The sequence below is a fragment of the Streptococcus panodentis genome (assembly GCF_017884005.1).
Taxonomy (GTDB): Bacteria; Bacillota; Bacilli; order Lactobacillales; family Streptococcaceae; genus Streptococcus; species Streptococcus panodentis.
On record NZ_QFAY01000016.1, the window covers coordinates 14,436 to 67,761 of the forward strand.

At 48.6% G+C, this 53,326-nt stretch carries 44 protein-coding genes and 1 riboswitch; of the genes, 4 read left to right on the forward strand and 40 right to left on the reverse strand.

All coding sequences use genetic code 11. From position 1 onward, the window contains the following. Window positions 1–133: 133 nt before the first annotated feature. The 24 genes from DHL47_RS08090 to DHL47_RS08205 form a co-directional block, all read right to left on the reverse strand. Window positions 134–415, reverse strand: a complete 282-nt coding sequence (locus DHL47_RS08090) for a BMC domain-containing protein (protein ID WP_128836367.1) — start codon at window positions 413–415, stop codon at window positions 134–136. 32 nt (window positions 416–447) lie between these two features. Next, a complete protein-coding gene (locus DHL47_RS08095) occupies window positions 448–1,932 on the reverse strand; it encodes an acetaldehyde dehydrogenase (acetylating) (protein ID WP_209551518.1) in 1,485 nt (494 codons plus the stop codon). Between the two features lie 6 nt (window positions 1,933–1,938). Next, window positions 1,939–2,502, reverse strand: a complete 564-nt coding sequence (locus tag DHL47_RS08100) for a BMC domain-containing protein (protein WP_209551519.1) — start codon at window positions 2,500–2,502, stop codon at window positions 1,939–1,941. Window positions 2,503–2,517: 15 nt separating this feature from the next. Beyond that, a complete protein-coding gene (gene eutL / locus DHL47_RS08105; protein ID WP_209551520.1) occupies window positions 2,518–3,171 on the reverse strand; it encodes an ethanolamine utilization microcompartment protein EutL in 654 nt (217 codons plus the stop codon). 15 nt (window positions 3,172–3,186) lie between these two features. Further along, window positions 3,187–4,101, reverse strand: a complete 915-nt coding sequence (eutC, locus tag DHL47_RS08110) for an ethanolamine ammonia-lyase subunit EutC (RefSeq protein ID WP_128836375.1) — start codon at window positions 4,099–4,101, stop codon at window positions 3,187–3,189. A 16-nt stretch (window positions 4,102–4,117) separates the two neighbouring features. After that, window positions 4,118–5,488, reverse strand: coding sequence for an ethanolamine ammonia-lyase subunit EutB (locus DHL47_RS08115; protein ID WP_128836377.1), 1,371 nt, complete (start codon window positions 5,486–5,488; stop codon window positions 4,118–4,120). Window positions 5,489–5,508: 20 nt separating this feature from the next. Continuing rightward, a complete protein-coding gene (gene eutA, locus DHL47_RS08120; RefSeq protein ID WP_209551521.1) occupies window positions 5,509–6,942 on the reverse strand; it encodes an ethanolamine ammonia-lyase reactivating factor EutA in 1,434 nt (477 codons plus the stop codon). Between the two features lie 119 nt (window positions 6,943–7,061). Further along, window positions 7,062–8,501 carry a sensor histidine kinase gene (locus DHL47_RS08125; protein ID WP_209551522.1) on the reverse strand — a complete coding sequence of 480 codons (1,440 nt, stop codon included), beginning with the start codon at window positions 8,499–8,501 and terminating at the stop codon, window positions 7,062–7,064. Further along, the gene (locus tag DHL47_RS08130; RefSeq protein ID WP_128836382.1) at window positions 8,498–9,076 is read right to left on the reverse strand and encodes an ANTAR domain-containing response regulator; all 579 of its coding nucleotides are present in this window, start codon (window positions 9,074–9,076) and stop codon (window positions 8,498–8,500) included. The genes DHL47_RS08125 and DHL47_RS08130 overlap by 4 nt, the downstream gene beginning before the upstream one ends. Window positions 9,077–9,796: 720 nt before the next feature. Beyond that, complete coding sequence (locus DHL47_RS08135) at window positions 9,797–10,141, reverse strand: BMC domain-containing protein (RefSeq protein WP_164828405.1); 345 nt, start codon at window positions 10,139–10,141, stop codon at window positions 9,797–9,799. Between the two features lie 96 nt (window positions 10,142–10,237). Continuing rightward, window positions 10,238–11,380, reverse strand: a complete 1,143-nt coding sequence (locus tag DHL47_RS08140) for a 1-propanol dehydrogenase PduQ (RefSeq protein ID WP_209551523.1) — start codon at window positions 11,378–11,380, stop codon at window positions 10,238–10,240. A gap of 384 nt (window positions 11,381–11,764) precedes the next feature. After that, a riboswitch (adenosylcobalamin (AdoCbl) riboswitch) is annotated at window positions 11,765–11,917 on the forward strand. Between the two features lie 668 nt (window positions 11,918–12,585). Beyond that, entirely contained in the window at window positions 12,586–13,185 is a 600-nt protein-coding gene (locus tag DHL47_RS08145; RefSeq protein WP_209551524.1) for a cob(I)yrinic acid a,c-diamide adenosyltransferase, read from the reverse strand. A gap of 17 nt (window positions 13,186–13,202) precedes the next feature. Then, the gene (gene cobT, locus DHL47_RS08150; RefSeq protein ID WP_209551525.1) at window positions 13,203–14,264 is read right to left on the reverse strand and encodes a nicotinate-nucleotide--dimethylbenzimidazole phosphoribosyltransferase; all 1,062 of its coding nucleotides are present in this window, start codon (window positions 14,262–14,264) and stop codon (window positions 13,203–13,205) included. Continuing rightward, the gene (locus tag DHL47_RS08155) at window positions 14,257–15,135 is read right to left on the reverse strand and encodes a GHMP family kinase ATP-binding protein (RefSeq protein ID WP_209551526.1); all 879 of its coding nucleotides are present in this window, start codon (window positions 15,133–15,135) and stop codon (window positions 14,257–14,259) included. The genes cobT and DHL47_RS08155 overlap by 8 nt, the downstream gene beginning before the upstream one ends. Continuing rightward, on the reverse strand, window positions 15,122–16,225 hold the full coding sequence (gene cobD, locus DHL47_RS08160) for a threonine-phosphate decarboxylase CobD (RefSeq protein ID WP_209551527.1): 1,104 nt from the start codon (window positions 16,223–16,225) through the stop codon (window positions 15,122–15,124). The genes DHL47_RS08155 and cobD overlap by 14 nt, the downstream gene beginning before the upstream one ends. 276 nt (window positions 16,226–16,501) lie before the next feature. Next, a complete protein-coding gene (locus tag DHL47_RS08165) occupies window positions 16,502–16,939 on the reverse strand; it encodes a EutP/PduV family microcompartment system protein (RefSeq protein WP_209551528.1) in 438 nt (145 codons plus the stop codon). Window positions 16,940–17,009: 70 nt separating this feature from the next. Beyond that, the gene (locus tag DHL47_RS08170) at window positions 17,010–18,326 is read right to left on the reverse strand and encodes an HAD family hydrolase (protein ID WP_209551529.1); all 1,317 of its coding nucleotides are present in this window, start codon (window positions 18,324–18,326) and stop codon (window positions 17,010–17,012) included. A gap of 1,008 nt (window positions 18,327–19,334) precedes the next feature. Next, window positions 19,335–20,261 (reverse strand): ATP-binding cassette domain-containing protein, encoded by a 927-nt coding sequence (locus DHL47_RS08175; protein ID WP_128836401.1) that lies wholly within the window; start codon window positions 20,259–20,261, stop codon window positions 19,335–19,337. Between the two features lie 10 nt (window positions 20,262–20,271). Beyond that, on the reverse strand, window positions 20,272–21,339 hold the full coding sequence (locus DHL47_RS08180; RefSeq protein ID WP_128836403.1) for an ABC transporter ATP-binding protein: 1,068 nt from the start codon (window positions 21,337–21,339) through the stop codon (window positions 20,272–20,274). Between the two features lie 8 nt (window positions 21,340–21,347). Next, the gene (gene oppC, locus DHL47_RS08185; RefSeq protein ID WP_128836405.1) at window positions 21,348–22,274 is read right to left on the reverse strand and encodes an oligopeptide ABC transporter permease OppC; all 927 of its coding nucleotides are present in this window, start codon (window positions 22,272–22,274) and stop codon (window positions 21,348–21,350) included. Beyond that, window positions 22,274–23,770: an ABC transporter permease gene (locus DHL47_RS08190; RefSeq protein ID WP_128836408.1), complete on the reverse strand. Its 1,497-nt coding sequence runs from the start codon at window positions 23,768–23,770 to the stop codon at window positions 22,274–22,276. Before DHL47_RS08190 ends, oppC begins: the two co-directional genes overlap by 1 nt. Window positions 23,771–23,834: 64 nt before the next feature. Next, window positions 23,835–25,811 carry a peptide ABC transporter substrate-binding protein gene (locus DHL47_RS08195; RefSeq protein ID WP_209551530.1) on the reverse strand — a complete coding sequence of 659 codons (1,977 nt, stop codon included), beginning with the start codon at window positions 25,809–25,811 and terminating at the stop codon, window positions 23,835–23,837. 219 nt (window positions 25,812–26,030) lie between these two features. After that, a complete protein-coding gene (locus DHL47_RS08200; RefSeq protein WP_209551531.1) occupies window positions 26,031–28,001 on the reverse strand; it encodes a peptide ABC transporter substrate-binding protein in 1,971 nt (656 codons plus the stop codon). 130 nt (window positions 28,002–28,131) lie between these two features. Beyond that, on the reverse strand, window positions 28,132–30,090 hold the full coding sequence (locus DHL47_RS08205) for a peptide ABC transporter substrate-binding protein (protein ID WP_209551532.1): 1,959 nt from the start codon (window positions 30,088–30,090) through the stop codon (window positions 28,132–28,134). 260 nt (window positions 30,091–30,350) lie between these two features. Here DHL47_RS08205 and pbp3 point away from each other — a divergent pair, with 260 nt between their 5' ends. Then, entirely contained in the window at window positions 30,351–31,622 is a 1,272-nt protein-coding gene (pbp3, locus tag DHL47_RS08210; protein WP_209551533.1) for a D-alanyl-D-alanine carboxypeptidase PBP3, read from the forward strand. A gap of 303 nt (window positions 31,623–31,925) precedes the next feature. On the opposite strand, the gene sufB is transcribed toward pbp3, so the two are convergent. The 9 genes from sufB to DHL47_RS08255 form a co-directional block, all read right to left on the reverse strand. After that, window positions 31,926–33,338, reverse strand: coding sequence for a Fe-S cluster assembly protein SufB (sufB, locus tag DHL47_RS08215; protein ID WP_128836415.1), 1,413 nt, complete (start codon window positions 33,336–33,338; stop codon window positions 31,926–31,928). A 323-nt stretch (window positions 33,339–33,661) separates the two neighbouring features. Further along, on the reverse strand, window positions 33,662–34,105 hold the full coding sequence (sufU, locus tag DHL47_RS08220; RefSeq protein ID WP_209551534.1) for a Fe-S cluster assembly sulfur transfer protein SufU: 444 nt from the start codon (window positions 34,103–34,105) through the stop codon (window positions 33,662–33,664). Next, a complete protein-coding gene (locus DHL47_RS08225) occupies window positions 34,092–35,324 on the reverse strand; it encodes a cysteine desulfurase (RefSeq protein WP_209551535.1) in 1,233 nt (410 codons plus the stop codon). The genes sufU and DHL47_RS08225 overlap by 14 nt, the downstream gene beginning before the upstream one ends. Before the next feature lie 74 nt (window positions 35,325–35,398). Continuing rightward, a complete protein-coding gene (gene sufD / locus DHL47_RS08230) occupies window positions 35,399–36,661 on the reverse strand; it encodes a Fe-S cluster assembly protein SufD (RefSeq protein WP_128836423.1) in 1,263 nt (420 codons plus the stop codon). Between the two features lie 39 nt (window positions 36,662–36,700). Then, window positions 36,701–37,471 carry a Fe-S cluster assembly ATPase SufC gene (gene sufC, locus DHL47_RS08235; protein WP_128836425.1) on the reverse strand — a complete coding sequence of 257 codons (771 nt, stop codon included), beginning with the start codon at window positions 37,469–37,471 and terminating at the stop codon, window positions 36,701–36,703. 321 nt (window positions 37,472–37,792) lie between these two features. Beyond that, window positions 37,793–38,959: a glycosyltransferase family 4 protein gene (locus DHL47_RS08240; RefSeq protein WP_209551536.1), complete on the reverse strand. Its 1,167-nt coding sequence runs from the start codon at window positions 38,957–38,959 to the stop codon at window positions 37,793–37,795. Further along, window positions 38,950–39,699 carry an adaptor protein MecA gene (mecA, locus tag DHL47_RS08245; protein ID WP_209551537.1) on the reverse strand — a complete coding sequence of 250 codons (750 nt, stop codon included), beginning with the start codon at window positions 39,697–39,699 and terminating at the stop codon, window positions 38,950–38,952. Before mecA ends, DHL47_RS08240 begins: the two co-directional genes overlap by 10 nt. A 174-nt stretch (window positions 39,700–39,873) precedes the next feature. Then, a complete protein-coding gene (locus tag DHL47_RS08250) occupies window positions 39,874–40,716 on the reverse strand; it encodes an undecaprenyl-diphosphate phosphatase (RefSeq protein ID WP_128836432.1) in 843 nt (280 codons plus the stop codon). Between the two features lie 252 nt (window positions 40,717–40,968). Further along, on the reverse strand, window positions 40,969–42,864 hold the full coding sequence (locus tag DHL47_RS08255; RefSeq protein ID WP_209551538.1) for a DUF2207 domain-containing protein: 1,896 nt from the start codon (window positions 42,862–42,864) through the stop codon (window positions 40,969–40,971). Window positions 42,865–42,995: 131 nt separating this feature from the next. Here DHL47_RS08255 and DHL47_RS08260 point away from each other — a divergent pair, with 131 nt between their 5' ends. Beyond that, entirely contained in the window at window positions 42,996–44,561 is a 1,566-nt protein-coding gene (locus DHL47_RS08260; protein ID WP_209551539.1) for an ABC transporter substrate-binding protein/permease, read from the forward strand. Beyond that, entirely contained in the window at window positions 44,558–45,298 is a 741-nt protein-coding gene (locus DHL47_RS08265; protein ID WP_209551540.1) for an amino acid ABC transporter ATP-binding protein, read from the forward strand. Before DHL47_RS08260 ends, DHL47_RS08265 begins: the two co-directional genes overlap by 4 nt. Before the next feature lie 299 nt (window positions 45,299–45,597). Here the strand turns inward: DHL47_RS08265 and DHL47_RS08270 are convergent, their stop codons facing one another. The 6 genes from DHL47_RS08270 to DHL47_RS08295 form a co-directional block, all read right to left on the reverse strand. Continuing rightward, entirely contained in the window at window positions 45,598–45,813 is a 216-nt protein-coding gene (locus DHL47_RS08270) for a capsule biosynthesis transcriptional regulator (protein WP_128836441.1), read from the reverse strand. Between the two features lie 108 nt (window positions 45,814–45,921). Beyond that, a complete protein-coding gene (locus tag DHL47_RS08275; RefSeq protein ID WP_164828406.1) occupies window positions 45,922–46,815 on the reverse strand; it encodes an SPFH domain-containing protein in 894 nt (297 codons plus the stop codon). Between the two features lie 103 nt (window positions 46,816–46,918). Continuing rightward, window positions 46,919–48,169: a threonine ammonia-lyase IlvA gene (gene ilvA / locus DHL47_RS08280; protein ID WP_209551541.1), complete on the reverse strand. Its 1,251-nt coding sequence runs from the start codon at window positions 48,167–48,169 to the stop codon at window positions 46,919–46,921. 152 nt (window positions 48,170–48,321) lie between these two features. Further along, window positions 48,322–49,344 (reverse strand): ketol-acid reductoisomerase, encoded by a 1,023-nt coding sequence (gene ilvC / locus DHL47_RS08285; protein WP_128836447.1) that lies wholly within the window; start codon window positions 49,342–49,344, stop codon window positions 48,322–48,324. 65 nt (window positions 49,345–49,409) lie between these two features. After that, complete coding sequence (ilvN, locus tag DHL47_RS08290) at window positions 49,410–49,886, reverse strand: acetolactate synthase small subunit (protein ID WP_128836449.1); 477 nt, start codon at window positions 49,884–49,886, stop codon at window positions 49,410–49,412. Next, window positions 49,879–51,579, reverse strand: coding sequence for an acetolactate synthase large subunit (locus DHL47_RS08295; protein ID WP_128836452.1), 1,701 nt, complete (start codon window positions 51,577–51,579; stop codon window positions 49,879–49,881). Before DHL47_RS08295 ends, ilvN begins: the two co-directional genes overlap by 8 nt. Window positions 51,580–52,143: 564 nt before the next feature. On the opposite strand from DHL47_RS08295, the gene DHL47_RS08300 reads away from it, so the two are divergent. Then, window positions 52,144–52,497 carry a hypothetical protein gene (locus DHL47_RS08300; protein ID WP_209551542.1) on the forward strand — a complete coding sequence of 118 codons (354 nt, stop codon included), beginning with the start codon at window positions 52,144–52,146 and terminating at the stop codon, window positions 52,495–52,497. Window positions 52,498–52,575: 78 nt separating this feature from the next. On the opposite strand, the gene DHL47_RS08305 is transcribed toward DHL47_RS08300, so the two are convergent. Further along, window positions 52,576–53,190: a LuxR C-terminal-related transcriptional regulator gene (locus DHL47_RS08305; RefSeq protein ID WP_420853838.1), complete on the reverse strand. Its 615-nt coding sequence runs from the start codon at window positions 53,188–53,190 to the stop codon at window positions 52,576–52,578. Between the last annotated feature and the right edge of the window lie 136 nt (window positions 53,191–53,326).

A 53,326-nucleotide genomic window follows, 5' to 3' on the forward strand; every position in this document is an offset into this window, starting at 1 on the left:
GACCATTGCATCGGCTGCTTCAATCGCGCCGACCAGTCCTTTTGTTTCTACCATTCCTAATGCATTTGCGTTTGCCATAATTCTTTCCTCCAAAATGAATCGTTTATTCTTTAAATAACTTGCTTAAAATTTCCTAGTCCTGCTGCGGCAGAATCACTTCAACTTCTGCGTGCGGACGCGGAATGACATGAACAGAAATCAGCTCGCCGACATTTTCAGCAGCGGCTGCTCCGGCATCGGTCGCTGCCTTCACAGCGCCCACATCTCCGCGGACCATAACGGTTACCAAGCCGGCTCCGACTTGTTCCTTGCCGATTAATGTGACATTGGCCGCCTTGACCATTGCATCGGCTGCTTCAATCGCGCCGACCAGTCCTTTTGTTTCTACCATTCCTAATGCATTTGCGTTTGCCATGATTGTATCCTCCAATTATAAGTTTTTAATTTTTACGCTTTTATTTTTTCCAGTACCCGTTGGACCAGAAGATTGACCAGCTGATCTTCATCAGCCCTGTCTGCTGCCTGCTGCAGCTTAGGTTCTTCTTCCGCCATGTTTTCTGCCTTGCGCAGATCAGCCAGCTCGACTGTTCCATAGGCCACGCGGCGGATATTGAAGAGATTGAGCGGACTGACATTGTCAGAAGTCGCACTGCCGCCGACTGCACCGCACCCCAGAGTAAAGGCTGGGAAAAGACCCGTAGTGGCTCCTACACCGCCCAGAGCTGCCGGCGTATTGATCAGCAGCCGGGAAACCGGTTTTTTCAGAGCAAATTCACGAATGATATTTTCATTCTGACTGTGAATTGCCAGAGTGTGGCCAGCTCCTTCATGGTGCAGAATTTTGATGCTGAGCTCGCAGGCTTCCAGCCAGTCCTTGACAGTATAGAAGCCCAGAACCGGCGCCAGTTTTTCCATGGAGTAAGGATATTGCTTGCCGACACCGCTTTCTTCGGCAATCAGCACTCTGGCATCCTCCGGTACATAGATACCGGCCAGCTGACCGATGACCTGCGGTGTTTTTCCGACCATTTTCGGATTCATGGCCCCGCTCGGAAGGATGATGAAAGCGCCCAGTTTTTTAGCATCTTCTTCCGGAACAAAGTAAGCACCCTGTTTCTTAAATTCTGCTACGACGGTTTCTTTCATCTCTTCTTCAACGATAATGGACTGCTCAGAAGCACAAATCACACCGTTGTCAAAGGTCTTTGAATCAAGGATCTGCCGGACAGCCTTTGGAATATCGGCTGTTCTCTCGATGAAAGCCGGACCGTTTCCGGGACCGACACCGATAGCCGGCGTACCGGATGAATAGGCTGCCTTAACCATGGCATTGCCGCCGGTGGCTAGGATCAGGTTGGTATCCTTATGCCGCATCAGTTCGTTAGTGGCCTGGATTGATACCCGGTGAATCACTCCGACAGCCCCTTCCGGACAGCCGGCTGACTTGGCAGCCCGATTGATAACATCCACCGTTTCCTCAATGCTCTTAAGAGCATTTGGGTGAGGGGAGAAGACGATACTGTTTCCGGCCTTGAGAGCAATCAGGGCCTTATACATAACCGTTGAGGTTGGATTGGTAGAAGGAATGAGGCCAGCGATAACGCCGACAGGCACACCGACTTCCATGACCTTCTTTTCCTTGTCTTCCCGCAGGATACCCACGGTCCGCATATCCTTGATTTCTTCCAGAATCCCCTTGGAAGCCAGAGCATTTTTCAGTACCTTGTCTTCCCAGCGGCCGAAGCCCGTTTCCTTGGCGGCCATCTTCGCCAGCCGCTCGCGTTCGTCATAACAGGCCTTGGCCACCACTTTTACAATCGTATCAATCTGTTCCTGACTCATCTGCGCCAATTCCTGCTGCGCTTTCTTAGCAGCGCGGATCAAATGGCGCACTTCCTGAATCGATACCAAATCTTTATCTTCTAAATACATCCGCAATTACTCCTTTCCTAACACTTCCATCAAGGCCTGAATCAAGACTTTCTTGTTGGCAAACTTAATCTCTTTCTTGCTGAGACCAATCTCTTTCTGACGGTAGGCAAGGCTGCGTAATTCGACAACTTTTAAGGTTTCAAGTTCTTCTCTGGCGTATTTCCTTGTCTCTCCTTCAAATTCTTCTGCTGATTCAGCCGGACCTTCCTCTGGAAATTTGGGCTGATTTTCATTTTGTTCTGACGGGGCCGTATCGGCTGCGGCTTTTACAGCTGCAGCTGCTGCCTTGCTGTTTCTCTTTGGCACAAAGAGAAGATCGGTCTGCTGATCCAGCCGGGAAATGACATGGCTGGCCAGATAATAAGGCTCATCCTGTACTAAGTCGACCGCTGCATCCACAGCCGAACGGACAGCACTGACATCGCCAATCAACTGTACGGTATTCAAACCGGATTTGACAGTTTCAATATTCAGCAATGACACATTGGCTGCCTTTAAAGCTGCATCCGCCGCAACCACAGCACCGAGATAACCTTTTACTTCAATTAAACCTAGTGCTCTATTTGTCATTTAATCAACCCCTACTCAATAATTTTTGGGATCATTCGCTACGGCAATGACCGCATTCGCAAAGGCATCACAGGCAGCACGGCAGGCTGACTGAGAGCCGACCAAGAGACCGCCGGCAAAGTTGGTTTCACTAGGCGGTCCGTAAAAGGCTCCCACCGCCACATCAGCTGCTTTCAGCGCCGCATCAAGCGCCACCATAGCTTCTGCCGGAGGGGCAATCAAGTAAGCGATCGCCGTTCCCTCTTCAGCATTGGCTCCCTCAGACAGGTAGGAGCCCGCCCGGGAAATGCAGTGGGCAAAGTAAGGAATGCTGTCATCATCATTGGCACTGTAGAAGCTGGCTCCATTTTCGATTTCATAAACAGCCACATCCAGCCCGCTGCGGACTTCTTCCGGATTGGGGCCGGCTAAAATACCGATGACCTCTCCCGCTAGTTTTGTTGAGGCATTGCCGGCACCGGCATACATACTGCGGGCGTAGACCACTTCCACATCAGCCGCCTTGGTCGCCTCATCCAGAGCCACATAGGTCACATCATCGCAGTCAGATGTGACGATGCCCAGGCTCCTGTGATAAGGCTTGAGTTCCAAAGAAGCTGCCAAACCGGCATCTACATTGGGAATCAGCAGGGCACTGAGTACATTTGCGCCTAATCGTTCATTTTTCAAAGCCACTACCTCCTATTATTTCAAATCAATTCCTGACTTCTTATTATCAAGAATCTTCTTAATGATTTCTGCTACATAGGCTCCTGCCTCAACGGCCGGTGTACCGCCCTTGTGAATATTGGAAACGACCGTCCGCTTGGCTTCCGGCATGCCGACTGTCGGCTTATAGGCCAGATAGGCACTCATGGACTCAGCCGTCACCAGACCGGGACGTTCGCCGACCAGCATACAGATGACTTCCGCTCCGGTCAGCTCAGCGATTTGGTCCATAGCAGCCACCCGGGCATGCTTGATAAAGAGCACTTCATCAAAGTCCAGACCAAACATCTTGAGACCCTGTTTCAGAGCCGGCAGAAAATCCTTGACATTGGCCTCGATTGCTGAAGAACTGAGACCGTCTCCGACCACAATCTGCACTTTAGGATTGTGCTTGCAGTTTTCCTTGATAAAGGCCTGCTGCTCTGGGGAGAAGATTCGGCCCAAATCCGGCCGGGTCAGGTATTCATCCTTGCTTTCAGCCATGGTCTGAACCGGAATGAAGCCCATTTCCTTGACAAAATCATCAGAAACATAGGAGAAAACCGCATCCTGAGCAGCCGCATGGTCCGCTCGGAAACGCAGGACAGACTGAGTTTTATAGCGATTGCCTGCCCGCCACAGGCCCAGCCGGGCCGGAGTGAATTTCTTAATCTTCCGATAAGCTTCCTCGTTGATAGCATGGGGAAGCAGGAACTGCTCCTGAATGTCTACTTCGGTAATATCCGGAATAACCCCATCCTCAATGACTGAGGAGTCCTGTTTGACCTCTGCCTGCAGAGAACCTGCCGGTTCTGTCCCCTGCGCTGGGGCCGCTGCCGGCTCAGCAGCCTGGTCGCCGCTCATTTCATTGAGCAATGAGCGAATCATTTCTTTTAATTGCAATTCATCCACAATGACATCCTCCTTACTAATTTGATTTCATAAATACAGAACCGTCGCCGCCGATTTCTGTCAAATGGCCGTCTTTCATCAGGCCCATCTTTTCCATCCACTCTTCAAATTCCTTAATCGGACGTTTATTGAGCAAATCACGCATGGTAGCCGTTTCGTGATAACCGGTCGTCTGATAGTTGAGCATGATGTCATCGCCGTGAGGAATAGCCATGATGTAGTTGACATTGGCAGCTCCAAGGAGAACCAAGAGATTTTCTGCATCATTTTGATCAGCCTTCATGTGGTTGGTGTAGCAGATATCACAGCCCATGGAAATACCGGTCAGTTTGCCCATGAAGTGGTCCTCCAGACCAGCCCGGATGACCTGCTTGGAGTCATAGAGATATTCCGGTCCGATAAAGCCGACGACCGTATTGACCAAGAATGGGTCAAAGCGTTTGGCAAAACCATAGCAGCGGGCTTCCATCGTCACTTGGTCTGCTCCATGGTGAGCATCAGATGAAAGTTCAGAACCTTGACCGGTTTCAAAGTACATGACATTCGGTCCGGCCGCTGTACCGACCTTGAGGGCTGTGTCCCACGCTTCCTGAATTGTTGCCGCATTAAAGCCAAAAGCTTCATTCCCTTTTTCCGATCCGGCGATAGACTGGAAGACCAAGCCGGTCGGCGCTCCCTGATTCATGGCTTCAATCTGAGTGGTAACATGGGCCAGTACACAGTGCTGGGTCGGAATCTTATATTCTTCAATAAAGTCATTGAATTTATGGAGAATCCGCTTGACACTTTCTACCGAATCATCTACCGGATTGAGCCCCAGAAGAGCGTCCCCGCAGCCATAGGCGAAGCCTTCCATGGTCGAAGCCATGATACCGTCAGGATCGTCTGTGGTATGGTTGGGCTGGAGACGGGATGAGAAGGTTCCGGGCATACCGATGGTGGTATTGGCATGTTTGGTAATGACAATCTTATTGGCCGCCACAATCAAGTCCAGATTGGTCATGAGCTTGGCTACAGCAGCGACCATTTCAGAAGTCAGTCCGCGGGAAATCCACTGAATATCCACATTTTGGGTCTTATTGTCCAAAATCCATTCCCGCAGTTCTTCTACGGTCCAGTTTTTAATCTTTTCATAGGTCCGCAGATTGACATCGTCAATGATAATCCGGGTCACCTCATCTTTTTCATAGGGGACCACCGGATTATTGAACAAATCGGACAGCTTGAGCTGGGCCAGCACGACCTTGGCTGCCACCCGCTCTTCTGCGGATTCAGCAGCAACGCCGGCCAGCTGGTCACCGGATTTGTATTCATTGGCCTTGGCCAGAACTTCTTTTACGGATTTAAATTCATAAAGCCGGCCAAATAATTTTGTTTTCAAAATCATTGATTCCTTCCTCCTTTGTATCAATTAAACACCAATGTTTTGACGACAATCGGCAGGACAGAGCCCTCAATCACCGGATTGCCGATGTCAATATAGTCTCCATTTTGAACATCCACCGAGTCAATGCAGACGAAAGGATAGCCCTCTGGCAGCTGGGAGAACAGACACTGGCCCAAAACCTTGGCCATATCTTCTCTGACGACAACCAGAAGCGGGATTTTCTTGTCGATGCTTTCCTTCATGCCGCCGACAATGGCTTCAGCATATTCCAGAACACGGGCGAAGCTAGGGCTCTTTTCTCCATTGATAGCCAAAGCCACCTGCTGGACTTCATTTTCCAAAGTAAACCAGCCCACCTTATCCCTGATGATCTGCTGCAGCCCTTCCCTGCCTTCCAGCTCATCCGAAGCAGCCAGCTTGAGCACCGGGATGTTCTTGATTGGCAGAATGTCTGAAATGTAGGTAATGGTGCTGCCGCTGACATCGGTCGTGTGACTGCCGGCACCGACAACGGTGGCCCGAATGGTCTCGGCCGGCTGAATAACCTTCTTTTGCTGGAAAATCTTTGACTGCCTAATCGCCCGGCCCAGCAGGATACCGATGTCGCCGTAGCGAAAATCATCATCCGCAGCAGTGTCAGCATAGATCCCATCAGCCACTCCGCCTGAGAAAGAGACGCAGCGCAGCTCATAGCCGAGCTTGAGACCGTGATTGGTCTGCAGCAGTTCGTAGTAGGGATTGGGATGGTCAATGCCTAGAGACTGCTCTAATACGGAGACCATTTCCTGAATCAGCCTGTCCAGATCAGCCCGATTGACTGTCTGGCCGACCGCCAGCTGCAGGTTCTTGTCTGCAATAATGGTCTGGAGTTTGGGGGCAATATAGCTAATCCGCTGGCTTTGCGGATCCAGCCTAATCAGCCGGCCTCCGATATCAAAGCAGCCCGTATCCACCACATCTCCCTCCCGGAAGACTGCCAAGTTGGAAGTCCCGCCGCCAATATCAATATTGACCACCGAAGTATGGTGTTCCTGAGAATACTGATGGCTGCAGGCCCCCTTGCCGGCAATGATGCTCTCAAGATCCGGACCGGCCGTCGCAACGACGAAGTCCCCGGCATAGCCGCTCAGAGCCTCAATCACCTGGCTGGCATTCTCCTTTCGAGCTGTTTCACCAGTAATGATGACCGCTCCCATTTGAATATCTTTCTTCTGGATGCCAGCCTTGGCGTATTCATTCAGCACGAACTGTTTGATCTTCTCCACTTCAATCAAAAGCTGATCTGAAATTGGTGTAAAAATAATATCGCTTTTATACAGAACTTTCTTGTCTGTAATATAGACACGAGGAATAGTAAACACAGATGCGATATTCTCAATGGTCAGCTCGGACAGGATCAGCTGTGTAGTCGCTGTCCCGATATCCAGCCCCACACTCAAAATTCTATCTGACATACTAAATACCTCCAAAAAAAAGACGCTCAAAGCCATGCAAACAAAAGTGAATTCATTTGCATTCTTCAAGCGTCATTGCTTTTTCGACTGACATCATTGTTAGTCTGTAACTATCTTATTTATTGTTTAAATCGAATGGTTGTTACCGTCCCAGTATCATCCGACTGGATGGATAACCTGCCTAATAGCTTGCTCTGAACAAAGCGATCAACCAAGAGCAGGCCCAAATGGTCGTCAAAGGATTGATCTGCCTTGTAACCGCTGCCATTATCACTTACTTTTAAATTGATTATATCATTTTTAAGTCCGACCTGCAAATGAATCTGCGGTTTTTTAACAGCCATCTTGTCCTTAAAGGCATGTTCATAGCTATTCTGCAGCAGTTCATTGACAATCAGGGCCAGTGATGTGGCCCGGCTGCTGTCTAAGCAGATGTCAGGCTCCAAACTATAGGTCAGTGCACTGTCCAAATGGCCGGAAAAACAGCGCTGAACATTTTCAATAACCTTTTCCAGCAGCTGCTCTATCTGGATGCTGTCGTCCTGCTGAGAGGACAGCAGCTCGTGTGTCGCTGCGATGGAGAGCACACGGTTCATACTATCGCTTAAGGCTTTTTTGGTCGCAGCTCCCGGGCTCTGCTGAGCCTGCAGCCGCAGCAAGGACACAACAGTCTGTAAGTTGTTTTTAACCCGATGGTTCATTTCACGAATGGTCGCCGTATGGCTGAGAAGCTGCACTTCCTTTTCCTTGACATCCGTTATATCCTTGCAGATCATGACCAGATTGCCGTTCTCAGGCAGCAGATAGCGCTTAACTGAAAAACAGTAGGCACCGTAATGAACCTCGACTTGATGAGGGTTTTCTTTGGGCGCTTCCCCGCCCTTTTGCCAAATCTCCTCAAAAGGCAGGCTGTCTAAAACCAGATTGCTGTAGTGCATACCCTCGATGGAGTCCATATAGCCCAGCTTATTGCGGTAGGCTTCAGCTGCCGCCTGATTGAAATACATCAGATAGCCGGCCCGGTCAAAGATCAGAAAAACTTCATCAATATAATCAAAAAGGGCCAGTTCTTTCTGTTCAACGCTTGCAGCAGCGTTCCTTCGCTCAGAGACTGCTGCACGCTCCTGCTCCAAAGAAAAGTGAGCAGGCAGGCTCTGCGGAGCATTCCTTTCGATAATCAGAGTTCCGATGACCCGGTCTTGCCTTAAAATAGGAAAAACCGTTTGGTGGATGGCCAATCCCTCCTGTGACAAGGCGGTTAAGCCGATTGAAGGTGCACCCGTTTCCAGAGTGCGAATCACGCCCGGCTCATTTTCCAGATAGGCCATGGCACCCACTACCGAATTTTCATAGAGGCTTTGATTGCTCTCAGGCTTCTTATGAAAAATGACAATTGCGTGCTCTGAATAGATGTTCTTTACGTCAATAAAGACATCTTCATTGGCATAAGAAGAACTCTTCAGCAGCTCATCAGCCTGCCGCACAAGATACTCAATATCAGCTTCATCTAAATTGGTCTGTTCCTGACAAAGCTGCTTTATCTTATCTTTATACTTCATGTCACATCATCTTGGAGCACCAATAATTTTGCAATTTCAATCATGGGCACCCTTTTCTGCATACTAATTGTCCGAATCCGCTTAAAAGCTTCCGGCTCAGATAAATGATCCCGGGCCATGAGCAGCCCCTTAGCCTTTTCAATGACAATGCGGTCGTCAATTTTTTTGGACAGCTTGACCATTTCATTGGACATCTGCTGCAGCTGACGGCCTTTTTCGATGCAGACTTCCACCATCGGAATCAATGATTTGGAGTCCAGCGGCTTGACCAGATAAGCACTGATGCCGTTTGCCTTAGCCTTTTGAACATAGTGCTCATCGCTGTAGGCTGACAGCAGAATGACACTGTAAGCCAAAGCGTCTTCCAGAATCTTTTTCCCAGCCGTCAGACCATCCAGCAGCGGCAGCTTAATATCCATCATGACCAAATCACAGCGATATTTCTGGCACAGATCAATGGCCTCAAAACCATCGGAAGCCTCGGCTACCACTTCATAGTCTGCTGCTTCTAAAATTCGTCGAATATCCAATCTCACAATCGGATCATCATCAACAATGAGTATTCTGCCCTTCATACTTCCCCTCAACAGTCTGATTGATTTTTTATACTCTTTGAAAATCTCTTCAAACCACATCCGCTCCAACAGTTCATGTATGGAAAGGAGAGAGCGAGGCAGAGAGTGCAGACAGAGAGCAGTCTGCGTCAAACTGGTCCTGCTCTTTGATTTAGTCAGTTCCTTTTACTTTTATCGTCTTTCAGTTTGCTTTTAGTCGCCAAATGGTCTGGGGGAGTAAAAAGGTTCGGGGAACCTTTTTAGCCCCTGCCCAAAAATTCAAAAGCAGGGAAGGTTCGGGGAACCTTTTTAGCCCCTGCCCAAAAATTCAAAAGCAGGGAAGGTTGAGACAAAAGTCCTTCAGTTTCGCTTTGTTTTGGTAAAAAACTCTTGACGCGGTAGCTGATTGGACTTTTTGTTCGTCTTTTAGACTCCAAAAAGCTCCTAATCATCCTCGCGGGGCTGGGACAACGAACTAAATTTTTAAAAATTTAGTTCTGTCCCACCGCCTTTTAGCCCCTGCCCAAAAATTCAAAAGCAGGGAAACTTTCAGCCTATCATCTTGAAATAAGAAAATGACGGGCAAACGAATGGACTATACTGACTTGGTCATCCTTATGACAGCCTCGAAGCAGTGCCCGCCGCTTTCTCTCGAAAGCTCCGTCTGCCGCCTCAAAAACCTCTGCGGGGCTTTTTTGAGCGACTGGCTCCTGCCTGATTGCTGATGATTTTCGCTGAGCATTAGGTCCGTGTTACAACGGTGCTGGAAAAGCCAAGAATCTCCTCCAGACCCTGCAAAACGGCAAGGAGAGCTGCTTCAACAGAAGAAACATCGCCGGTCATAACAACCGACCCGCTGAAACGATCCACAAAACCAACTTGAACATCCGCAGCCTTGGTTGCAATATCCACTGCAATAATGGCTGCCTCACTCGGAGTGATCGTCAAGATTCCAATCGCATCCTTTACTTCAGCCTGCAAGCCCAATTTCTCGAAAATAACTTCTTCAGGGTTGGCGATAAGATGCGCTAAGGTCACTTGTTTCCCAGGAACGTATTCCTGTATCATTCTTTGTTTTTCTTCCAATTTAGTAAACCTTCTTCATTTTATTTAAAGTTTAGAAGTGTACCGCATGCTCTTAATTATTATACTATAAAATTGCCAATCCAGCAATTTGGAAGATTAAAAGGCATTCTCCAAAACACCGAGAAGTTCTTCTGCAGTAGGGACTCTTGGATTGGTCACGGTACAGCCGTCGCGCAGAGCAGCTTGGGAAATTTCTGTCTTATGCTGAGCAAAAGCATCCGGTGCTACACCATAGTCTCTCAGAGAAAGCGGCATGTCCAGCTTGCGCTGCAGCTTCCGGATCGCATCTGTCAGCTGCCTTACTCCCAAAATCGGACTGGAAGCACTGCATCCCAAGAGCTTGGCAATGGCCTGATAGCGTCCGGCCACAGCCTTATCAGGAGCCTGTCTGCCCCGGTTTGAAAGACTGACATTCGCATTATACTGAATGACATGGGTCATCAGAATGCTGTTGAGACGGCCATGAGGGACATGGAATTTTGCTCCTGCAGCATGGGCAAGACTGTGATTGACCCCCAGCGAAGCCGTATTGAAAGCCATGCCGGCTAAGGTGGATGCTGCGTGCATTTTCTCACGCGCTTCCACATCCTGACCATCCTTGTAGGCCCGCGGCAGGTATTCAAAGACCAGCTTAATCGCCTTTTCTGCCAATGCATCCGAAAAATCAGTAGCCTTGGTAGAAACATAGGCTTCAATAGCATGAGTCAGAACATCCATACCCGTATCAGCCGTGATATTGCTCGGCAGAGACAGGACTAAGTCAGCATCCAGAATGGCCACATCCGGCAGAATTTCACTGGTCACCAGCGGGTACTTGGTCCCCTTTTCTGCATCGGTAATAACTGAAAAATCCGTCACTTCCGAGCCGGTGCCGCTGGTCGTCGGGATAGCAACGAGGAGAGCATCCTGAAAGGCTCCCTGCTTCTTGGCAAAATAATACATAGCCTTGGAAGCATCAATGGCTGATCCTCCCCCGACCGACAGAACCATGCTGATGGGACTGTCGCCGGCACTCTGGATACCGGCCACAACGGTTTCAATCGGCGGATCCGGCACAATATCGGTAAAGACCACAATCTCATTGCTGGCATCCAAATTGGCCAGAATAGCATCCAGCTGACCCGATTTCTTCAAAAAGGGATCCGCCACCACTAGGATGTGCTCATTTTTATAATGGCTTAATTGCTGCAAAGCGCCTTTGCCTACACACAATTCAGTCTTATAGCAAATTTTATACATGTTTTCTCCTTTCTATCACATCATTTGTAAACAAAATAAGCCATATGAAACAACACTACTCCCCTACACAAGGCCTAGTATTTTCATATAGCTGCATTGCTTATATGCACTCTTGGAAAGTCAAAACATCCTCCGCCGGCTGCTCCTTAGCTCACTGGCACAGTTTTTCCTGACTTTCGCTGAGTATCTTCAGTACCCCTTTGTACTATATAGGAATTATAACACAAAAGCGCTTTCAAGGCAATAAAAAACTCATTAATATAAGAAGTTTTTCAGTCTGCCCTGAAAATCCTCCGAAAGGAGAATTCTTGCTGCATTCTCATCAAAATTGATTCAAATCTCTTGTAATTCCCTGACAAAGGTGTTACAATTTAGATACTAGGAAATTGATTTTAGTACTTTTAAGGATATGGAAGTTTGGTGCAAATCCAACGCGGTCCCGCCACTGTGATAAGCTTGCTTACAGGCTTTAAGTCAGGTCTTTATTCTTAAATTTTAGTAGATTTCATGCCTCGATGTAAGGTAGTGATGTCAGTTTGGAACATTCATTTTAGCATAGTTTCCATTATTGACTCTACGTTTAAGTACGTTAATTTTCTAAAGATGAGGCTTGTCCTGATCTTTCTGCAAAGGAGCAGAGTCAATAATCGGAAAGCTACTGCTAATCAAAGGCGCTTAGCAAGAAGTTACAAAGAAGTACAAGCAGCTTTCTCTTTTATTAAAATCAAAACAGGTTCTGTCTTTCCAGCCGCCGGCAGGGGAGGGACAGGACCTTTTGTCTGCATCCCGTCAGCTTCGTATCTTTCTATCGCTTGATTGCAAGATGCAGTGGTTGAGTGGCTTCTAATTCGTTGATAAATCAACTCTTACAAGTCTGCTCAACTGTGCGGAGGCGGGACGACAAAATCGAAGACTCCGCCTTACCGATTTTTTATACGGTATCTTCCAAAAGATAGCTCCCTCTGTTCTGTGGGTGAGGGCGCAGCCATCATGAGAGTCTTATACGGTATCTTCCAAAAGATAGCTCCCTCTGTGGGTGAGGATACAGACATCATGGGAGTCTGTCCCACCGCCACTACTAAAAGCAAAGGAAAAGACTGTAAAACAAGCAAAAAACGAATCAAGGGCGGTGCGCAATTTCCAACTGCCCTTGATTCGTTTTTTCAGTACTAGCTGCAACATACCGCTTCTTACATCCGCCTGCATTAGCTGCGCTTGCTGGCCCATCTTTCTACATCTGCCTTGTTAATATTGTGAAAGACCTTGGCTCCGCGTTCGTAGGCAATGTCTTCCTGGTGTTTGCTGAAATTGACTACCCGCGCCAAAGCAAAGAAATAATCAGACAGGCGGTTGACAAAAATCAAAACATGGTTATTGATTTCGGCTGTCCACATCGTTGCGACAATATGGCGCTCGGCCCGTCTGGCAATGGTGCGGGCCACATGAATCATCGATGCAATTTCATCTCCGCCCGGCAGGATGAATTTTTCCAAAGCAGGAGGAATATCCGCATAGGTGTCAATCCTTTCCTCAATCCAGTCAATCAGCTTCTGGTCTACCTTATAAGGATAGACGCCCTGAGGGGTTGACAGGTCCGAGCCGCAGTCAAAGAGATAATGCTGCAGCTGAAGCAGCTCATCTCTCAGCTTGTCTTCTTCCTTCATTTTACTGATGGTGTAGCCAATCCAGGAGTTCAGCTCATCGATGGTGCCGTAAGCATTGACCCTTTCTGCATCCTTGGCCACACTTTGGCCGCCGACCAGCTTGGTCAGGCCTTTGTCTCCTGTTTTTGTATAAAGTTGCATATCCTACCTCCTCTAGCTTATTGGTCGCGAATATCAATATAATCTTCTTTTTTCAGTCTGCCTTCCTCAAAGGTCGGCATGTGTTCCATGGTATAGACGGCATTTTCCAGCAAAAAGAATGCCAAAGGACAGCCAGAGCCTTCGCCCAGCCGCATCTCCAGCAGCAGCATGGGCTCTAAGCCCAAATGGCGGCTGACAATCTGATAGCCGGGCTCAGTCGAAGCGTGTGAGGCAAAGACATAGTCCACTACAGAGGGACTCAGCCGGCTGGCTATCAAAAGGCCGGTCAGGGAAATCAGGCCGTCAACAACGCAGGGCAGCCGATAGCGGGCGCAGGCCAGATGAGTCCCGGCCATGCCCAGCATGTCCAGCCCGCCCAGCTTAGCAGCTATATCCAGAATGTCCCCATAAGGAGCATGCTGCTTGAGACACTGTTCGATGACAGCCGTCTTGTGAGCCTTCATGGCCTGAGTCAGCCCAGCTCCGTAGCCAGTCACTTCTGCTGCAGGCAGGCCCAGAGCCGCTGCAATCACAGCCGCTGATGTAGTGGTATTGCCAATCCCCATTTCTCCGGTTCCAAAGAGCCGATAGCCCTGACCGATGAGGCTTTTGGTCTTCTCATAGCCGACTAAAACAGCCTCCAAAGCCTGAGTGCGGGTCAAAGCCGGCTCCAGCAGCATATTTCTGCTTCCGGCGCAGACCTTATCTCTGCTTTCTTTAAAAATATCTTTTTTGCAGCCGATGTCCACCAGGCAGATATCCGAGCCCACATGGTCTGAGATAGCACAGAGACCCGTTTTGCCGGCCAGAATATTGCTGGCCACAGTATAGGTGGTCTCCTGAGGATTGGCAGATACACCTGCTTCTGCAATACCATTGTCTGCCACATAGACCAGAACGATTTTTTTCGCCAGGTCAATCCGGCCGTCAAAGATGGCAAAAAGCCGCGCATAGGCACTTTCTAACTTGCCCAAAGCACCGAGAGGCTTGGCCAAGCTGTCGCAGTAGGCATGGCCCGCCTGCAGCTTGGCTCTGTCCAGCGGGACAATCTGTTCGATAATGTGTTCCAATTCATTCAAATGATTCTGTCACCTCCCTGACTGGCTGAACCCCCTCATACATCAGCTGAGAAAGGCTGCGTTTCTGATAATAGTCCGAAACAGCCGAACGGGCCAGTCTTGCTTCCAGCTGAGGCAAAAGCTCCAGCTCTTCTGGCCGCAGCAGGAGACCGACAAGAGTTCCGCTGTGAGCAATATTCAGACCCGGAAAGCTAAATTCCTCCGTCAGCCTCATCAGCTCTTTTAGATAAGGCTTGGGCAGACGCTGATCGTTGAGCAGGGCACTGTAAGTTGCCAGCTGTCCGACCTGCTCCACATCTCGCTGCCGGCAAGCCTTCTGAAAGAGGGGCAGAAGCTGCTGGGACTCTGCGGCTGGATAGCTGCAGCAGTCCTTCATCCGGACCAGATCAAGCGTAGCCTGCTCTTGGGCCGGCTCAAGGATATACACGTAGAGGTCCGGCCGCCAGTCTGTCTGCCAGATAATCTGCCCGGACAGGGGATTGATAGCTGTCCAGTCCGCAAAAGCTACCGAATCTGTCGGTTCAATACAGGCACAGAGCCGGGTCAGCTCCGCAGCTGTCAGGAGCTGACCCCTTTGGACAGCCGCCGCCTGCAGGCAGCTGATCATATCAGCCGTACTGCTGGAATAACCCTTGCCGACCGGCAGATTCGACTCCCGGCAAAGAGCCAGGCTGTCACCTTCTGCCAAAAGAGCCACTGCCTGCCGGACTTTCTCCCCCGGCAGCTGAACCGACTCCGGAGCGTCTGCTGCCTGCAGAGCAGCGCAGCTTCTTCTGTCAATGCCGTAAGAGAGCAGCACTTCCTGCTCCCCGAACAGTCCCTGAAACAATTCGCCGCAGGAGCCCGGACAGGAAATCTTAATCTCTCGCATCGTCAGCCTCTTTCATCAAGACCGCTGTCAGGGCAGCCAGCAGCTGTTCATTCTCTTGACGGCTGCGAATGGCTACCCGGTAATGACGGTCAGTCAGATTAGGATAGTTTTGACAGGAGCGGATAAAAATTTTTCTTTTCCGCAGTTCCTGACGCAGGTCCAGCGGCCCCAGATACTCAAAAAAGATATAATTCACACTGGGCCGGACCGGCCGCAGCTGTGCCACAGCACTCAAACCCTGATACAGAAAGGCCTGCTCCGCTCTCAGCCACTGTCTGGTCGCCTCCTGATAGTCTCGGTCCCCCAAAAGGGCCGGCACCGCCTTGTCCGCCAAAGCATTGACTGACCAGGGTGCCCGGCTGCCTTCAACAGCCTCAAAGCAGGCCGGATGGCAGCTGAGGGCATAGCCCAGACGCAGGCCGGGAATCGCATAAAATTTCGTCAGCGAGCGCACGACTACCGCATTGGGAAAATCCTTGAGAGAGTAAGTAAAACTAAAATCCCGCTCGTCCTCCAGAAAGTCCATGAAGGCTTCATCCACAATCAGCACCATCTCGCGCTCCTGCAGAAAGGACGCCAGCTTTTCCAGCTCCGACCGCCGGCTTAAAGAGCCCGTCGGATTATTGGGATTGCAAATCAGAACGGCATCGCCCGCTGCCAGTGTCTCCAAAGCCGGGAGCAGCTGCTCAAAGCTCCAGCTGTAATCCGGAGCTTCTAAAACAATCCGCTTTGTCTCAGTCTGGACCTGTGCAAAGGCTTTTTCATACTCCATAAAGGTCGGACTGAGCGTCAGCAGGGTCTGCGGATGAAAGAAGCGGGCCAGATCATAAAAGAGCTCCACCGCACCATTGCCCAAGAGAACCTGAGAACTGTCCAGCCCATGGTGGTCCCCCAAAGCCTCTCTGGAATGCCGGTAGACACTATCAGGATAGTGCACCAGCGCATCATCCAGAGCATCCAGCAGGCAGTCTCTGAGCCGAGGGGACAGGCCCAGCGGATTGATATTGGCACTGAAGTCCAGGCAGTCATCCAGAGAATAGCCAAAGGCCTCTGCCAAAGCTGCTGCATTTCCTCCATGCTCTACAATCATAAAGTCTCACTCTCTTTCTCTGCTGATTTTATCGTCCTTTAGTTTATCTTTTATTCCTTTGTTAGCTCAAGCCGGGACAACAGTCCTCAACTTTGTATCTTTCTATCGTTTGACTGCAGGACACAGCGGTAGGGAGAGCTTCTGTGCTGACTTTGGTCAGCCGGCATCTCCCCTGCCCAGTTCATTAGGCGTTTTATACTTAAAGAAAATCAAAAAGCAAACTAACAGACTCTACTCTAAGTATAACACAAAAGCCCCTGCCCCTGATACAAAAGATCAGTCATCAGCCGTCAGGTATTTTTTCAGCTGCTCCACTCCCTGATTCTGGGTCGAAGAAATCTCAAATATCTGACTTGCTCCGGCCGCTCTGAGCTGCTGCCGGGCTTTTTCAAGCGCTGCTTCACTCTCTGCCAGATCAATCTTAGTCACAATGCCGATTACTTCCTGATTGAAGAGAGAGGAAAACCCCTGCGGAAAAGTGTGCATCTGATTTGACGCTTCCACCAAGAGTCCAATCACATCTGCCTCTGTCGCAGTCACGCTGAGAGCGTTGTAGTATTTCCTATGCTGCAGAAATTCCCCCGGCGTGTCAATAATGGCATCGTAAAACTGAATGGCCTGCGTTTTATAATAGTTCAGCTCCAGTCCTTTGAGCCGCTGGGTCAGGGTCGTTTTTCCAACCCCGACTGGACCGACAAACATGATTTTTTTCATCTTCTATTCTCTTTCTCTTTTTTACAGCCGTTATTGCTGCTGAGGACCTGCAGCCAGCAGGAACGTCTGCCTATCTGGTCAGCTGGGCTTCCGTGCCGTCCAGCTTTATGGTTTCTCTGCCCTTGAGCAGGACTCCCTTGTTTTCGTCCCGGCCCTGCAGATAGTAGAGTTCATCTTCCCGACCATAGGTTTCAATGGCCTGGGTAGCTAAAAGACCGATTCCCTTGCTTGGGTCTCTCAGAAGATTGAAGATAATGCCCATCTGCAGCTGAGGAAAATCTTTCAGCATAGCGTAGTCGCCATTGCTGTCACCGGCAATTAAAATCGGATCCTGATTGCCGTGATTCACTGCAATCAGCTTCTTAATCGTTTCTGTCTTGCCTTCTCCCTGAGTCTGAGCATAGCGGCTGTCATACTCTGGCTGGATGATTCCATCGCTATCCTTTTCCAGCCGCATAGCTGTGATATGATCTTTGGGAATATTGTAACCGTATTTAGAATTGCTGGCATAAGGGATGATCACATCGATATAAGAGGCGGAACAGATATAGACATCTATCCCCTGAGACATCAGCGTCTGATAGAGATTCTGCATTTCTTTGACAGAACGCACTCCCCTCTTGAAGGTTACGCTGACCTGGCCTGCCTGCCCTTTCAAATCTGCCGGGCTTTCCCAAGTTTCAGAAGTCAGCTCATCTGTCAGTGCCTGATCAATGGACTTTTCAGCCAAAGCCTGCACCTCTTCAGAGGTCATCCCGGCATAAAGATAGGTCACCCAAGGATAGCTGATATCAGAGCTGAAGGTATCCCCGATAGCTTCATAAAGATAGCGCAGTTTAGCGGCAAAATCCTGATATTCATTGGTCTTGCGGACAGCTTCCAGCGGCTGATTCCCATTCATACCGGAATAGCTGTCGTAAAGAACGGCGTAATCGTTCAGCAGATCCTGGGCAATCCGGTCAATATTAACAGGCTGGCCATCCTTATTATTGTATTCTCCGGCAAAATCATCCGCCGGCAGATTGGTCCGAACAGCCTGATTAAATTCTTCCGGCGTCATTTTAAAAGCCAGATTCTCAATCTGATAGGTAAAGGTCGCTTCTCCGATGTCATTGATGACCGAAGTATTATCCCAGTCAAACACAGCATAGGGCTTCTTATCAGCCTGATAAGCTGCACTGCCCTTGCCATTATCCTCAATCAGCTTAGACAGACGGCTGTATAATTTATCTTCCCAAGCCCCCTGCTCCAGAGTTTTAGCTTTTTCTGATGACTGACTGCTGCTGGCAGCCGAACTCTGCTCCGTCTTATTGTTACCGGCCTGACAGCCTCCCATCCCCAAGAGCAAGACCAAACCGCAAAGCAACACAATTCCTTTTTTTCCCATAGCTGAAACCTCCTTTTAAATCTGATGCCTTCCTTCCTTTCAGCAGCAAAAACCAGCAAGACTCCAAAAGAGTCCTCTTACAATCCTCTCGTTCGCCTTGAACATCAGCCTACCATCTTGATAAAAAACGATAGACAGCGAGGTGCTCAAAAGAGCCACTGAGGCTGTTGAGGTGGCAGATGAAAGAGTTTGCTCTGATGATTTTATGGCTGATGCAGGCTGCAGCAGCCTCACAGACTTGATGAAAGTTGAGAGTGGGACAAAAATCGGTCAGACGGAGTCTTCGATTTTGCCGCCCCAGTCTCTTGCTACTCTCTGAAAATCATCAGCAAAGAAGAAAGCTGACCGCAGGCAGCACTGACGTAGTTTGAAGAGATTTTCGAAGAGTATGATCTGCCACCTCTAACAGTCCGGGGACAGTTAGAGCAAACCAAGCTAACGGCGGAATATCGTCATTTAGTTTATCTTTTATTACTTTGTTAGCTCGCCTTGCCGTACGCCAGTACTGTCTGCGGCTCGCTGCCTCGTACTAAAAGCAAACTAAAAGACTATAAAAGAAAAAGGAAATGATCAACAAGCTGGCTGACAGTGAAAAAAGAGAAAGCACCGAAAAATGGGACAAAAAAATGACATAGTCGTCCTGCTGATACTGAAACGTCCGCTTCATTGCGATTCTGCAGGCTCCTTTGCCATAACTATATTATGATGATTTAATAAAATTATACCTTTTCTTTCCCTTCCAGTCAACTATAAACCGCTTTCATTTTTGATATAGTCTTCCGTTTGCTTTTAGCAGGGAACTGGTCTGAGGGACTGTTTTGACACAAACTGCGTTTGTGCTATCCCCAGCCTCCAACAGTCCGGAAGGACTGTTGGAGCAAGGCGGCGCTGATCTCGCTTGAAGAGATTTTCGAAGAGCACAAATGACGCTGCTCAATGAAAATCATCAGCAAACCAGGCAGGAACAGACTGGCCTGTCAAACCGCAAAAAAAGCTCTGGCGAGCTTTTTATGGATGTTCTTTTTTATACTTTTCTGCTTCAGCTTTATTAGCCCAAACATAGTGTCCCGGACGGATTTCCACCATCTCCGGCTCATCCGTTGAATAGTCATGCTGGTTAGGGTCATAGACTTTCAAGATCTTCTTGCGCTCCAAAATCGGATCCGGAATCGGCACAGCCGACAGGAGAGACTGGGTGTAAGGATGGACAGGATTGTTAAAGAGTTCTTCTGTTTCGGCCACTTCCACAATCACCCCTTTATAAATAACGGCAATCCGGTCCGAAATAAAACGGACAACAGACAGGTCATGGGCGATAAAGAGATAGGTCAGCCCCAGCTCTTTTTGGAATTTCTTCAGCAGATTGAGAACCTGCGCACGCACGGACACATCCAGAGCCGAGATGGGTTCATCGGCGATGACAAAATCCGGCTGCATGACTAGGGCCCGGGCAATCCCTATCCGCTGCCGCTGGCCGCCGGAAAATTCATGGGGATAGCGGGTCAGATGCTCGGCCAGCAGACCGACCTCATTGATAATATCCTTGACTTTCTTCTGACGTTCTGCTTCATCTTTAAACAAATGATAATTATAAAGACCTTCAGAAATAATATAGTCCACCGTTGCACGCTCATTGAGGCTGGCAGCCGGGTCTTGGAAAATCATCTGAATCTTGCGAATCAGCTCTGCTTCCTCTGCCTTGGACTTGCGGCCATTGATCTTTTTGCCTTCATAAAGAATATCCCCTGCGCTGGTATCATTGAGACCGATAATGGCCCGGCCGATAGTCGTCTTGCCGGAGCCGGACTCTCCTACCAGAGAGAAGGTTTCTCCTTTATTAATGAAGAAATTTGCATTTTTGACAGCGACAAACTTCTTGCTTCCTTCACCGAAGGAAATTTCTAAATCTTTAATTTCAACTAATTTTTCAGTCATTTCCTTCCTCCTAAGCTTCTAATTGATTGAAGCCCATTTTTGAACGAATCTTCTCGTGCAGATTCTCAATAATCTCGGGTTTGGCCACCTCAGGTGCATCTTCATGCAGCAGCCAGGTCTTGGCCCAATGAGTGTCCGAAACCTTGAAAGCCGGTGCCTGTTCTTCAAAGTCAATTTCCATGGCATAGTTCGAACGCAGGGCAAAAGCGTCACCCTTGATGCTGGAATACAGAGAAGGCGGCGTCCCCGGAATAGAATAGAGTTCGCCGTTTGCAGCTGCCAGCTGAGGCAGACTGGACAGCAGGCTCCAGGTATAGGGATGTTTAGGATCATAGAAAACTTCTTCAACCGTTCCGTATTCTACGATTTCACCAGCATACATCACCGCCACCTTATCCGCGATACTGGCCACAACACCCAAATCGTGGGTGATGAAGATAGTCGTGAAATGGTATTCCTGCTGCAGGGACTTGAGCAAATCAATAATCTGAGCCTGAATGGTCACATCAAGAGCTGTTGTCGGCTCGTCACAGATGAGAATATCCGGACGGCAGGCCAGCGCAATAGCAATCACAATCCGCTGCCGCATCCCGCCGGAATATTGGAAAGGATACTCCTCAAAGCGTTTCTCCGCATCAGGAATCCCCACCTTGGTCATGTAGTCAATCGCCAGTTCCTTGGCTTCTTTGCCTGTCTTTCCCTGGTGTTTTACAATCACTTCGGTAATCTGGCTGCCAATAGTATTGATGGGGTCCAAGCTGGTCATCGGATCCTGGAAAATAGTAGCAATTTTAGCACCGCGAATCGGTTCCCAGTCCTTATGGCTTTTCAGAGCTGTCAGGTCTTGGCCCCGATAGTCAATCTGACCTTGGGCAACTCGGCCGTTTTCTTCCAGCATACCGGTAAAAGTCTTGGTTAAAACGGACTTGCCAGAGCCGGACTCACCCACCAGAGCCAGCACTTCCCCCTCTATCAGCTCAAGAGAGACGCCGCGAATGGCTGTCAGGACTCGGTCGCGGACATCAAATTCCACGACAATATCGCGAGCAGTCAATATTACATTTTCATTTTTTGTCATATTTACTCCTATCTATGTGTACGTGGATCACTTGCATCGGCTAAGTTTTGACCAACGACAAAGAAGGTCAGGGATACCAAGATCAGGGTTGTCAGCGGAATCCAGAAAAGATAAGCATTGGTGGTCACATTTTGTGAATAGTCAGAAATCAGCCGTCCCAAGCTCGGCACTGTCACCGGAAGCCCCAGTCCAAAGAAGGACAGGAAGGCTTCATAAGAGATAAAGCTCGGCAGCAGCTGCGAAGTAGTCGTCACGATGACAGACACCAGCTGCGGCATGATATTCTTAGTAACAATCTTCATGGTCGGAGTTCCCAACGTTCGGGAGGCCAGATTGTATTCCAAATCGCGGTAGCGCATAATCTGCACACGAATAGAATAGGCGATGCTGATCCATTGGGTGATACACATTGCAAAAATCAGATTCCAGAAACCGGCACCGATAGAGTAAGTCAGGACGATAACAATCAGCAAGGGAGGAATATTGGAAATAATATTATAAACTTCCATCATGACACGGTCGACAGACTTTGAAATTCCCCAGATACCGCCGACGATAATCCCGATAATCAGGTTGATAAAGGTTGAAATTACAGCAATCAGAATCGAATTGCGGGCACCGAACCAGACGCCGTCGAAGAGCGACTTGCCGTTGCTGTCTGTTCCAAACCAGTATTCACCGCTCGGTTTGATAAAGCGCATGCTGAAATCATTGACCTTGCTGACATCGTTGAAGTCAAAGTCTGAGAACATAGGATAAATGAAGCTCATGAGGATAATGGTCGTCAAGATTGCCAACATGATCAGAGTTGATTTTTTCTTCAGAAACTGGCGCATCACCGACTTCCAGTAAGAGTAAGCCGGAGCATCAATCGTTTCAGAGGCAAAATCGTCACGTTTGACAAATTGGAATTTGTTTTTATCAATTGCAGCCATTATTTACCTCCTTTTGATGTTAATTTAATACGTGGATCCAGCACTGTCATCAGAATATCACCCAGCAAGAGAGCGAAGATAGAAAGACAGGTGAAGATAAAGACGAGGCCGACAACCATGGAGTTGTTAGAAGCCTTAACAGAGTCAATCAGCATCTTCCCCATACCTGGAAAGGCAAAGACCGTTTCCGTCAAGGTTGCTCCTGTGATCACCCCGACAATAGAAGCCGGAATACTAGACACCAGCGGCACCATGGCATTCTTGAAGATGTGCTTGTTGGAAATTTCCTTTTCAGAGAGCCCTTTGGCACGCGCAAAGCGGACAAAGTCCTGAGACTGCAGGTCAATCATGTAACGGCGAATCCAGACAGCTGTCCAAGGAGCGCTCAGCAATCCAAGGATGACGGCCGGAAGGACATAGGAACGCCAGTCGCTTGCTCCCAAAATCGGGAAGGAGTCCGGCAGACCGACAGCTGATCCAGCCAAACGAACGATGTAGACCAAGGCGATGGTCGGCAGCGACATCATAAAGGTCAGGGCAGCCGTTGAAAGGCTGTCAAACCAAGTGTCCTTGAGCCGAGCCATATAAGACCCCAGGGGCACAGCAATCAGGTAAGACAGGGCAACACCAATCAAGCCGATAATGGCTGAGCTGGTAATCATGGATGGGTTCTGATAATTGCTTTGGGTCGCCGTATAGGCATCGCCCTTGCCATACTTGGCAATATCCTGCGAATCAGCCTTGCCAGGTGACTTGTAGGTCCGGGAGTAGATATTGACAGACGAGGTTTTCTTGCCTGTCGGGAACTGTACTTCAGCAGACTTGGTCTGTCCCTGTCCCTGCGTAATCACCTGCAGAACAGGGATATTGGCATAGGTCGGATAGGAGTTGCCCAGATTAAAGGTAATGAAGTTCTGATGGATAAATGGGAACTGTCCGTTGAAGTAGATCAGGTATTTATGCTTGGTACCAGATCCGACAAGAGCCCAGCCGACAGACGGATCATTTTCAATACGGATATAGCGCTCCAGATTTGGATTATCCTCATCCTGAACAGCGTTGGGGTGGTCGATCTGAATCAGATTGGCATAGAACTCAAGAACACGCTCATAGACAGGCACTTCCCGCACAGCATAAAACTCTTCGCTTAGCGGCAATTGCTGCAGTTTCCAGCCATTGCCAAGCTTATCAATATACTGCTGATAAATTTTTTTGTTTTCTTCCGACACTTCTGTCGTCACAGAGGAATTTTCCTTGCTGGCTTTTTCCTGCAGTTCCTTGGTGTCATAATAGTCAATATAGCCCATCCGCTCATAGATGGTATTTTCATAATTGGTCTTCTTATCTTTGTCGGTGGCTATTTTATTGTAGTTAGGGTCCTGCTTGAAAATCAATCTTCTTGGAACCAAGGTATAGATAATGGTATAGGTCAAGGTTGTTACCAAGAAAATCGACACGATGGAGCGTAAGATACGCATCAAAATATATTTTTTCATTTATCGTTTCCTTTAAATCCCAAAAGAACTTTCTCCTCTAGTAGAGAAAGTTCTCTTGACACGTTTATTTCACATGGTCAGCTAATTCTTCCTGAGCCTTTTTATTGGACTCAATCCGCTCTTTATTCCATTTTTCCTGCGCCTTGCTGTACTCCTCAGCTGTTACAGGTGTATCCTGAAGTTTCAGGTATTTATAGGAAGCCAAATCGCGTCCTTTAGCACCTGACCAGGCAAAGGGAGCAGTAAACGGTACAATCTTCGTGATGACCGGTGTACCAGTCTTGGAGTTGATTGGTGTGAGCAGGGCACTGTCTGTCAGCCAAGCCTGCGCTGCCGCATATTTTTCGTAGCGCTTGTTGAGATCCAGCTTTTCAGCTCCAGCTTCATCCACCAATGCAGCATAGTCGTTCAGGCCGACCTGTGCTGCCGCAGCATTGTCTGTTCCTTCAAAGCCTAAGAAAGTCTTGGTGTTTTCACCGCCGGGCTTGATGATTTCAAGATAGGTTGACGGATCCTGATAGTCCGGAGACCAGCCGACATTATTCGAAATATCCCAGTCTTCCTCAGCTGCTGAAGCTGCATAGTAAGTGATATTCAGGGAGTCGTCTTTGCTCATCTGCTGCACATCAACGACTACATTATCTGTTCCCAGTGTTTCCTCGATGGACTGCTTGAGTGACTGAACACGCTGAACCTTGGTTGTAGCGGTTTGGTCAACCGGGATATCCAGATGAATAGGGAATTCCACTCCTTCTGCTTCCAGAGCTGACTTGGCCTTGGCAAATTCTGCCTTAGCCTTGCTGGCGTCATACAGGCCGTCCTGAGCATCTGAAAAATCAACATTTTTCCACTCATCACCGTAAGCCGCCATCTTTGCAGTCACCAGATCGCCAAAGCTGCTGTCTCCAGCCTGCACAAAGGTCGGCGGAATATAGAGATTGCGCAGAATCTTGTCTGCCCCTTCTTGGCCATTGATTTGAGAAGCATAGGACTGGCGATTGAAGGCAAAGGTCAGAGCCTGACGGAAGTCTTTATTCAGCAGGGCTTTCTTGGTTGAAGACTTTTGCGCATCGGTCGTCTTAGACGTATGGTTGTAAGACTGACGGTCAATATTGGTACCCACTAAGAACGTCGCTGCATCCTGAGGTGTGTAGACAATATTGTCCTTGTATTTTTCCTCGATTTTAGCATAAGTCGGGCTGGTCGGAAAGACTCTGGCAACGCTCAAAGCGCCTTGGTCAAACTGTTCAGCCGGTTTGCCCTGGTCTTGTCCGTCAAAGAAGGACAGCTTGACCGTATCTACGTGGACATGTTCCTTGTCCCAGTAGTTTTCATTTTTGGCAAATTCGATAGATGATTTTGCTGTGATGGATTTAAGCAGGAAAGGACCATTGTAGAGCAGGCTGGTCGGGTCTGTTGCCTGAGCAAATTTGTCCCCCTTAGACTCCAAAAATTCTTTGTTGACCGGGTAGAGAATCCCCATAACCGTCTTCGAATTCCAGAAGCTTTCTGCTTCATTCAGCGTGTACTGGACAGTGTGGTCATCCACCGCTTTGACGCCTACTTCAGAGAAATCTTTGATTTTGCCGTCGATATAATCTTTCAGCCCCTTGACAGAATTCTGAACCAAATACAGGGTTTCTGATTTGTTATCAGCCGCATACTTGAGACCGGTCACAAAATCTTCTGCTTTGACATCGGCATATTCTTCGCCATCAGATGTGTACCATTTAGCGTTTTTACGGAGTTTGTAGGTATAGGTCAGTCCGTCTTGGGAAACAGTCCAATCTTCCGCAATAGATGGCACCAGATTTCCATAAGTATCATTTTCCAGCAACCCGTCAATCAGATTAGCAGTCAAATCTGTTGTGGAAGCCTTGCTTGAAATCAGGTAATTCAAATTTTCAGGGTCAGCTTCATACAGGTAATTAAAGGCTTTTGATTCGCTGCTTGAACTGGAGCTAGAGCCAGAGCATGCCGCAAGGAAACCAGCTGCAAGGAGAGCAGCCCCTGCTAAGGCAAGAACTTTGCTTTTTTTCATATGGGTTCTCCATCTGTTATATTTTTAGATTTAATTAAGATTATAGCATATCCGCAATCAAAAGTAAACTAAATTTTCAGAATATTATGGTATCTCACTAGCCTCAGCAGCTGAGCTGCGGCTTTTCTGATATACCCTGAGACTGGCAGAGCCTGTTGACTTGCTGGCGATTTTCATCAAACACAAGACTCCCACCGCTGCTAGGATGGGAGTCTCTTTTTATTTCACATGTTCCTCGGCCTCTTCTTGGGCTTTTTTATTGGATTTTTCTTTTTCCTTCAGCCACTTTTTGCGCGCTTGTTCAAATTCTTTGGCCGTCACTGCTTTGTCTTGGATTTTAACATATTTAAAACTGTATTCACCTTTGCTTCCAGTCCAAGCAAATGGCCCTGAGAACGGAACAACCTTACGAACGCTTGGTGTTGCACCGGATGACCAAGCTGGAATCAGAAGGGCACTGTCGGTCAGCCAGGCCTGTGCTGCCGCATATTTTTCGTAGCGTTTGTTAATATCCTCATTTTCTGCAGCGGCGTCTTCCAAAAGCCTGTCATACTCTTCAAAGCCAGCCTGTTTAGCGGCTGCATTGTCCGTCCCAGAGTCAAAACCAAAGTAGCTATCGGCACTTTCCCCTGTCTTGGAATTTGTAATTTCCAGATAAGAAGATGGATCGTTATAATCCGGCGACCAGCCAAGATTATTATTCAAATCCCAATCTTGCTGAGACGCTGACGTTGCAAAGTAGGTGATATTATTGAGCTCATCGTCCGTTATCTGCTGAATGTCAATCACCACATTGTCTGAGCCAAGGTTGGCTTCGATGGACTGCTTCAGCGACTGCACACCCTTAACGCCATTGGTGTCTGCCGAGCTGACGGGAATATCCAGATGAATAGGGAATTCTGCTCCTTCGGCCTGAAGAGCTTCTTTGGCTTTGGCAAGTTCCGCCTTGGCCTTGTCTGGATTATAAAGGCCATCCTGCGCATCGTCCAGTGTGACACCCTTCCACTCATCACCGTAGCCGGCTAGATTTTCCTCTACGATGCTGCCAAACTCTTGGCCATTCGCCTGAACAAAAGTCGGCGGCACAAAGGTGTTGCGAAGCTGCTTGTCTGCTGCTTCTTCTCCGTTAATCTGAGCAGAGTAGGCGGTCCGATTAAAGGCAAAAAGCAGAGCCTGACGGAAATCCTTATTGAGCAGTGCCTTCTTGGCAGAAGATTTCTGCGCCTCTGTGGTTTTGGAGGTGTGCTCATAAGACTGACGATCAATATTCGTCGTGACAACGAAAGTTCCTGAACCTTGAGGCGTGTAGACGATATTCTCACCATACTGTTTCTTCACACTGGCAAAGTTAGAGCCATTTGGGAAGACCCGCGCAATGGTATAGTTGCCGTCAGAAAAGCCGCGCACGAGCGATTCGGTATCCTGACCGTCATAGTAAGAAAATTTGACATTGTCAACGTTCACCTTCTCCTTATCCCAGTAATTTGGATTTTTCTCCAAGCTGATCTGAGATTTGGAAGTGATGGATTTCAGGATAAAAGGGCCGTTGTAGAGGACACTGGTCGGATCCGTCCCTTGCGCAAACTGATTGCCTTTTGATTCCAGAAACTCTTCATTGACGGGGAAGAGAATCCCCATAGTGGTCTTTGAATTCCAATAACTTTCCGGCTGATTCAGGGTGTATTGGACTGTCGAGTCATCCACCGCCTTGACGCCCACTTGGGAAAAGTCTTTGATCTTCCCGTTGACATAATCATCCAGACCCTTAATCGATTTCTGAACGATGTAGAGGCCGTCAGACTGGCTGTCTGCCGCATGCTTCAGACTGGTCACAAAGTCCTGAGCAGTCACATCTGCATACTCTTCACCATCAGAAGTATACCATTTCACTCCCTTACGAAGCTGATAAGTATAAGTCAGACCGTCTTTTGAAACCGTCCAATCCTCTGCTAGAGAAGGCACCAAGTTCCCATACTGATCGTTTTCCAGCAAACCATCCACTACATTAGCCATGATCTCGTTGGTTGCTTGCTTATTGGACACAGTGTAATCCAGCGTATCTGGATCTGCGGTATAAACATAACTATAGTTTTTTCCAGATGAATTGGAGCCGCCAAACGAACAAGCTGCCAGAATCCCCGCAGAGAGAACCATCAGCCCAGTCGCTGCAGCTAACTTAGATGCTTTCATAAACTTCCTCCAGTTTTCCTAAAGATTACCTTCATTATAGCACGTCCCTCAAGATATGTAAACGCTTTAACAGACTGAAAAATATGCAAAAAAGAGCTGGAGACAAGGCTGTCTCAAACTCTTTCTTGCTTTATTTGATATGCTTTTCAAGCTCTTCTTGGGCTTTTTTATTGGATTTTTCCTTTTCTTTTTCCCACTTCTCAAGAGCTGCTTCGTAGTCTTTGGTCGTTACAATGTCTTCTTGGATCTTCATATGTTTGAATACATAGATATCCCCTTTGATTCCGACATAGGAGTATGGTTTTGTAAATGGCGTCACCTTCTGAACCATAGGAGAAGCACCGGCAGAAACGCTCTGAATCACAATCGAGCTGTCTGTCAGCCAAGCCTGTGCCGCTGCATACTTGGTATAACGGCTGTTGGTATCTTGCTTTTCTTTATCAGCCGCATCCAACAGATCTTTATAGTCATTCAAGCCAACTTTGGCAACGATATCCTGATTTTTCCCTTTTTCCAGACCGATATTATCCAAAATATCACCTGTTTCCGGATTAAAGATGTTCAGATAAGTTGACGGATCCTGATAGTCTGCTGACCAGCCGGACATATTGAGGTCATAGTCTTTTTGGGCAGCCGTTTCCGCAAAGTAAGCTGCATTGTCGTAGTCATCTGTCGACAGTTGCTGCACATCAATCACAACATTCTCCTGACCAAGCGCTGCTTCCACAGATTGTTTGAAAGAGTTGGTCCGCTGTACGGCAATCTTATCTGACTGGTCCACCGGAATATCCAGATGGATAGGGAATTCAACTCCTTCTGCCTGCAGAGTTTCTTTGGCTTTGGCAATTTTTGCCTTGGCCTTATCGGCATTATAGATGCTGTCTTGGGCATCAGCCAATTTCACACCAGACCATTCATCGCCGTAAGCAGAAAGCTGACTTTCAACCGCATCAGAGAAATCTTTGCCGTCTACTTGAACGAAGCTAGGAGGCACCAGGAGCGTTCGGATAATCTTAGTCGCCCCTTCTTCTCCGTTGATCTGCGCTCCGAAGGACGTGCGGTCAAAGGCAAAATTGATAGCCTGACGGAAGTCTTTATTTTGGATTGCAGCCTTGGCAGCAGCTTTTTGTGCATCTGTTTTAGAAGAGTGGTTGTAAGACTGACGGTTTAGGTTAAAGCTGAAGAAATAACTGGAAGAGTTCTGCGGTGTAAAGATAATATTGTCTTTGTACTGCTTTTCGACAGAAGTATAGTTAGAGCTTGTCGGATACAGCCGAGCCTGCGTGTAGGCTCCATCTGAGAAATTGCGGACCAGTGATTCCTGATCTGACCCGTCATAGTAGGTCAGCTTGACATCTTCGATCTCGACATTGTCCTTGTCCCAGTAGCTTTGGTTTTTAGAATATTCAATGACAGACTTAGAAGTATAGGCTTTCAAAATATAAGGCCCATTGTAAAGCAGTCCGGAAGGTTTGACAGTACCGAACTCTTTACCAGAAGATTTCAGAAATTCTTCATTGATAGGGAAGAGAATGCCCATGGTCGTCTTGGAATTCCAGTAGCTTTCAGGCTCGTTTAAGGTGTATTCAACCGTGTGGTCATCTACGGCTTTGACACCGACCGTCGAAAAGTCTGTTGACTCGCCCTTGACATAAGCATCCAGGCCTTTGATCGAAGACTGCACAATCGGGAGAGCTTCTGATTTTTCATCTGCAGCATGTTTCAGACCCGTCACAAAGTCTTTGGCCGTCACATCAGCATATTCTTCACCATCTGATGTATACCATTTGGCATCCTTGCGCAGCTTGTAGGTATAAGTCAGACCATCCTTGGAAACGGACCAGTCTTCCGCGATAGAAGGGATAAGATTTCCGTATTCATCATTTTCCATAAGACCATCTACCAAGTTTGAAATAATATCAGCAGTAGAAGCCCGATTTGAGTTGACATAATCCAATGTATCAGGGTCTGTCTGATAAACATAAGAATAGGTCTTGACTGAACTGGAGCTTGAACTACCGCAGGCCGTCAAAAAGAGGGCTGATGCAGCTACAAGGCCAGTAATGGTTAGCCATTTCGATTTTTTCATGAGCGATCTCCTTCTCAATTTGTATTGTATTATTATACAATATTTTTTTATAAAAACAAATGCTTTATGTAAAAAAATAATAAATTTCTATTTTTTAGTTCAATTAACTGTGTTTTTCACATAATTTTTCAAAAATACTATCATATTTATTTTAAAGCCGCTTTATAAAAATTCGTTTAAAGCAAACAGTCTATTTCATATTTGTGAAAGAAAGGAGATTTTTATGATACAATGGTTATATCTTGTATGAGGGGAAAACTATGAAACGATTTTTTCTATCTATAATCCTGCTGATTGCCCTGACCGCAGGCAAAGCAGCCGCTGATGACTACAATGCAGCCGCCAAAAGCGCTATCGCAGTCGATGCAACTTCCGGAAAGATTCTCTATGAGAAAGATAGCAGCAGCCCCATTGAGGTAGGCTCTATCACCAATCTCCTGACCGTCTATCTGGTCTATGAAGCGATTGACAAAGGGCAGCTGACGGCCGATACTTATGTGGATATTTCAGACACAGCCTATCATTTGTCGGTTGGCACCGATATTAGCAATGTCCCTTTGGAAGCCAGACGCTACAAGGTCAAGGACCTGATAACTGCTTCTCTGGTGTCCAGCGCCAATGGCGCAACGCTGGCCTTGGCCGAAAAAGTAGGCGGCAGCGAGGAAAATTTTGTCCAAATGATGAAAGCCAAGCTCAAGGAGTGGGGAATCGAAGATGCTACTATCGTGAACTCTACCGGGCTCAACACTCTGCTGCTGGAAGAAACAGCCGAGGAAGAAAGCTCTGCCAGCACCGCTGCTCCTCAGACGCAAAAAAGCAAAGACACAGAAAACAAATTCAGCGCTTATGATATAGCTGTAATCAGCCGGCATCTGATTCTTGATTATCCGCAGGTAACCGATATTACTTCCAAGGCCACCGTGAAATTTGCAGATATGAATCTAGAAAGCTATAATTTTATGCTGGAAAATCAGACAAACTTCCGCTCAGGCGTGGACGGACTGAAGACCGGCGGTTCGGATAAGGGGGGCTCCTCCTTTGTCGCCAGCACCAGCGAAAATGGCATCCGAATGATTACCGTCGTGCTGGGCGTGGAGCAAACGGACGGTGACCCCTACGCCCGCTTTGTGGCTACAGCTGCTCTGATGAATTATGTTTCGCAAAATTTCACCCAGACGACAATCGTTGCGGAGGGCGAAGCTTATAATAAAAGCAAGGCCACTGTCATTGATGGCAAGCAAGAGACTGTGACAGCCGTCGCCAGCAAGGACTTTACCATTGTTGAGCGCATCAGCAATCAGGCCGAGCATAAGATTGAATTTTCAACGGACAAAAAAGGCTTTCAGGCACCGCTGAAAAAAGATACAGAGGTCGGAACCCTGACCTATACAGACCCAGAACCAATCGGCCAGGGCTACCTAGAAAACAAATCGCCTTCGGTCACCATGGTCGCAGGCAATGATGTAGAAAAAAGCATTTTCTTTAAGGTCTGGTGGAATGATTTTGTCCGCTATGTCAATGAAAAACTATAGAAAAGATTGCGAAAAAGCAAGAGCGGAAACCGGCTCTTGCTTTTTTTATCGTCAGTTAGTTCATCTTTTATTGCTTTGTTAACTCGCTTTGCTCCAACAGCCCGGAAGGACTGTTGGAGGTTGGAGATAAAGGGAACAAAGTTCCCGACTTTCGTTCAGTCCGGGGGAATGGGAGTCTTATACGGTATCTTCCCAAAGATAGCTCCCTCTGTGGGTGAGGGCGCAGCCATCATGGGAGGCTGTCCCAGCCTCAGCCCGAACCTAGAAACGAGATAGTGAGGCAGAAAGGTTTCCCCAACTTTTCTAACCCACCGAACCTTCCATTTCGTAGCTAATCAAGCGGTTAAGCTCAACAGCATATTCCATGGGCAGCTCCTTGGTGAAGGGTTCAACAAAGCCCATGACAATCATCTCAGTCGCTTCGGATTCGGACAGGCCGCGGCTCATGAGATAGTAGAGCTGCTCCTCCGAAATCTTAGAAACCTTGGCTTCGTGTTCCAGAGCTACCTGAGAATTGTGAATTTCATTGAAAGGAATGGTATCTGACGCAGAAATATCATCCATGATAATCGTATCACACTCGATATGGCTGACGGACTTCTGCGATTGCTTGCCAAAAGTCACCTGACCGCGGTAGTCTACCTTGCCTCCGCCCTTGGCAATGGACTTGGAGACGATAGAGGAGCTGGTATGCGGCGCATTGTGAATCATCTTGGCTCCTGTATCCTGGTGCTGATTGGTATTGGCAAAAGCGATGGACAGCATAGTCCCACGCGCTCCGGGACCGTCCAAATAGACAGACGGATACTTCATGGTCGTGCGAGCGCCCAGATTGCCGTCAATCCACTCCACAGTGGCATCCTTCATAGCCCGCGCCCGCTTAGTCACCAGATTGTAGACATTGTCCGACCAGTTCTGAATGGTTGTATAGCGCATATAAGCGCCATCCAGAGCAAAAATCTCAACAATAGCCGCATGCAGGCTGTTGCTGGAATAGGTCGGCGCTGTACAGCCTTCCACATAGTGCACGCTGGCCCCCTCATCCACAATAATCAAGGTCCGTTCAAACTGGCCGGAATTTTCATTGTTAATCCGGAAATAGGTCTGCAGAGGAATATCCACCTTGACTCCTTTGGGCACATAGATAAAGGTACCGCCCGACCAAACAGCTGAGTTGAGAGCTGCCAGTTTATTATCGGTCGGCGGAACCAGCTTGGCAAAATACTGCTTGAAAAGCTCAGGATATTCCTTGAGTGCAGAGTCGGTATCGGTAAAGACAATCCCCAGCTTCTGAAATTCTTCCTTCATATTGTGGTAAACCACTTCGGATTCGTACTGGGCTGCAGCTCCTGCCAGATAGGCCCGTTCCGCTTCGGGAATCCCAATCTTCTCAAAGGTTTCCTTGATTTTTTCCGGCACCTCATCCCAGCTTCTAGCTGGCTTATCAGAGGCCTTTTGGTAGTAAATCAGGTCGTCAAAGTTAATCTCTGACAGATCCGGCCCCCACTTCTGCATGGGCATTTTCTTGAAAGCCTCATAGGATTTGAGCCGGAAATCCAGCATCCATTCCGGCTCCTCCTTGGCTGCGGACAGCTCACGAATCACCGCTTCGCTGAGCCCCTTACCAGTCGATAGGACTGGATCGACATCATCATGAAAACCAAATTTATAATCACCGAGATCAATCGGTTTTGGCTCTACTCTTTCTTCTGACATATTTTCCTTTCATATCCTTAGATTTATACGCAAACTATTTTGAATGCCCGCTCGGAAAGGAGCCGGCAGACGAGCAGATCCCCCATCATGGCAGAAGCACTCCAAAGGGGCTTTCTCTGACTCCTGCACAGCGGCTTATAGGAGGCGAATCGTCTCAACACACCCAGTATCGAAAACGAGCGCAGGCTGCCCGAGGCACTGCTTTGAGGCTTTGGATACCAAGCCAGTATCCAAAGCATAGAGCGGGTGAGGCTGAGACAGCCTCCAACAGTCTGGCAGGCTGTTGCTAGCAACACCATCAAAGATAAACTCAATGACTCTATTCACCTATTTTCAGCGTCTGCAGCGATAGCCCGCTTGAGAGCGTTCCAGCCTAAAGTCGCGCATTTGATTCGCTGCGGAAATTTGGCAACACCCGCCAAGAAAGCAGCATCTCCCAGCTCTTTTTGACGCGGGTCAGACTGCCCCTGAACCATGAGAGAGAAAATCTCTGCCAAGTCCAGAGCTTCTGCTTTGGTCTTCCCCAAAACGGCATCTGTCATCATACTGGCTGAGGCCGTAGAAATGGTGCAGCCGGAATTGACAAAGGCAAGATCTTCAATCCGGTCCTGATCATTAAATTTAACAGACAGGCTGATGACATCCCCGCAGGTCGGATTGTTGAGACTGACCTGCTCGGCATCTTCCAGCCGGCCCTGATGGTGGGGATGGGCGGAGTGGTCTGTCACCACCGCCTTATAGAGACTGTCTAGCTTAGAAAGTGCCATTGAAAAACTCCTTTGTCTTTTCCAAGGCCTCCACCAGTTTGTCGCAGTCAGCCTTGCTGTTATAGATATACAGACTGGCCCGTACAGCCGCTGCCAGTCCCAGATGGCTGAGCAGAGGCTGGGCACAGTGGTGGCCGGCCCGTACAGCAACTCCCTCATAGTCAAGAGCCGTCGCAACATCATGAGGGTGGAGCCCTTCCAGATTAAAGGCGATGACGCCTGAGCGCTGGGACAAATCCTGCGAACCATAGATGGTCAGCCCTTCCACGGCCTGCAGCTTAGGAAAGAGATAGGCCAGCAATTCCTGTTCATGCTGCTCAACTGCATCCAGACCGAGTGCTTCCAGATAATCAATCGCAGCAGCCAGACCGATGGCACCGGCCATATTGGGCGTTCCTGCTTCAAATTTCCAGGGCAGCTCCTTCCAGGTTGCTTCCTGCTCATAGACAAAGTCAATCATCTCGCCGCCAAATTCTACCGGTGACATCTCCTCTAGCAGCTCTTTCCTGCCGTAGAGAACCCCAATACCGGTGGGCCCCAGCATTTTATGGCCGGAAAAGGCAAAGAAATCAGCACCCAGCTCCTGAACATCAATGCGCATGTGGGGAGCGGACTGAGCACCATCCACCACCAGAAGACCTCCTTTTTGATGCACCAGCTGGGCAATTTCTTTGATTGGATTGATTACTCCCAGGACATTGGAAGCATGAGCCAGAGCCACAAACTTGGTCCGCTCGCTCAGTTTGTCCTTTAGATCTTCCAAATCAAGCGCTCCGTCCTTGAGATAGACATAACGCAGCTGGGCTCCTGTCCGGCGGCAGGCCTCCTGCCAGGGGATGAGATTGGAGTGATGCTCCATGACGGAAATCAGCACTTCATCGCCCGGCTGCAGCTTTTGTGCAGCAAACTGCGCCGCCCAATTCAGTCCCGTCGTGGTCCCTCTGGTAAAGAGCACTTCTCTGCTAGAGGCCGCATTGATAAAAGAACGCACCCTTTCCCGGGCTGCTTCATAGGCTGCGGTGGCCCGCTCAGCCAAGGTATGAACGCCGCGATGGACATTGGCATTGTCCTTTTCATAGTAGTCCCGCATGGCTGCCACCACCTGCTTGGGCTTCTGGGTTGTCGCAGCATTGTCCAGATAGACCAAGGGTTCGTCGTTGACGATTTGGTCTAAAATGGGAAAATCCTTCCGGATCAGTTCTGCATCAAATCTAGCCATGGTTGCTCCTATCTATCAAATGAACAGGGGCCTCCGCAGTGCTTCTTAAAGCAGCCGCAGCCCCTGCCTGGTTTTTATTTCTTAGCGAGAATAATATCAATATTCTCAATCATCTCATCACGAACTTCCTTGACCGGAATTTCCACAATGACAGAGCCTAAGAAGCCACGGACCACCAAGCGCTCGGCCGTGGCCTTGTCCAGCCCCCTGCTCATGAGGTAATACATATCTTCGGGATCCACCTGCCCGATTGAGGCCGCATGTCCGGCTGTCACATCATTTTCATCAATCAGAAGAATCGGATTGGCATCTGAGCGGGCCTGATCAGACAGCATCAGCACCCGGCTTTCCTGCTGGGCATCCGCTCCTTTGGCTCCCTTGATAATATGGCCGATACCATTGAAGGTCAGGGTTCCCCTCTCCAGAATCACTCCGTGCTGCAGAATATTGCCGATGGAATTGCAGCCGTAGTTGGTCACTCGCGTATCAATCCCCTGCACCTGCTTGCCGCTCGATAGGGCCACGACTTTCATATCTGCATGGCTGCCCTTACCATAGAGGTCGCTGTCAAAGTCAGCTACCACATTGCCTTCATTCATAACCCCGATAGCCCAGTCAATCATGGCATCATGGTCCAGCTTGCCCCTGCGGCTGATATAAGCAGTAACGTTTTCACCCAAGCGGTCAATGGCAGAAAACTTAATCTGCGCACCGGCCTGAGCAATGACTTCCACCGTGATATTGGCCGTCGCAGGTACAGTGCCTTGACCGTAAGTCTCCAGGCGTTCCAGATAGCTGAGTTTGCTGTGCCGGCCGGCAATGATCAGAATGTGCTTGTTAAAAGGAACAGCGCTGTCACTGTCCTGGTAAAAAATCCCTTCTATAGGCTGGTCAATTTCAACATTGTCAGGGATATACAGAACCGCCCCGCTGTTGAAATAAGCCGTATGGTAGGCTGCCAGCCTGTCCTCATCAAAACGGACGGAGGACATAAAATGCTTTTCGAGCAATTCCGGAATTTCTTCCAGAGCTGAGTGGAAGTCCGTAAAGACAACCCCCTGCTCAGCCAGATCTGCCGGCAGCTGTTCCAGAACAGTCTGAGTGCCGACCTGAACAAGTTTTAAATGATTGTCCAGAGCTGTAAAATCCGGAACGCTGGCCAGCGGCTCGCTGTCAGAAATGGTGCCGTCGCCTAGATTCCAGCGGTGGAACTTAACCCGCTCAATATGGGGCAATTCCAGCTCATCCATCTTGTCAAAAGCTTGCTGCCGCAGGCTGAACAGCCAGTCAGGCTCGGCATGGAGCTGTGAAAATTCTTGAATCGTTTCTTTGGTCATGTCATTCTCCTATCTTTTATCAAGTCAAAAGAATGCTGACTAAGCTTCTTCTTGGTAGTTAAAGCCCAGTTCTTCGGCCAGCTGAGCATAGCCTTCTTTTTCCAAGCGAACTGCCAGTTCCGGTCCGCCGGAAAGGACCACCCTGCCGTCCATCATGATATGGACCACATCCGGTGTGATGTAGTTGAGCAGCCGCTGATAGTGTGTGATAATCATAGCGCCGAAGCCTTCACCGCGCATGGCATTGACCCCTTTGGAAACGACTTTCAGGGCATCGATGTCCAGACCGGAGTCGATTTCATCCAAGAGCGCAAAGGTCGGCTCCAGCATGAGCAGCTGCAGGATTTCATTGCGTTTCTTTTCACCGCCGGAGAAGCCTTCGTTGAGGTAGCGCTCGGCCATTTCTTCTTTCATATTGAGCAGGGCCATTTTCTCATCCAGTTTCATGATAAAATCACGGACAGAAATCTTCTCCTCTTCTTCCTTGCCGGCATTCATGGCTGCCCGCAGAAACTCTGCATTGGTAATGCCAGGGATTTCACTGGGGTACTGCATAGCCAGGAAAAGCCCCATACGGGCCCGTTCGTCCACTTCCAGCTCCAGGATATTGACACCGTCAAAAAGGACCTCCCCCTGCGTCACCTCATAGTTGGGGTTGCCCATAATGGCAGCCGACAGAGTGGATTTCCCCGTTCCGTTGGGCCCCATAATGGCAGCTACTTCTCCGGTTCTCAGGGTCATATTGACTCCCTTAAGAATTTTCTTGCCTTCAATTTCTACATGAAGATCCTTGACTTCTAATACAGACATTGCTCTGTTCCTTTCTTTTTTGCCTTTCAGCCCTTGGTATCGCTCTCGTCCGCCCCTTCGCTGCAGCACTCTGCAGATGGCCATCCTGCCGTCTTCTTCCCCTTGCACAGTTCATTAGGTGCTTGAGCGCCAAGAAGCACTGCTGAGCGGCTGCTCATTCGCTGAACCATCAAGTCTTACAGACCGCTGCTCTGACATCAAACTTGGCTTGCCTTATCGACAACCAGCAGAGGCTCTGCAGGGCAGTCCAAGCGGCTGCTATACTCTCTTTAGTATACCAAAAAAAAGCCTAAAAGGCTTTGATTTTGTTTAGAATAATTCTTATTTATCCTGTTTGTTCTGCCACTTGCGGCGAATCTCTTCCCGATAGGAAGAATTGCCGATAAAGCGGAGAATATTGAGCAGAGGCGTCCGATTGGGGCCTAAAACCCCGACCAGCTCAGCAAAGAGCTCCACCCCCAGCAACAGGCCGATTATCAGCAGCACGCCCCCAATCCGGCTGGAAACATTGAGCAGGAGGGAAATCATGGCAAAGACCAGAGATATACCGTAGATGACCAGCACCGTCCCCCGATGGGTCAGTCCCAGCGACAGCAGCCTGTGATGCAGATGGTGCTTATCCGGAGTGTAGAATTTCTGACCGGACAGAGTCCGGCGGATAATAGCCAGAAACGTATCGGTAATAGGAACGCCCAGAATAATCATAGGCGTCACGACTGCAACAGCGGTGGCATTTTTCAGCCCCTGCAGAGACAGGACCGCAATCATGAAACCGATAAAAAGCGCCCCTGTATCCCCCAAGTAAATAATGGCCGGATGGTAATTGTAGGGAAAGAAACCGGCAATGGACATGACCAGAACAAAAATCGTCAAAGTCAGAAAGAGATTATGCTGAGGCAGGAAAAAGTAAGAAACAATCCCCATGGTTACCAGCGAAATGATCGAAACCCCGCTGACCAAGCCGTCCAGACCGTCGATCAGATTGACAGCATTGGTAATGGAAATAATCCAGACAACTGTCAGAATATAGGACAGCCAAGGCTCAAAGTGAAGCATGGGGCCGCCGAAGGGAATCTTAAAATCATCCAAGCGGAAATCTGTCAGCCACCAGATGAGACTGGCAGCCAGAACAATCCCGCTCATTTTCAGGACCGGAGACAGCTCTTTTATGTCATCAATCAAACCGGTCAGGGCGATAATAGCGCCGCCCAGCACGACCGGCCAGACATAATCTACATAAGTCTGCCCCAAAAACTCAAGATGGATAATCGGAGGCATTAAAAACAGAACAGAGACAGAAAAAGCCGTGACAATAGCCAAACCGCCGCTGCTGGGCATGGGTTTTTTATTAATCCGCCTGGCATTGGGATAGTCAACAGCACCGATTTTAAAAGCTAAGAGCCGTACCAGCGGAGTCAGAAAGACTCCGATAAAAAAGGTCCCCAGTAAAACCAGAATAAATTTCAAAGGAAAAGCAATCATAAGCATTCAACCTTTTGCAGATTTGGAATGGCATCCGTCACCAATAAAAGATGGCCGTGCTCCTGCAAAACTGCCCGCGTAATATCTGAATCCTCTGCAAATTCACGCATTTTTGCTAAAAGCCAAGCCGGATAAAGCTCTGGAAAACCTTCTACATCAACCAAAATAGTCAGGTAATAAGCCGAATCATACTTGTATAACTCCGACAGATCGGTCTTATAATCGACTGTTTTGGCAAAGGCAACGGCCTCCCTCACATCCGCAAAGCGCAGAATGTAGTAGATATACCGCTCTCCGCTGTCAGACCGGCCGTCCGCCGGCTCCTCGGAAAGCTGATTTTCCTCTGCTGCTTCCGCAGTTTCCAGAGACTGGACGGCCTCTATGTCCTCCTTGCTCTTTTCAAAGATGCTTTTTTCCAAGGTCTTTAAAAATTCATCCGGAGACATATGTGACAGCTCCTCCATGTCCGGCAGGTCCGCCAAATCCTCAAAACTCAGGTTTTTATCCAGTTTGGACTTGGTGACAAATACGTCTACTTTGTCAGGCTTGGGAGTCACCCGAAAGCTGAGCATACCGCTGTCCAGAAAGTTTTCCGGCATCTCCAGTTCATCTAAAATCGTATAAAAGAATTCCTCGGTCTTTTCCTGCGGAACCAAAAAATCCGCCATTTCCATACCGCGCTCTTCCAAGTCCTCCAGCTGAATCGTAATCTTAATGGTTGATTCACTGATCTGTTTCATTTCCATATCTCTACCTCATACTCTTCTAGTCTTTCCATTATACTAAACTTTCCCCTTTATTTCAAAAGATTGCTTGCGTCAAAGACAGGGTTTCCAACTTTCGGAACATTTCATCCTCTTTGAAAATCGACGATGACCAGACTGAGGCAAAAAAAGAGGCTGGGATTTCCCAACCTCTTATCAGGCAAAGAGAGCCTTAATGGCTGCATACACTAAGAGCAGAGCCCCTAAGCCAATCCGATACTGACCGAAAATAGTAAAGTCGTGCTTTTTGACATAGTCTGTCAGGAAGCGGATGACATACAGGCTGACCCCGAAAGCAACGCCCATAGCCACCAGCAGCAGAAACAGCTGGCCCAAGCCCAGCGTATTGCCCTTCAGTATGAACTTGAGAATCTTTACGCCGCTGGCACCGAACATGATGGGAATGCCCAGATAGAAGGTGAACTCTGTCACAACCGAGCGGCTGACACCATTGAGCAGACCGCCGACAATGGTCGCACCAGAACGGCTGGTCCCCGGAAAGAGGGACAGCACCTGAAAGAAGCCGATGTAAAGAGCGGTTTTATAAGGCAGTTTGGCCAATTCTGTAACAGCCGGCTCCTCATGCTGGCGCTTCTCCAGATAGATGAACGCCGCACCGTAAATAATCAGCATCAGCGACACAGAAACCAGATTGTAGAAATGAGCCTCAAACCAGTCATCCAAGAAGAGACCGATAAAGGCTGCCGGAAAAGCTGCCACAACAACTTTGGCCCATAGCTGCCAGGTCCTGCGGACTTCCCGTGCGGACTTGCTGGCTTTAAAAGGATTGAGCTTATCAAAGTAAATAACCACAACCGCTAGAATGGCACCCAGCTGGATGACGACATTGAACATTTCCATGAAGGCCGGATTTTCATCCTTGTACTTGATAAAATCCTGAATGAGAATCAGGTGGCCGGTACTGGAAATGGGCAGCCATTCCGTAATGCCCTCGACCATTCCGTAAATAATCGATTTTAAAATTTCAATAATAAACATTAGATTACTCCTGCAACAGCTTTAACATTTATTATATCACATTTTCAGCCGAAAAAGGCTTAAAAACTGTATTTCTGCATAACTTTACCCACTAAAAGACTTTGGCCGTCATGCGCTTTTCAGGCTGTCTGAAGATTGATTCGGAAGGCCTGCAAAACATTGCCTCGATTGACAGCAAGCGCGTCCTCCGTCTGGCAAAGCCGCCGTCATTTTCTGGATTTTGGTCAGTTTGGGCAAAAGGCAAGCCGGGAGTTAGAAAGCACCCCCGCCGCCACCGCCGCCGCCGCCGGAAAAGCCGCCGCCAGAACTGCCGCTGGATGAAACAGAGAAGTTGCTGGCTGTCGAGGCCACATGCCCATAATTGGAGAAGCTGTGAGAAGTGCTGTAAAAGAGAGTATAGAGATTGGCCTGCACATAACTGTCCATTGACGGGTTTTGCAGGCGGATCTGGCGCAGCCTCATGACCTTGCTGACACGGTCGGCATAGCCGAACAGCGTTGCATAGACCAGCAGGCGGTTCCAGAGAATAATTCCCTCAATCTCCGTCTTGTCCAGATGGGCAATATCCCGCAGCATATTGGAAAAGCTGGTCCAAAGATGGTAGTCATAGGCCCCCTTCTCATTCAGAATACCGTCCCGATAATAACGGCTAAACTTGGCGAGCAGAAACAGTCCCAGCAGCAGGGCCAGCAGAGCCAGCGGAATATAGTACCAAACAAATCCGCCCTTAGACAGCAGGAAGAAGAAAGAAACAACCGAGAGAAGCAAAGAAATGCAGCTAAGGGCAAGGGCGGTCCCCAGCCTCCTTTTTTCTGATTTGCTCAGCGGGCGGTAGTGATTGAAGAGCTTCAGACGCTTGATTTCAGAGCGTACTTTCTTAGACAGGCTGCTCAGGCTGCTGCCAAAAATTGATTTGATCCGATTGCCAATCTGCCGAACCCTGTCTTCATCTGCTGAAGACTTATGCTTATACAGGTCTTCGGAAATCTGATACTCTGCAAACAGCTCCTTGACACCGGACTGCTCCTTGCTGCCGAAGGCCATTTTCAGAAATTCCTGCTCAAATTCAGCCAGGTTCTCACGGGAAGCAATCTGCAGGACTGGATTGTCAGCATCACCTGCGAGCTGCAGATTGCCCCGGTCCAGCAAATCCAGCAGACTAGCCTGCACCATGTTTTCAAAACTGAGCGCAGCCCCGACGCTTCCGGAAGTTGGATTGACCTCCTGCATATCCACCGAATAGACATTGGCCGCCAGAACCAGAGGCGCCAGGTCCTGAGGCGCTTCATACAGGCGGGCATTCTTAGGAAAAGATTGTTTGGGTTTGATTTGATGGGCAAAAAACAGATAAACCGAGCCAGCAGCCAGCAGCAACAGCAGGCCCAGCAAAGGGAGATAGATTTCGCCCAGCTGACGATAGAAGACCGTATCACGGGCAATCTTGGCCTCCGTCTGCTTAAAGGTATCCAGATAATTACTGCTGCCTTCAGCTAGAGGCACCTGAGAGAAGGCCTGACGGTCCCAGTAGCCATGGAGTTCCACATTGTCCCCTGAGCCCAAACCGCTCAGCTTGACCTCATAGTCTCCTTGCTTTTTCTCAATCAGAGCCGGCCGGCTGAAATAGCCGGTATGGACAAAGAGGTCGGTCTGATTAAGGCCCGACGGCAGACCGGAAACGGTCAGGGTCACTTCCCTCATCCCCTGATCCCAGTCACTGATCGGTGTCCAATTCAGCTCAGCAATATCCTTATGCAGAAACAGCAGATTGTTCAGCTGCCAAGTCACTGTGACGACGACGCTGTCGCCATCGCTGCCTGCATTGTAAATCTTGACCTCATAACCGTCACCCAGATCTTTGATCTCCGGCCGGATATCTCCGTCAGGCTGCCCATTGGTCTCCGCGCTCACCAGAGGCTGCGCATCAATAGCAAAGCCAGCAGGCATCTTGCCGGCCGAACCCAGCGAGACAATCTGTCCATTGTAACTATCATTGAAATGATAGCTTACCCTCTCTGTATAAGTAGCCGTATTGTCCGCATGCAGCTCCAAATCCCCCTGATAAGCCGTAATATCATAATCTACAGCGGATACCCTGCCAGCGAAGAAGAAAGTCAAAAAGAAGACCAATCCGTACAAATATTTTTTCATCGAAACACATCCTTTCCATACACTTTGCTCTATTATATCATTTTTATCAAGTAAGGGTTTACCAAGATTGAAAAGTGCAGCATTTTTCGGTAGAATAGAGGGAACTCTCATTAGATAAGCAGGAGAAATCCATGAAAAAAATTTTTATCACACTGTTTACAGGCCTCCTCATCGCCTTAGGAACTGTAACAACCATTCAGGCAGACGACTACCTCCGTATCGGAATGGAAGCTGCCTACGCCCCATTTAACTGGACTCAGGATAATGATGCCAACGGCGCCGTTAAAATCGACGGAAGCAATCAATATGCCAACGGTTACGATGTGCAGATTGCCAAGAAAATTGCCGAGAAACTGGGCAAGAAACCGCTCGTTGTCAAAACTTCCTGGAACGGCTTGATTCCAGCCCTGACCTCCGGCAAGATTGACATGATTATCGCCGGGATGAGCCCGACGGCTGAGCGCAAGAAAGAAATTGCCTTTTCTGACAGCTACTACACCAGCGAGCCGGTTGTTCTGGTCCGCAAAGACGGCAAATATGCGAATGCTGAGACCTTGGAAGATTTCAGGAACGCCAAGATCACCTCTCAGCAGGGCGTCTATCTCTACAATCTGATTGAGCAGCTGCCCGGCGCTAAGAAAGAAACCGCCATGGGAGACTTTGCCCAGATGCGCCAAGCCTTAGAATCCGGCGTCATCGACGGCTATATCTCTGAACGGCCGGAAGCCTTGACCGCTCAAGCAGCCAACTCCAAATTCAAGATGATTCAGTTTGAACAGGGCTTTGCAGTCGGTCAGGAAGACGCTTCAATCGCCATCGGTATGCGCAAGAACGACAGCCGTATAGAGCAGGTGAATGCTGCCATTGCTGGCATTTCAGCGGAAGAGCAGGTCAGCCTCATGGATGACATGATTGCAAAACAGCCCGTAGATACGAATACTGCAGACTCAGAGGAATCTTTCTTCAGTCAGGTCGCCAAGATCCTCAAGGAAAACTGGCCGCAGTTCCTGCGCGGAGCTGGTCTGACCCTGCTCATTTCCATCACCGGTACCATCGCAGGTCTCGCCATCGGACTCCTCATCGGCGTTTACCGGACCGCACCGGCTTCTAAGAATAAACTCCTCGCCCTGCTGCAAAAGCTCTTCGGCTGGTTCTTAAATGTCTATATCGAAATTTTCCGCGGAACCCCCATGATTGTTCAGTCCATGGTCATCTACTACGGAACAGCTCAGGCTTTCGGCATTTCCATCGACCGGACTATCGCTGCTATTTTCATCGTGTCTATCAATACCGGTGCTTATATGAGCGAGATTGTCCGCGGCGGTATCTTTGCTGTTGACAAGGGGCAGTTTGAGGCTGCAACAGCACTGGGCATGACCCACGGCCAGACTATGCGCAAGATTGTCCTGCCGCAGGTTATCCGCAATATCCTGCCGGCAACCGGCAACGAATTTGTCATCAACATCAAGGATACTTCTGTCCTCAATGTTATCTCCGTGGTAGAGCTCTATTTCTCCGGAAATACCATTGCTACCCAGACCTACCAATATTTCCAGACCTTTACAATCATCGCCGTCATTTACTTTGTCCTGACCTTTACAGTCACGCGTATCCTGCGCTATGCTGAACATCGCTTTGATACAGACAATTACACAACTGGTGCCAATCAAATGCAGACAGGAGAACTGAAATCATGACAGAAACCATCTTAGAAATCAAACACCTGAAAAAATCCTACGGTGAAAACGAGGTCTTAAAGGATATTTCCCTGACCGTTCACAAAGGGGAGGTCATTTCCATTATCGGCAGCTCCGGAAGCGGAAAATCCACCTTCCTGCGCTCGATTAATCTCTTGGAGACACCGACGGATGGAGAAATCTTCTACCGCGGCAAGAATGTTCTGGACCAGAATTACGACCTGACCCACTATCGGGAAAAGCTGGGCATGGTGTTCCAGTCCTTCAATCTCTTTGAAAATCTCAACGTTCTGGAAAATACTATCGTGGCCCAAACGACCGTTCTCAAAAGAGAACGCTCTGAAGCAGAAAAAATCGCCAAGGAGAACCTCGACAAGGTTGGTATGGGGGAGCCCTTCTGGCAGGCCAAGCCCAAGCAGCTCTCAGGAGGACAGAAACAGCGGGTCGCTATCGCCCGGGCCCTTTCCATGAACCCCGATGCTATTCTCTTTGATGAGCCGACTTCTGCTCTGGACCCTGAAATGGTCGGAGAGGTCCTGAAGATTATGAAAGATCTGGCTCAGGAAGGGCTGACCATGATTGTCGTCACCCACGAGATGGAATTTGCCCGCGATGTCTCCAGCCGGGTCATCTTTATGGACAAGGGGGTCATCGCCGAAGCCGGCAGCCCTCAGGAAATCTTCAGCAATCCTAAAGAAGAACGGACCAAGGAGTTCCTGCAGCGTTTCCTGAAATAATACAGCCGTTCAGCTTGTCTTTTCTCACTTTGTTCGCTTGAGAGCGGGACAGACTCCCATGATGGCTGCGTCCTCACCCGCAGAGGGAGGCAGCTTTTAGAAGATACCGTACAAAAAATCAGTCAGACGGAGTCGTCGATGCTGCCCGCAAATCCTCGTTTCTAGCTGCTGACCTGAAAGGCGGTGGGACGACGGAATAAAAGATAAACGAAATGACGATAAAACAAAAAAATAAGACGATGAGCAATCATCGCCTTGTTTTTTTATTTAATGAGCATCAGGCTAGGCCTGCTTGAAGATTAGTCTTCGAACTTTTCATGGTTTTTGTCGTAGAAATCAATCAAGCCAAGGGCTGTTTCAAAAGAGATGTTCTTTACTTTTGCACGTCCTTGAGCAAGAGCAATAATAGACATCTCACGTGCGTTTGTTTCTTTACTAATACGGTAGCCAGTGATTTTCTTATCACGAACCCAACTAACAACTGATTCTACTTTATCAAAATTTGATTTCGCCATTTCTTACTCCTCTCTATTCTAGTTACATTAACAACTATAATTGTTTTTATACAGTTTGTCAACTTAAATAAACTAGATTCAAACAAATTAAATAATTCTGAATATTCTTTATTTTGCTTTGAGGGCTGAAAGTATCTGCGTTCTGATGCTTTCGACCCCTTCTGGATTAGCAGGAAGGAAGAGGGTATTGCTGTTAGGATTGTCCGCAAAATTGTTTAAAGTATCCAAATATTGATTGGTCAAAAGAATGGACATAATCTGTTCTTCTGACAGTTCAATATTGGCCCCTTTCAATTCCTTGATGGAATCTGCCAATCCGTCAACAATTGCTTTCCGCTGCTCTGCGATACCGACCCCGTGGAGACGGTCCTTTTCAGCTTCCGCAGAAGCTGCTGTGACAATTTTAATCTTGTCTGCTTCTGCCAATTCCTGAGCAGCCACGCGCTTGCGCTGGGCTGCATTGATTTCGTTCATTGACTGCTTGACTTCAGCGTCAGGCTCAACCTTGGTAATCAGGGTTTTGACAATGATATAACCGTAAGTCGACATTTCTTCTGCCACCTGCTTTTGCACTTCCAGGGCAATTTCGTCTTTCTTTTCAAAGAGCTCATCCAGAGTCAGCTTGGGCACTGAGGAGCGCAGAGCATCTTCGATATAGGATTTGATTTGAGCTTCGGGCCGCATGAGTTTGTAGTAAGCATCAATCACGTTATTTTCATTGACACGGTACTGGGTCGCAACATTCATGGTTACAAACACATTGTCCTGCGTCTTGGTCTCAACGATAATTTCACTTTGCAGCAAACGCAGCTGAACCCGGGCTGCTATTTTGTCAATTCCTAAAGGCAGACGAAAATTAATCCCACTGCTGCTGGTCTTATTGTAGCGTCCAAAGCGCTCAATAATCGCAACAGACTGCTGGCGGACAACATATACTGAACTAATCAGCAACAGCAGAGCAATCACCAGCAGTATGACAAAGAAAAATGGGATAAAAAACATATTCAAGCCTCCTTGATTCAATATAGTATATTCTAGCACACTTAATTTCAAGTTTCAAATAAAAACATACAAATTAGGCTAAAATATTTTGACAGTCTGACATCTAGACCAGCATATTGTACAGCGTCTCATTTCCATTCAGATTGATAAAGGAAGGATCAAACTGTTCAATGCGGTTAATCAAGCCGGCATAGTCATGTTTGTCAGCCAGAGCAACCCCAATCAGGACCGGCCCAGTCCCCTTGCTGGCCCGCTTGATGTATTCAAAACGGGTAATGTCATCATTAGGACCTAAGATATCATTGACAAACTCACGCAGGGCCCCCGGCCGCTGCGGAAAATTGACAACAAAATAATGCTTAATCCCATCGTAGATCAGAGCCCGCTCCTCCATCTCCGGCATGCGGTTGATGTCATTGTTGCCGCCGGAAATGATGCAGCAGACGGTCTTGCCCCTGATGTACTCGCGCAGCACTTCCAAAGCTGCAATACTGGCCGCTCCGGCTGGCTCCGCTATAATCCCCTGCTTAGAGTATAGATCCATGATGGTCTCTGAAATCAGTCCTTCATCAACCCCAATCAGGTTTTCTACATTTTTCTGCGTAACCTCATAGGTAGAAGCTCCTACCTTCTGTACAGCAATACCGTCAGCAAACTTGTCGATATCCTTCAGCTTGACCGGTCCGCCTGCCTCAAAAGCAGCCTTCATACTGCGGGCACCGTTGGCTTCTACACCGATAACCTCTATCTCCGGCCGAGTATCCTTGATATAAGTAGAAACCCCCGAAATCAGACCGCCGCCGCCAATCGGCACGAGAACTGTATCAAAATCAATAGATTCCCGGCCGGCTTCGTCCAAAATCTCGTAGGCAACGGTCCCCTGTCCAGCCTGAACATCTTCGTTATCAAAAGGATCAATGAAGGTGCGGTTTTCAGCTCTAGTGTAGTCAATGGCCGCTCTGGCTGAAGCATCAAAGGTGTCGCCTACCAGCTTGATTTCTGCAAAATCGCCGCCAAAGAAACGAACCTGACTGATTTTCTGCTGCGGTGTCGTAATGGGCATAAAAATGGTTGCCGGAATCTCCATTTCCCTGCAGGTATAAGCCACCCCCTGAGCGTGGTTGCCCGCAGAAGCACAGACAACCCCTCGCCTGCGCTCTTCTTTATTCAGCTGGGAAATAGCATAGTAGGCACCGCGGATCTTAAAGGAACGAACCCGCTGCATGTTTTCTTTTTTCAGATAAATCTTGGCACCATACTTCTCCGACAGGTAATGATCGTAGTCCAGCGGAGTATTGACAACAACGTCTTTTAAGACTTTATGAGCATGAACAATATCTTTTGCCCTCAGCATGTTTTTTCCTTTCTGGGATATTTGTTTTTACTGATTCCAAGCAAAACAAGGGGCTGGGAATTTCCATTCCTACCCCTTTTTTGTATCGGTTGGGACTGTTGCCCGGAACGATTTTTCGCTGAGAATCTGTATTTAGAAATAAATAGCGGTTCTTAGTTGTAAATTTTGAAGGCGTCGTCATCATTTTTACCGACAAATGGCATAGCTTTGCGCAGTTCTGCCCCGACTTTTTCGATTTCAAGATTGGCAGCCTGCTCACGGTAGGCTGTCAGTTTTGGACGGCCGGCCTTATAGTCATTGACAAAGTCGTTGGCAAACTTGCCGTTTTGGATATCCGCCAAGACCGCCTTCATGTTTTCTTTGACTTGCTCAGTAATCACGCGCGGACCAGATACATAGTCTCCATACTCAGCAGTATTTGAGATGGATTGGCGCATTTTCTTGAAGCCGCCTTCGTAGATCAAGTCGACAATCAGCTTCATTTCGTGCAGCACTTCGAAGTAAGCCAGCTCAGGAGCGTAGCCTGCCTCGGTCAAGACTTCAAAACCAGCTTCGATCAGGGCAGTCAAACCGCCGCAGAGAACCGCCTGCTCACCAAAGAGATCTTCTTCTGTTTCTTCCTTGTAAGTTGTCTCAAGCAGTCCCACACGGGCTGAACCAACGCCTTTACACCAGTCCATTGCGATGTCTTTGGCATTGCCAGTAGCATCTTGGTAAACCGCATAAAGAGCCGGCACACCAAAGCCTTCTTCGAAGGTCCGGCGGACCAAGTGACCTGGTCCCTTCGGTGCACACATGAAGACATCCACATCAGCAGGAACCTTGATAAACTCAAAGTGGATATTGAAACCGTGAGCAAAGCCGACAGCATTGCCAGCTTCCAGATTAGGAGCGATTTCTGCTTGGTACAAATCCTGCTGGATTTCATCCGGAGCCAAGATCATGATGACGTCAGCCAGCTTAGCCGCTTCTGCGACAGTATAGGTGTCAAAGCCGTCTTCTTTAGCCTTGTCAAATGACTTGCCGGGACGAACACCGATGATGACATCGTGGCCTGTATCGCGCAGGTTCTGCGCATGAGCATGGCCTTGTGAACCATAGCCGATGACCGCGATTTTTTTGCCGTCAAGCGCTGCTGCTTTTACGTCTTTTTCGTATTCCATTGTTACTGCCATAGTGTTACTCTCTTTTCTATTTTTTTCTTGCCTGTTAGGCGGTTTTAACAAACTGAAGGGACATCCTAATCGCGGGTAAAGCCGGTTGCTCCGGTCCGGGCGATATTGCGGATGCCGTAGGGACGGATAACCCGCAGCAGAGCTTCGCTCTTTTCTGCGTCACCGGTCATCTGGATGGTAATGGAGCTGGGCGCGACATCCACCACGGTTGCCCGGAAGGGCTGGATAATGGCCAGAAGCTCCGCCCGCTTGTCAGCAGGAGCCGAAACCTTGATCAAAATCACCTCGCGCTCCAGATGGGGATGGTCGGTAATATCGCGGACGCGAATGACATCAATCTGGCGGTTGAGCTGCTTGATAATCTGCTCCACCTCTGCCAGTGAAGCCACATCAATGATGATGGTGATACGGGACACCTCTGGATTTTCTGTCGTTCCGACCGAGATACTTTCGATATTGACCTGACGTCTGGAAAGGACACCGGTGAAGCGGTTCAGAACACCTGAGCGGTTTTGAAGTTTAGCTGTCAACATTCTACGCATGGAACTTCACCCCCAACATCTCATGATTGCTCTTGCCGGCCGGCACCATTGGAAGCACATGCTCCTTGCGGGAAATATCCACCTCAATGAACATCGGTACATCCTCTTTTATGGCTTCCAAATCCTGCGCAATGGTTTCCGGATTGTCAAACTTATAGGATTTGACACCGTAGGCCTGGGCCATGAGCTGAAAGTCCGGCAGGCTGTCAAAGACCGACTCGGAAGTCCGGCCTTCATAGAAAGCCTCCTGCCACTGGCGCACCATTCCCAGCGAATGGTTATTGAGCATAATCACCTTAATAGGGACCTGATAGATATTCAGGATGGCCATTTCCTGATTGGTCATCTGGTAGCCTCCATCGCCGACAAAGAGAACGACTTCCTTATCAGGATTGGCAATCTTAGCCCCAATCGCCGCCGGCACACCGAAGCCCATGGTCCCCAGACCGCCGGATGTAACCAGCTGGCGTTCATTTTTATAAGGGTAGTACTGGGCTGTCCACATCTGATGCTGGCCGACATCGGTCACGACGATAGCCTCGCCCCGAGTCAGCTCACCCACACGCTCAATGACAGCCTGAGGCTGCACCACGCGTTCCTTCTTATCATAGGAACGCACGCGGGCTTTATCCTGCGTCACCTTATCTACCCATTTGCTGGTATTGTTGTGGACCGTTTCTTCCCTGAGCAGCATTTGCAGAGCTTTCTTAGCATCGCCGACAATGGGAATGTCTACACTGATAATCTTCCCGATTTCAGCCGGATCAATATCAATGTGGGCCACCTTGGCGTTTTTGGCAAAGGTCTTGGGATTGCCGGTCAGACGGTCATCAAAACGGCAGCCGATGCTGATCATAAAGTCCGCTTCGGTCATGGCAATATTGGCCGCGTAAGAGCCGTGCATACCGCCCATACCGAGAAAAAGCGGGTGATCCGTCGCAATCGTCCCCTGTCCCAATAAGCTGGTCACCACAGGAATCTGATAGCGCTCCGCAAAGGCAACCAAGTCAGCCGCCGCCTCTGAGTAGCTGATACCGCCGCCCGACAGCAGAACCGGCTTTTTAGCCTTAGACAGATGTTTGAGAATCTTCTTGATCTGCAGCTCATTGGGAATAATGGTCGGCTGATAGCTGGGGATGTGCAGCTTGCTGTCGTAGACAAAGTCTGTATCCAGAGCCGACACGTCTTTCGGCAAATCAATAACGACCGGTCCCGGCCGGCCTGTCGTCGCAATGTGAATGGCCTCCGTAATAATCCGCGGAATCTCGGCCGTTTCGCGCACCTGATAGTTGTATTTGGTGATGGGAGTCGTAATGCCGACAATATCCGCTTCCTGAAAGGCATCCTTGCCGATGCCGGCCTTGGCCACCTGGCCTGTAAAGACCAAAAGGGGAACGCTGTCGCTCATGGCATCCGCAATGCCGGTGATGGCATTGGTGGCTCCCGGTCCGCTGGTGACGACCGCAACGCCGATTTTTCCAGTGGATTTGGCATAGCCTTCTGCCTCATGGACACAGCCTTGCTCATGGCGGCCCAGAATATGGCGAATCCCGTCAAAATTATAAATAGCATCATAGAGCGGCAGCACAGCGCCGCCCGGATAGCCGAAAATCGTATCCACACCCAGATTTTTCAAGGTTTCCAAGACAAGTTCCGAGCCTGTCTTAGGAGCTTCTAATGTGATTTTCTCCATTCTTCCCCTTTCATTAATTTACAATTTTCTAAAAATTCAAAAAGCTTTCTACTATAATAACATTTTTGAAAAAAAATGCAAGCCATGCAGAGAAATTTTCTGATTTTTTTAACGATTTCACAATCAATGAAAAAGAAAGCAGGAAACCAGCCAAAGAAGCTCATTGTTTGACTGTCAATACAAACAGCGCCGGAATCGCTCACAGCACTGCTCGGAGGCAGCGGATAACCGATTGCTGGGAAGTCTCAGCTGTAGCGGCCTATAGCTTACGGCGGCGGAAAACCGGAGGACTGTTGGAGGACAAGGATAAAACTAAATCCAGTTTGTGCCTTCCAGCCCAAGGAACTGATAGAGCAGGTCAAAGCTGCCGACCGGGCGACTAAAAAATCGAAAGAACAGCAAAATACTGGCGCAACAGCCTTCCCTGCAAAAGCAAAAAAGGAAAGAGAGGGGGAAGGGCCTCCTCTGCCTGCGGACTGGAAGCAGCGGAAAATGCTTTTGGTTCTGGACTTCCTTATTCTTTGGTGGTATAATAAGGCTATCATCTATCCTTGGAGGCTGACGATGGAAAAATTTACCAATATTTTTAAGAGTTTAGACCGTTCTTGGCTCATCCGCCATTATCTCTTCAGCTTTGCTTTTTTCGCGCTCCTGGTCTATCTGACGGTCTCGAATCCCCGCCCCTCTTATCCAGCTCTCTTCCTTTTTCTGCTCTTTAGTCTCTTTTACCCCTTTGCTATGTTTGTCTATGAAAGCATCGTCAAGCTCGTCATGGGGGACAGCATCTTCCTCATTCCGATATTGGTCATACTGATTTGGAAAATTGTCCGTTTCTTTATGATTTGGCTCTTTTCTCTGCCCATCGGGATCATCGGCCTGATTTATCTCTATTTCGCTGTTAACCGCAAAACTGACTAAAAGCCGATAAAAAAGGCGGTGGGACAGAACTAATTTTTTAAAAATTTAGTTCTGTCCCAGCCTCCTTTTTTTATATACTCAATGAAAGTCAAAGCCATCAGCTGCTTCTATCCAGCCCTTCTCCCGGCCAATACGGACTGCCTCCGTGCGGTTTTCGGCATCCAGCTTGGTCAGAATGGCAGACATATAATTGCGGATGGTGCCGTTGGACAAAAAGAGTTTGTCGGCGATTTCTTTGTTGGACAGGCCTGCAGCTGCAGCCTGCAAAACCAGCTTTTCCTGCTGCGAAAGCGGATTGCTGCCGGTCATCAGGACTTCCATAAGCTCGGGCGAATATTCCTTCCGGCCGGCCAAGACCGTCTGGATGGTCTTCATCAAATCTGCAATACTGCGTTCTTTCAGCACATAAGCATCAACATCTGCCTTGACCGCCCGCTCAAAATAGCCCGGCCGCTTAAAGGTTGTCACGATAATGACCTTTAGCGAGGGGAAGGCCGTCTTGGCCCATTCCAAAACATCCAGAACAACCTGCTCCCCCTCTCTAAAGAGCAGCAGCTGGCACTGCCTGGCCTCAGCATGCTTGATGATATTGGTGGCCAATTCCAGCAGAATCATGCTGATGGCGGACTGCAGGCCGGGGGCCAGGCTGGCCATATTGAGCTGATTGTCCAGCAGAACCCGGATACCGCTCATCTCCAGCATGGACTGAACCGTTGCCAGCTCATCACCCAGAGTGCGCGTCTTGAGGTTGTCAATGAATCAATAACCCTGTAGCTATTTTTGTTCCTGCTAGACTGACCGCTTCTCATTTCGGCCTGACTCTAAGATT

What these genes read in the sequence shown, in the direction of transcription:
- DHL47_RS08300 (WP_209551542.1), top strand. Translation starts at nt 52,144, where the DNA reads ATGGAAAAATTTACCAATATTTTTAAGAGTTTAGACCGTTCTTGGCTC.
- DHL47_RS08175 (WP_128836401.1), bottom strand. Translation starts at nt 20,261, where the DNA reads ATGACTGAAAAATTAGTTGAAATTAAAGATTTAGAAATTTCCTTCGGT.
- ilvC (WP_128836447.1), bottom strand. Translation starts at nt 49,344, where the DNA reads ATGGCAGTAACAATGGAATACGAAAAAGACGTAAAAGCAGCAGCGCTT.
- mecA (WP_209551537.1), bottom strand. Translation starts at nt 39,699, where the DNA reads ATGGAAATGAAACAGATCAGTGAATCAACCATTAAGATTACGATTCAG.
- DHL47_RS08155 (WP_209551526.1), bottom strand. Translation starts at nt 15,135, where the DNA reads ATGCGAGAGATTAAGATTTCCTGTCCGGGCTCCTGCGGCGAATTGTTT.
- ilvN (WP_128836449.1), bottom strand. Translation starts at nt 49,886, where the DNA reads ATGCGTAGAATGTTGACAGCTAAACTTCAAAACCGCTCAGGTGTTCTG.
- sufC (WP_128836425.1), bottom strand. Translation starts at nt 37,471, where the DNA reads ATGTCTGTATTAGAAGTCAAGGATCTTCATGTAGAAATTGAAGGCAAG.
- oppC (WP_128836405.1), bottom strand. Translation starts at nt 22,274, where the DNA reads ATGGCTGCAATTGATAAAAACAAATTCCAATTTGTCAAACGTGACGAT.
- DHL47_RS08240 (WP_209551536.1), bottom strand. Translation starts at nt 38,959, where the DNA reads ATGCTTATGATTGCTTTTCCTTTGAAATTTATTCTGGTTTTACTGGGG.
- DHL47_RS08140 (WP_209551523.1), bottom strand. Translation starts at nt 11,380, where the DNA reads ATGTATAAAATTTGCTATAAGACTGAATTGTGTGTAGGCAAAGGCGCT.
- DHL47_RS08205 (WP_209551532.1), bottom strand. Translation starts at nt 30,090, where the DNA reads ATGAAAAAATCGAAATGGCTAACCATTACTGGCCTTGTAGCTGCATCA.
- DHL47_RS08100 (WP_209551519.1), bottom strand. Translation starts at nt 2,502, where the DNA reads ATGACAAATAGAGCACTAGGTTTAATTGAAGTAAAAGGTTATCTCGGT.
- cobD (WP_209551527.1), bottom strand. Translation starts at nt 16,225, where the DNA reads ATGATTGTAGAGCATGGAGGAAATGCAGCAGCTTTGGCAGAGGCCTTT.
- DHL47_RS08130 (WP_128836382.1), bottom strand. Translation starts at nt 9,076, where the DNA reads ATGAAGGGCAGAATACTCATTGTTGATGATGATCCGATTGTGAGATTG.
- DHL47_RS08145 (WP_209551524.1), bottom strand. Translation starts at nt 13,185, where the DNA reads ATGCAACTTTATACAAAAACAGGAGACAAAGGCCTGACCAAGCTGGTC.
- DHL47_RS08190 (WP_128836408.1), bottom strand. Translation starts at nt 23,770, where the DNA reads ATGAAAAAATATATTTTGATGCGTATCTTACGCTCCATCGTGTCGATT.
- DHL47_RS08295 (WP_128836452.1), bottom strand. Translation starts at nt 51,579, where the DNA reads ATGGAGAAAATCACATTAGAAGCTCCTAAGACAGGCTCGGAACTTGTC.
- DHL47_RS08090 (WP_128836367.1), bottom strand. Translation starts at nt 415, where the DNA reads ATGGCAAACGCAAATGCATTAGGAATGGTAGAAACAAAAGGACTGGTC.
- DHL47_RS08125 (WP_209551522.1), bottom strand. Translation starts at nt 8,501, where the DNA reads ATGAAGTATAAAGATAAGATAAAGCAGCTTTGTCAGGAACAGACCAAT.
- DHL47_RS08165 (WP_209551528.1), bottom strand. Translation starts at nt 16,939, where the DNA reads ATGAAAAAAATCATGTTTGTCGGTCCAGTCGGGGTTGGAAAAACGACC.
- DHL47_RS08260 (WP_209551539.1), top strand. Translation starts at nt 42,996, where the DNA reads ATGAAAAAAATTTTTATCACACTGTTTACAGGCCTCCTCATCGCCTTA.
- sufB (WP_128836415.1), bottom strand. Translation starts at nt 33,338, where the DNA reads ATGTCAGAAGAAAGAGTAGAGCCAAAACCGATTGATCTCGGTGATTAT.
- DHL47_RS08115 (WP_128836377.1), bottom strand. Translation starts at nt 5,488, where the DNA reads ATGATTTTGAAAACAAAATTATTTGGCCGGCTTTATGAATTTAAATCC.
- DHL47_RS08275 (WP_164828406.1), bottom strand. Translation starts at nt 46,815, where the DNA reads ATGTTTTTTATCCCATTTTTCTTTGTCATACTGCTGGTGATTGCTCTG.
- sufU (WP_209551534.1), bottom strand. Translation starts at nt 34,105, where the DNA reads ATGGCACTTTCTAAGCTAGACAGTCTCTATAAGGCGGTGGTGACAGAC.
- sufD (WP_128836423.1), bottom strand. Translation starts at nt 36,661, where the DNA reads ATGACCAAAGAAACGATTCAAGAATTTTCACAGCTCCATGCCGAGCCT.
- DHL47_RS08305 (WP_420853838.1), bottom strand. Translation starts at nt 53,190, where the DNA reads ATGAGCGGTATCCGGGTTCTGCTGGACAATCAGCTCAATATGGCCAGC.
- DHL47_RS08200 (WP_209551531.1), bottom strand. Translation starts at nt 28,001, where the DNA reads ATGAAAGCATCTAAGTTAGCTGCAGCGACTGGGCTGATGGTTCTCTCT.
- DHL47_RS08250 (WP_128836432.1), bottom strand. Translation starts at nt 40,716, where the DNA reads ATGTTTATTATTGAAATTTTAAAATCGATTATTTACGGAATGGTCGAG.
- DHL47_RS08255 (WP_209551538.1), bottom strand. Translation starts at nt 42,864, where the DNA reads ATGAAAAAATATTTGTACGGATTGGTCTTCTTTTTGACTTTCTTCTTC.
- DHL47_RS08265 (WP_209551540.1), top strand. Translation starts at nt 44,558, where the DNA reads ATGACAGAAACCATCTTAGAAATCAAACACCTGAAAAAATCCTACGGT.
- DHL47_RS08180 (WP_128836403.1), bottom strand. Translation starts at nt 21,339, where the DNA reads ATGACAAAAAATGAAAATGTAATATTGACTGCTCGCGATATTGTCGTG.
- DHL47_RS08270 (WP_128836441.1), bottom strand. Translation starts at nt 45,813, where the DNA reads ATGGCGAAATCAAATTTTGATAAAGTAGAATCAGTTGTTAGTTGGGTT.
- DHL47_RS08095 (WP_209551518.1), bottom strand. Translation starts at nt 1,932, where the DNA reads ATGTATTTAGAAGATAAAGATTTGGTATCGATTCAGGAAGTGCGCCAT.
- eutA (WP_209551521.1), bottom strand. Translation starts at nt 6,942, where the DNA reads ATGTCAGATAGAATTTTGAGTGTGGGGCTGGATATCGGGACAGCGACT.
- DHL47_RS08170 (WP_209551529.1), bottom strand. Translation starts at nt 18,326, where the DNA reads ATGGGAAAAAAAGGAATTGTGTTGCTTTGCGGTTTGGTCTTGCTCTTG.
- pbp3 (WP_209551533.1), top strand. Translation starts at nt 30,351, where the DNA reads ATGAAACGATTTTTTCTATCTATAATCCTGCTGATTGCCCTGACCGCA.
- ilvA (WP_209551541.1), bottom strand. Translation starts at nt 48,169, where the DNA reads ATGCTGAGGGCAAAAGATATTGTTCATGCTCATAAAGTCTTAAAAGAC.
- DHL47_RS08225 (WP_209551535.1), bottom strand. Translation starts at nt 35,324, where the DNA reads ATGGCTAGATTTGATGCAGAACTGATCCGGAAGGATTTTCCCATTTTA.
- DHL47_RS08195 (WP_209551530.1), bottom strand. Translation starts at nt 25,811, where the DNA reads ATGAAAAAAAGCAAAGTTCTTGCCTTAGCAGGGGCTGCTCTCCTTGCA.